This window comes from Isoptericola sp. NPDC055063 (assembly GCF_053608125.1).
In genome coordinates this window covers 50,252-107,261 of record NZ_JBSGUW010000001.1, presented here as the reverse complement: position 1 = coordinate 107,261, position 57,010 = coordinate 50,252, and the positions used below count along the sequence as shown (strand labels likewise).

Here is a 57,010-nt window from a genome sequence, read left to right as displayed (position 1 = left end):
CCAGCTCTCGGACGAGGTGACGTCCGACGAGCGGCTGTCGGGCGAGCCGTCCGGCGAGATCACCTTCCAGACCACGGCGCTCAAGCAGGACTTCAGCCCGTACTTCGAGAAGCTCATCGCGGCCTTCGAGAAGAAGTACCCCGAGGTCACGGTGAAGTGGCAGGACGACCCGGGCGACGCCGAGTTCACGCAGCGCCTCGTCACCAACGCGCAGTCGTGCGACCTGCCCGACGTCGTCAACCTCAACCAGACGACGGCGTACGCGCTCTACCGCGAGAACTTCCTGCTCGACCTCACGACCAAGGGTCCCGAGGACATCGGCGCCCCCTTCATCCAGTCGGTGTGGGAGTCGCAGAAGTTCCCCGGCGACGACGACCACTACGTCCTCCCGTGGTACTGGGGCCTGAACGGCCTGCAGACCTTCAACAAGGACCTCATGAAGGACGCCGGCCTCGACCCGCAGGCACCGCCGACGACCGTCATGGAGCAGCTCGACATGGCGAGCCAGATCGCGAAGAAGTCGGGCGGCGAGTACTACGCGTTCCCCGCGAACCCGTACACGCACGTGCCGAACGACTGGCAGCTCATGAACGCGAAGATCACGAACGCGGACGAGACCGAGTTCACCTTCGCGGACGACCCGAAGATCCAGGAGTGGCTGACCAAGTACGCGGAGCTGTACGCCGAGGGCGCGCTGCCGAAGGACACCCTCTCGAGCGACGTGGACGTCACGCAGCTCTACTCCGCCGGGGACGTGGTGTGGGGCTCCACGAACGCGTCCTTCCTGCGCTACGTCAAGGACACCAACGAGGCCACGTACGACGTGACCGGCGTCGACACGCTGTTCGACGCGCGCGGCCACGCGTTCCAGGACGGCCAGCTCATCGGCGTCCCGTCCACGTCGAAGAACCCGGTCGCGGCGGTCGCGTTCGCGCAGTTCATGCTGAGCCCCGAGTGGCAGACGGAGTTCGTCTCCAGCCCGCTGGTCTCCAACTTCCCCTCCACCGAGGAGTCGCTGGACATCCCGAAGTTCACGGACATCACCGGCCACTCGCCGCTCGACGAGGCGAACCGCCTGTCGGTCGAGGCCGCGACGGACGCGGAGAACGTCTTCATCTTCGCGTGGTCCGACGCCGTGCAGACCGCCGTGATCTCCGAGCTGCAGCTCGCGATCTCGGGCAAGAAGCCGGCCGCCGAGGCGCTCCAGGACGCCGAGGACGCCGCGAACCAGATCCTTGAGCAGCAGGGCTGACCGATGACGACCGACGTCCTCGCGGGAACCCTGGCCACCGGTGAGCCGGCGGCCGGGGCCACCCGGCGCAGCCGGACGAGCAGCCGGACGCGCAGCAGGCGCCCGCGCCCCACCTCGGGCGCCGCGCTCTACCGGCCCTGGTGGACCCCGTGGCTGTGGGTCGCGCCGGCGCTCGTCGTCATCGGGGTGTTCGGGGTCTTCCCGTTCCTCAACACCATCGTGCTGTCCTTCACCGACGCGCGGCCGCTCGGCGGCGGCGGCGACTGGGTGGGCATGGACAACTACTCGCGCATGGTCGCGGACCCGGCGTTCTGGCTCGCCGTGCGCAACTCCGTGCTCTACGCGGTCGTCGCGGTGCCGCTGCTCGTCGTGCTGCCGCTGATGCTCGCCCAGCTCGTGTACAAGAAGGTCCCGGCCATCGGGTTCTTCCGGACGGCGTTCTATGCCCCCGTGGTCGCGTCGATGGTCGCGGTCGCGCTGGTGTGGCAGAACCTCGTGTCCGAGAACGGGCCGATCAACACCGCGCTCAAGCAGGTCGGGCTCATCGACTCCCCGATCCCCTTCCTGTCGGACACGACGCTGCTGCTCCTCACGGCCGTGGCGCTGACCGTCTGGAAGGGCCTCGGGTGGTACATGATCTTCTACCTCTCCGCCCTGGCCAGCGTGCCCAAGGACCTCTACGAGGCCGCGTCGCTCGACGGCGCCGGCACGTTCCGCCAGTTCGTCCACGTCACCGTCCCCGGCGTCCGCCTCACGATGCTGCTCGTCGGCATCATGTCGGGCATCGGCTCCCTGCGGGTGTTCACCGAGATCTACATCCTCGGCGGCGCGACGGGCGGCGTCGGCGGCCAGGCACGGACCCTGCCGTTCTACATCCGGGACGTCGCGCTCGACCCGATCGCGGGCAACGTCGGCTACGGCGCCGCCATCTCCGTCGCGCTGTTCGTCCTGACGATCGGCCTCGCGGTCGCGTCGCACAAGCTCGGCTCCAAGGAGGAGGACTGATGAACTGGTGGCGCACGCGCGGCCGCACCCGCGCGCTCGTGACGCGGTACGTCCTCCTGCTGGTCGTGCTCGCGATCTCCGTGGGCCCGCTGCTGTGGCAGTTCTTCTCGTCCCTCAAGGGGCCGCAGGACGCGCTGTACGGCAGCTCGGCGACCTTCTTCCCGGAGCACCCGACGTTCGCGGCCTACCAGACCGTGTTCGAGCAGGTGCCGATGGGCACGTACATCCGCAACAGCCTGATCATGTGCCTGCTCACGGTGTTCTCGCAGGTCGTCTTCCCGACGCTCGCGGGCTACATGCTCTCGCGCCAGGGCTGGCGGGGCCGCGGCGTCTTCTACTGGGTGCTCATCATCTCGATGATGTTCCCGTTCGAGTCGATCATGGTCTCGCTGTACACCCAGATCACCGACCTCGGCCTCGACGACTCGTTCATCGGTGTCTGGCTCCCCGGCGCGATCTCGGCCGTCAACGTCCTCATCACGAGGGCGGCGTTCAGCGCCGTCCCGAACGAGGTCGAGGACGCCGCGATGCTCGACGGCGCCGGCGAGCTCCGCCGGTTCTGGAAGGTCTACCTCCCCGCGGCGCGGGGCGCGATGGTCGTCGTCGTCATCAACTCGTTCATCGCCGCCTGGGACGACTTCCTCTGGCCGTTCATCGTGCTGCGGTCGGAGGAGCTGTACACGCTCTCCCTCGGCCTGTCGCGCCTCGCGGCCTCGTCCCTCTCGTACGACCCGCGCGTCACCATGGCCGGGTCCATCATCGCCATCGTGCCGATCCTCGTGCTCTTCGTGGCACTGCAGCGGCACTTCTTCAAGGGCGTGGAATCAGGAGCAGTGAAGTGACCCCGAACCAGGACGTCCTCCAGGACGTCGCGCCCCGGACCGCCGACGCCGTGCTCGTGCCGACGGCGGAGCAGCTGCGCTGGCAGCAGCTCGAGGTGGGCATGTTCTTCCACTTCGGCATCAACACGTTCCACGCCAAGGAGTGGAGCGACGGCACCCTCCCGGCGTCGTCGTTCGACCCGACCGAGCTCGACGCCGACGAGTGGGTGGCGCTGGCCGTGGCCGCGGGCGCGACCTACGTCGTGCTCACCGCCAAGCACCACGACGGGTTCTGCCTGTGGCCGACCTCGACCACCGACTACTCCGTGGCCTCGTCGCCGTGGCGCGACGGTCAGGGCGACGTCGTGGCCGAGGTCGCGGCGGCCTGCCGCGCGGCGGGCCTCGGCCTCGGCCTGTACCTGTCGCCCTGGGACCGGAACCACCCGGCCTACCAGGACCCGGAGGCGTACGCCGACGTGTACGTCACCCAGCTCACCGAGCTCTGCACGCGGTACGGCCCGCTCGTCGAGCTGTGGTTCGACGGCGCCGGCTCGGAGGGGTACTCCTACGACTGGGCGCGCATCATGGACGTCGCGCGCACGCACCAGCCGCAGGCGATGGTCTTCAACATGGGGGCCCCGACGATCCGGTGGGTCGGCAACGAGGACGGGCTCGCCAGCGACCCCGTCGAGTACGTCGTGCACCACACGCAGATGAGCAACTACACCGTCGTGACGACGCAGTTCGCGGAGGCCCTGTACCTGCCCCCGGAGTGCGACGTGTCCGTGCGTCGCGGCTGGTTCTGGGCGCAGGACGACGAGCCCAAGTCGCTGGAGCACCTGCTGGCGATCTACTACCGGTCCGTCGGGCTGGGCGCGAACCTGCTGCTCAACGTCCCGCCGGACCGCCGCGGCCGCATCGACCCCGCGGACGCCGCGGTGGTCACCGCGTTCGGCGACGAGCTCCGCGCGAGGTTCGGGGACGCCGTCGCGGCGACGCTCACCCGCACCGGGGACACCACCTGGCGCGCCGACCTCGGCGACGCGCCGGTGGAGCTCGACCACGTGCTGGTCCGGGAGGACCTCGCCGGGGGCCAGCGGGTCACCCGGCACGAGGTCCGCCTCGACGGGGCCGTGGTGGCCCAGGGCGGCACGGTCGGGGCGGGGCGGCTGCACGTCGTGGACGCGCCGGCCACCCGCGCGCTCGAGATCGAGGTGGAGGGCCCGGGCGCCCGCATCGCGGAGGTGCTGGTCCACCGGACCGGGCACCGGACGGCCCCGGTGGTGCCCGAGGGCTACAGCGCGCCGACCGACTACCCGGAGGACTGAGCACGTGCACGACCGGAGCACGCAGGACGAGGCCGCCGCGGGGACCGATCACCGCACGGTCCACCGCACCGACCTGGCAGGCACGGGCTGGACCGTGCGGCTGGTGGGCGAGGCCGGCGACGGCGCCCCGGCCGACGAGGTCGTCGCGCGGCTGCGGGACGGGATCGCGGCATCGGTCCCGGGGTGTGTCCACGACGACCTGCTCGCGGCGGGCGTCATCGCGGACCCGTACGTCGACGACAACGCCGCGGCGGTGCGCTGGGTGGGCGAGAGCGACTGGGTCTACGAGGCCGAGGTCGAGCTGCCGGACGCCGTCGCGGCGGGCCGGGTCGAGCTTGCCCTCGACGGCCTCGCGACCGTCGCCACCGTCCGCGTCAACGGCAGCGAGGCCGTGGCCACCGCGAACATGCACCGGTCGTACGCCGTCGACGTCTCGGCGCTGGTCCGCTCCGGCGCGAACCGCGTCGCCGTCGAGCTCTCCTCGGCCGCGCGGGCGATGCTCGCCGCCGACGACGGCCACCTGCCGTACGACTGGGCCTACCCGTACAACCGGCTGCGCGTCATGGCGTCGAGCGTGGGGTGGGACTGGGCGCCGCCGCTGGTCACCGCCGGCCTGTGGCGCCCCGCCCGGATCGAGGCGTGGACCGGCGTGCGGCTGCGGTCGCACGCCCGCGGCACCGTCTCGGCGGACCTCGCCGAGCGCCGCGTCGTCGTCGCCGTCGAGCTCGACGGGCAGGACGACGACGCCGCCACGGGCGAGGTGGAGATCGCGGTCGGCGGGAACCGGTCGCGGCACGCGGTGACCGGCCGCGCGGAGATCGTCCTCGACGTGCCCGACGCCGAGCTGTGGTGGCCGCGCGGGTACGGCGCCCCGACGCTCCACGACGTGACGGTCGGCCTGGTCGGGACGGACCAGGAGCAGGCCCACCGGGTCGGGCTGCGCCGCGTCGACCTCGACACGTCGCCCGACGAGCACGGGCGCCGCTTCGTCGTCGTGGTCAACGGGCGCGAGGTCTTCGCGCGCGGCGCGAACTGGATCCCCGACGAGCTGCTGGCCTCGCGCATGACGGCCGAGCGCTACGCCGAGCGCGTGGGCCAGGCGGTCGACGCGCACATGACCATGCTGCGCGTGTGGGGCGGCGGGGTCTACGAGGGCGACGCGTTCTATGCGGCGTGCGACGCCGCGGGGATGCTGGTCTGGCAGGACTTCGCCTTCGCGTGCGCCGCCTACCCCGAGGAGGAGCCGCTGCGCTCCGAGGTCGAGGCGGAGGCCCGCGAGCAGGTGCGGCGGCTCTCGGCGCACCCGAGCGTCGTCGTGTGGAACGGCTCCAACGAGAACCTGCAGGGCTGGAGCGACTGGGGCTGGCCCGACCGGGTCGGCGACCGCACGTGGGGCGAGGGGTACTACCGCGAGCTCCTGCCGCGCGTCGTCGCGGAGGAGGACCCCGGCACCCCGTACGTGCCGTCGAGCCCGTTCTCCTCGACGGACGGCGTCGCGCCGAACGCCGACGGGGAGGGCACGAGCCACCTCTGGGACCAGTGGAACCTGTTCGACCACACCACGTACCGCAACCACGTCCCGCGCTTCGCCGCGGAGCTCGGCTTCCAGGCCCCGCCGACGTGGGCGACGCTCTCCGCCGCGCTCACCGAGCGGCCGGTCGACGTCCGCGGCGCGGCGATGGCGACCCGGCAGCGGCAGGTGGGCGGGATGCGCCACCTCGTGCGGCGGCTGGACGGGCACGTCCCCGACCCCGACCTCCTGCTCGACGACGTCGACGACTGGTCCTGGGCGACCCAGCTCAACCAGGCCGACGCCCTGCGCACCGCCGCCGACCACCTGCGGGGCTCGTGGCCGCGCACCGCCGGGATGCTCGTGTGGCAGCTCAACGACGCGTGGCCGGGGATCTCGTGGTCGGTGATCGACCACGGCGGGCGGCCCAAGCCCGGCTGGCACGCGCTGCGCCAGGCGTACGCGCCGCGCACCCTCTCGATCCAGCCGCACGACGGCGCGCCCCAGGTCGTCCTCGTCAACGACACCGACGCGGTGTGGCAGGCGCGGGTCGTCGTGCGGCGCGTGCACGTCGTGGGCGGTCCGCTGGGCGGCCCGGCGGAGGCGGAGCGGACCGTCGAGGTCGCCCCGCGCTCCGTGGCCCGCTGGGACGTGCCGCCGCAGGTCGCGCTCCCCGGCGCGCGCCGCGACGAGGTGCTCGTAGCGGACTGCGACGGGCTGCGCGCGTGGTCCGCGCTGTGCCGTGAGGACGGCGTGCGCTGGGCGCGGCCGGCGCCGTCGGTCGAGGCCGCGCGGACCCCGCAGGGCTGGCGGGTGCGGGTCACGGCGGACGTCGTGACCTGCGACGTCGCGTTGCTCGTCGACCGGCTCGACCCGGCCGCGCGGGTCGACGACCTGCTGACCCTCCTGCTCCCCGGCGAGACCGTCGAGCTCGACGTGACCGGCGCCGAGGCCGCCGACCCGGCGGCGTTCGGCGCGCGCCCCGTACTGAGGACGAGGAACGACCTGTGGCACCGATGACGCACGAGGACCCCGCGGTGCGGGGCACCGGCACCGACCCGGCGCGGCGGCGCGCCGCCGAGGTGATGGCGGGCATGTCCCTGCGGGAGCGGGTGGGCCAGCTCAACCAGCGGCTGCTCGGCTGGCAGGCCGTCGAGCGCACCGCCCGGGGCAGGTGGCGCACCACCGACCTGCTGCGCGAGGAGGTCGACCGCTGGGGCGGGCTCGGAGCGCTGTACGGCCTCTTCCGCGCCGACGCGTGGTCGGGGCGGGGCTGGGCCGACGGCATCCGGCCGCAGGAGCGGGCCGAGGTCGCCGCCCTCGTCGTCGAGGAGGTGCGGGCCGCGTCCGGGCAGGGCGTCGGGCCGCTGCTCGTCGAGGAGGCCCCCCACGGGCACCAGGCGCTCGGCGCCGCGCTGCTGCCCGTGAACCTGGCGGTGGGCGCCACGTGGGACGCCGCGCTGTACCGGGAGGCGTGTGCGTCGGTCGCGACGTCGCTGCGGGCCGACGGCGTGCACCTCGCGCTGCTGTCCACCCTCGACCTGCTCCAGGACCCCCGCTGGGGCCGCTCCGAGGAGTGCTACGGCGAGGTCCCCGCGCTGGCGGCGCGGATGACCGAGGCCGCGGTCGTGGGCATGCAGGGGCCCGGCCGCTCGCGCCTGTCCGGCAACGCCGCCGACGGGACCGGCGTCGGCGTCGTCCTCAAGCACTTCGCCGCGCAGGGCGCGGGCACGGGCGGCCGCAACGGGCACTCCGCGGCGCTGGGCCCGCGGGACCTCGCCGAGCTGCACCTGCCCGCCGCCCGCGCGGGCGTCGCGGCCGGGGCCCTCGGCCTCATGGCCGCGTACAACGACATCGACGGCGTCCCGTGCGTCGCGAACCGTGCCCTCCTGACCGACCTCCTGCGCGGCGAGTGGGCCTTCGACGGCCTCGTCATGGCCGACGGGCTCGCCATCGACCGGATCGTCGAGCAGGTCGGGGACCCCGTCGCCGCGGCCGCCGCGGCGCTGCACGCGGGCGTCGACCTGTCGCTGTGGGACCGGTCGTTCACGATGCTCGAGGACGCGGTGGCGCAGTCGCCCGACCTGCTGGCACCCGCCGTGGACGAGGCCTGCCTGCGCGTGCTCACGGTCAAGGCGTGGTCGGGCCTCCTCGGGCCGCTCGACGCGGCGCCGCAGCCCACCGAGCGTCCCGACCAGCGGGGCCACGGGGCCGCCCGCGACCTCTCCACCGCGATCGCGGCCCGGTCCGTCGTCCTGCTGCGCAACGAGCCGCCCGCGGGCGCGGACCGCCCGGCGCTGCCGGTCGCTCCCGGCGGAAGATGGGTCGTCACCGGGCCGCGCGCCGACGACGTCGACGCCCTGCTCGGCGACTACGTCGCCCCGCTCGCCCCGGACCGCCGGCTGTCGGTCGCGGACGCGCTGACGGCGTCGTCCGGGCGGGACGGCGTCGTGGTCGAACGCGTGGACGCCGACGCCGACGACGCGGCCGCCGCGCTCGCCGCGGCGGACGGGGTCGTCGTCGTGCTCGGCGGGTCGAGCCACCGCGCCTACACGGACGAGTTCGCGGACAACGGCGCGAACGCCGGCCAGACCGCGGCGGACTGCGGGGAGGGCGTCGATCTCGCCTCCCCGGTCCTGCCCGCCGGGCAGGTCGAGACGCTCGCCGCGGTGCGCGCGGCCGCGCGCGGACCCGTCGTCGCGGTCGTCCTCGCCGGGCGCCCGTACGTGCTCACGGCCGTCGTCGCGCACGCCGACGCCGTCCTCCTCGCCTTCTACCCCGGGCCGGACGGCGGCCGCGTGATCGCGGACCTGCTGCTCGGCGCGCGCCAGCCCGCAGGACACCTGCCGGTGACCTTGCCCGCGCACCCGGGCGCGATCCCGGTGCGCGACGACGAGCGGATGCCCGCCGAGAGCGTCTACCGCGACGTGCCGGAGCCGGTGCTCGCGCGCGTCGGGGACGGCATCGGCTACGGCGGTCTCGACGTCCATGGGGTGCGGCTCGCGGTGGACGGGGAGGAGCTGCTGGTCGAGGCGGACGTGCGCGCCGCCGCGGGGGACTGGGACGGCGAGGGTCTGCTGCTCGTCCGGTCGCGGCGGGTCGGCGGCCTGGACTGGGCGCGCACGGTCGTCGTCGGATGGGAGCGCGTGAGCGTCGCGCCCGGGGCCGGGTCGCGGGTGTCCGTGCGCGTCCCGACGGACGACGTCCTGCGCCCGGACCTGCCCCTCGCGGTCCTCGGGGACCGCCGTTCGCGCGTCGAGGTGGCCATCGCCGGGCGGCGGTGGTCGTTCGACGTCGCGCAGGACGGCGCCGGGGAGGTGACCGTCGATGGGGCTCGAGCCTGACGACGTCACCCTCGGTCGCGTCCGCCGCTTCGTCGACGAGCGGCTCGCCCCGGCGCTGGACGCCGCGAGCGCGCCGGTCACCGTGACGGCCTGGTCGCGGCCGGGGGAGCCGGTGCGCCCGGACGTGGTCCTGGCCCTGCCGGACGACGCGTTCCACCCTGTGGCGCCGGGCGAGCCCTGGGGCGAGCCGTGGTCGACGACGTGGCTGCGGCTGCGCGGCGAGGTGCCGGCCGCGTGGGCGGGCGCGGAGTTGCTCGTCGACCTGGAGGTCGACCTCGGGTTCACGCGCGACACCCCCGGCTTCCAGGCCGAGGGCACGGCGCGCGCGCACGACGGCCGGGTGCTCAAGGGCGTCTCGCCGTACAACCGGCGCGTGCCGCTGCCGCTCCTCCTGCGCGCGGACCGCACCGGCTGGGACGCCTGGTCCGCCGGGGCGGCCGGCCTGCCCGTGGACGTGTGGGTGGAGGCCGCGGCCAATCCGGTCATGGACCCGGACTTCACCTTCGCGCCGACGCCGCTCGGCGACCCCGCGACCCTGCCCGCCGTCCCCCAGTACGCGTGGGGCGAGATCGCCCTGCGGCTGCGGGACGACGCCACGTGGGGGCTGTGGCGCGACGTGCGCGTCCTGCGCGAGCAGCTCGAGGTCCTGCCCGACCCCGGGCTGCGCCGCGGCCGGGTGCTGCGGGCGCTGGCGCGGATGCTCGACGTCGTGCAGGTCGCGACCCCCGAGGCGCTCCGGGCGTCCGCCGCCGCGGCGCGCGCGGAGCTCGCGGGCGTGCTGGCCGAGGGCAACGGGGACGCCGGGCACGAGGTCGTGGCCGTCGGCCACGCGCACATCGACTCGGCGTGGCTGTGGCCCTTCCGGGAGACGCGCCGCAAGGTGGTGCGGACGTACTCCAACGCCCTCGCGCTGCTGGAGGAGTACCCCGAGACGACGTTCGTGACCTCCTCCGCGCAGCACCTCGCGTGGGTGCAGGAGAGCGAGCCGGAGCTGTTCGAGCTGATCCGGGCCGCGGTCCGCCAGGGCCGGTTCGTCCCGGTGGGCGGGATGTGGGTCGAGTCCGACACCGTGCTGCTGTCGGGGGAGTCCATGGCGCGCCAGCTCCTCGAGGGGACCACGTGGTTCCGCGACGAGCTGGGGGTGCGCTGCCGCGAGGTCTGGCTGCCCGACTCGTTCGGATACTCCGCGGCCCTGCCGCAGATCTTCCGCGCGGCGGGCATGCGCCGGTTCCTCTCGCAGAAGATGTCGTGGAACGACACCAACCGGATGCCGCACCACACGTTCACCTGGGAGGGCATCGACGGGTCGCGCGTGCTCGCGCACTTCCCGCCGGTCGACAACTACAACAGCGACCTCACGCCGCGCCAGCTCGCCCACGCGGAGCGGAACGTCGCGGACTCCGACACGGTCTCCGCCGAGCTCTCGCTCGCGCCGAGCGGCTGGGGCGACGGCGGCGGCGGCCCGACGCGCGAGCACGCCGAGACGGCGCGGCGCGTGCGCGACCTCGCCGGCTCGGCCCGCGTGACCTGGGGCACCCCCGAGGACTTCTTCGCCCGGTCGGAGGCGCTCGCCGCCGCCGCGCAGGCGCGGGGCGAGGCCTCGCCCGTGTGGGTCGGCGAGATGCCGCTCGAGCTGCACCGCGGCATCTCGACGTCGCAGCAGCGGCTCAAGGCGGACAACCGGCGGAGCGAGTCGGCGCTGCGCGAGGCCGAGCTGTGGTGCGCCACCGCGACGCGGCGCACCGGCGCCGCCTACCCGCTCGACGAGCTGCGCGGGCTGTGGCGCACCGTGCTGCTGCACCAGTTCCACGACGTCCTGCCCGGCTCGTCCATCGCCTGGGTCTACCTGGACGCGGCGCGCGACCACGAGCGGGTCCAGCGGCGGTGCGCCGAGCTGGTGGCCGGTGCGCTGGACGCGCTCGCCGGCGCCGCGCCGCAGGACGCGCCGGCGACCGGCCGGGACGCGCTGTGGGCGAACCCGAGCCCCGTCGTCCTCGACGGCCTCGAGCCGATGACCGTGGGCCGCCGTCTCCGGGCCGAGGCGCCGTCCGCGCGGGCGGACGGCGCGGTGTGGACCCTCCAGGACGACGCGCTGCGCGTGGTCGTCGACGGCTCCGGCCACGTGATCGGTCTCGTCGACCTCGCGACCGGGCGCGACGCCGTCGCCGCGGCGGGACCGGCGAACGCCGTCCGGCTGTTCCGCGACCTGCCGAACCGCTGGGACGCGTGGGACGTCGACGCGCACGCGCACCGCGTGTCCCGCGACGTGCCCGAGGCCCGGGTCCGGGTCGAGGACGGCGCGATCGTCGTCGAGCGCGTCCTCGGGCCGGGCGGGAGCACCCTGTCGCAGCGCCTCGGGCTCGTGGACGGCGCGCTCGAGGTCACCACGACGGTGGACTGGGCCGAGCGCGAGGAGCTCCTCGTGCTGTCGTGGCCGCTCGACCTGCGCGCGCACGAGGTCGCGGCGGAGACGCAGTTCGGCCACGTCCGCCGGCCCACGCACCGCAACACGAGCTGGCAGTCGGCGCGGTTCGTCGACGTCGCCCACCGCTGGGTGCACGTCGGGGACGCCGGCTTCGGCGTCGGCATCGCGAACCGCACCACCCAGGGGTACGACGCGGCGAGCGAGGTGCGCCCCGACGGCGGGACCACGACGACCGTGAACCTGCACCTGCTGCGCGGGCCGCGGTACCCCGACCCGGGGGCCGACCTCGGCCGGCACACGTTCGTCCACCGCATCCGCCCGGGGGCCGGGGTCGCCGACGCCGTCCGGGACGGCTACGCCCTGTCGCTCCCGCCGCGCCCGGCGCCGTCCGGCGGTGTCGTCGGGCCGCTGGTGCGGCTCGACGGGCCCGGCCTGCTCGTGGAGTCGGTCAAGCTCGCGCACGACGCGAGCGGGGACCTCGTCGTCCGGCTCTACGAGCCGCTCGGCGCGCAGGCGAGCGTCGGGGTGACGGTCGACGGGCCCGGGACGGTCACGCGCGTCGACCTCCTCGAGGAGCCGCTCGGGGACGAGGCCGACGGCTGCTCCCGGTTCGAGGAGTGGTCGGCCGGCGACGCGTGCGGTGCCGCGCTCGTCGTGCGGCCCTTCGGGATCGTCACCCTCCGGGTGACGGACGCAGGGGACCCGCGCACCACCCGAGGAAGGGAATCATCATGACGACGCGACAGGGCGTCCCGGGTACCACGGTCGGCATCGACATGGGCGGGACGATGATCCGCGGAGGGCTGGTCGGGCCCGACGGCTCCCTGCGGGACGTCGTGCGTCGGCCGCTGCCCCGCACCCCCGAGGCCCGGCACTCCGCGGTGCTCGAGCTGGCTCGGGACCTCGGGCGGCACGCCGAGGCCGTCGGCGTCGCCGTGGCCGGCGTGGTCGACGACGGCCGCCTCCTGCTCAGCGCGAACCTGGGGCTCGGGGACGTCGACCTGCGGTCGGCCCTCGTCGAGGTCACGGGGCTGCCCTCCGAGGTCATCAACGACGCGCAGGCCGCGGCCCTCGCCGAGGTCCACGGGAGCGGTGCGCAGGGCCTGGTCCTCGTCGTCACGGTCGGCACGGGCATCGGTGGCGCGGTCGTCCTGGACGGCAGGCTCGTGCGAGGGCGCGGGTTCGCCGGCGAGATCGGCCACGTGATGGTCGACCGCGGCGGGCAACCCTGCGGGTGCGGCGCCGCCGGCTGCTGGGAGGGCCTCGCGTCCGGAGAAGCGCTGCGCCGTGCGGCCGAGCGTGTCCTACCGGGTCCGGACCGCACGGTCGACCGCCTCGTCGCCGCCGCCGACGCGGGCGACCCCGGCGCCGTCGGCGCCCTGATGGAGGCCGCCGAGGCCTTCGCCGACGGGCTCGACGGCATGTGCGCGGTCCTCTCGCCGCACCGCATCGTGCTCGGTGGCGGCGTGTTCGCCCGGGGCGGCCTCGTCGCCGACGTCTACCGGTCCCAGGCCGCCACGAGGCGGTGGGTCCGCGGGGCCGAGATCACGATGGCCGCCCTGGGCGACCAGGCAGGGCTCCTCGGGGCCGGGCTGGCTGCCCGCGAGCTCGCGGCCGGCCCGCCGGCGGCCGTCATGGCTCCCGCCCACGTCGGCTGACGGGTCCGGCGCCGACCTGGGCCGGGCGTCCGCGAGGAAAGAGCTGGGTGCCCGCCCGCCCCGGTGCCAGGATCCTGGGTGTGGAGACGCCCGCCCTGACCCGTGCGACCGCCGCCGCGACCGCGATCGCCGTCGCGCAGGGCCTGCCGGTCGACGCCGTGACCGTGCTCCACGACTCCAACAAGCTCGCGCTGCGGCTGGAGCCGTGCGGGGTGATGGCGCGGGTCGCCCCGGTGGGGAAGGAGGTCGCGGAGCTCGAGGTCGACGTCGCGCGACAGCTCGCCGACCTCGGGTCGCCCGTCGCCGCCCTGGAGCCCCGGACGGGCCCGGCGGTCCACGTCCGCGACGGGTTCGCGGTGACCCTGTGGGTGTACTACGCGCCGACGGCCCCTTCCGTCGCGCCGGGCGCCTACGCCCTGGCCCTGGAGCGCCTGCACGCCGGGATGAGGGGCGTCGACGGCACCTTCCCTCGGTTCACCGACCGGATCGCCGAGGCCGAGCGGGTCGTCGCGGAGCCCGGGCTCTCCCCGGAGCTGCCCGACGACGCCCGCGCGTTCCTCGGCGGCACGCTCCGGCGCCTGCGCCCCGCCGTCGACGCCACCGGGCGCGAGCAGCTGCTCCACGGCGAGCCCCACCCGGGCAACCTGCTGAGCACCCACGACGGCCCGCTGTTCATCGACCTCGAGACGTGCTGCCGCGGGCCCGTGGAGTTCGACCTCGCGCACGTCCCCGCCGCGGTCGCCGAGCGCTACCCGGGCGTCGACCAAGAGCTCCTCGACCACTGCCGCGAGCTCGTGCTCGCGATGGTGGCGGCGTGGCGGTGGGAGAAGCGGGACCAGTTCCCCGACGGGCGGCGCTTCGGGGAGGAGCTCCTCCGCGTGCTGCGCGACGGCCCCCCGTGGCCCACCCTCGACGCGGTGATCCCGCGACCGGGTGGGGCGTAGCGGTCAGTCGTCCGTGTCGTCGGCGTCGTCGGTGTCTGCGGCGACTTCCGGGTCGGGGAGGGTCTCCTCGACGTCCAGGAGGTGCGCGGCCATGCGGACGCGGGCCGCCTCGGCGTCGCCGGCGGCCAGTGCCCGCCAGACGGCCTCGTGGTCGCGCTGGGTGCGCTCCTCCGCGCCCTGCTCGTGGCGGCCGCGCCACAGGCGCTCGCGGAACGTGCGGCCGGCGATCGCCTCGACGAGGGCGGTGGCGACGGGGTTGCCGCCCTGCTCGGCGACGATGCGGTGGAACGCGGTGTCGGCCTCGATGAAGGCGGCGTGGTCGATGTCGTCCTGGGCGAGCGTGCGCGCCGCCTGATCGAGCACGACGCGGGCCTCCTCCAGCGCCTTGGGCGTGATGCGGTGGGCGGCCAGGCCGGCGGCCTCCGTCTCGAGCACCCGCCGCACGGCGTGGAAGGGACGGGCGCTGGTGTCGCCGTGCAGGTCGACGACGAACTGCAGCGAGGACATGAGGCGCGCGGGGTCGAGGCTGGTGACGTAGGTGCCGTCGCCCTGGCGCGTGTCGAGGACGCCGAGCACGGTGAGCGCGCGCACGCCCTCGCGCAGGGAGCCGCGGGAGACGCCGAGGCGGTCGGCGAGGTCCTTCTCCACGGGGAGCCGGTCGCCGGGGCCGAGCTCGCCGCCCGTGATCATGCGGCGGACGCCGTCGACGACCTCATCGGTGCGGGACATGCCTGGATTATGGCGCAGTTCGGGCGGCGGTGCCGCGATTCCTCCGATGAATTCGCCGACCCGTGCGGGCAGCCCGGCGGGTTCCTAGCCTGGGGCGATGCCGGACCTGCCGACGGACCTGACGACCGACGACCTGCTGGCCCTGGAGCGACGGGGGTGGGACGCGCTGTGCCGGGGGACCGGCGGCGCGTTCTACGGGGCGCTCATGACGCCCGCGGCGCTCATGGTGCTCGTCGACGGCTCGGTGCTCGACCGCGACGCGGTCGCGGCGTCGCTGGACGGGGCGCCGCCGTGGGACTCCTACGACCTGCGCGACGTCCGTCGCGTCGGGCTCGTGGATGGGGCCGCGGCCCTCGTCTACCGGGCGCGGGCGGTGCGGGGCGGCGACGCGCCCTTCGAGGCGCTCATGACGAGCACCTACGTCGTCCTCGACGGCGAGCTCCGCCTGGCGCTGTACCAGCAGACAGCGCTGTGAGCGGGCGTCTGGCCCCGTTTCCCGACGGAAACAGGGCCAGACGCCCGCTCACAGCGTGGGGTGTCGTCAGGCGGGGACGATGAGCCCGGCGGTCTGGGTGCGGGCGCGCTGGAGGCGGGCGGCGACGTCCTGCCAGTTCGCGATGTTCCACACGGCCTTGACGTAGTCGGCCTTGACGTTGAGGTAGTCGAGGTAGAAGGCGTGCTCCCACATGTCCAGCATGAACAGCGGGGTGATGCCGACGGGGACGTTGGCCTGCTGGTCGAAGAGCTGGAAGATGGCGAGGCGCTGGCCGATGGAGTCCCAGCCGAGGACGGCCCAGCCGGAGCCCTGGATGCCGGTGGCGACGGCGGCGAACTGGGCCTGGAACGCCTCGAACGAGCCGAAGGTGTCCTTGATGGCCTCGGCGAGCTCGCCCTCGGGCTCGCCGCCGCCCTCGGGGGACAGGTTGTGCCAGAAGACGGTGTGGTTGGTGTGGCCGCCGAGGTTGAACGCGAGGTTCTTCTCGTGCAGGTTCACCGCGGCGTTGTCGCCGGACTCGCGGGCCTCGGCGAGCTTCTCCAGCGCCGTGTTGGCGCCGGTGACGTACGCGGCGTGGTGCTTGTCGTGGTGCAGCTCCATGATCTTGCCGCTGATGTGCGGCTCGAGGGCGCTGTAGTCGTACGGCAGGTCGGGCAGGGTGTAGACGGACATCTCGTTCCCTTCGCGAGGCTGGTGTCGTTGCTGGTCACGCTACGACCTCAACCCTTGTTGAGGTCAACGTGTTCCGCCCGACGTGTCCCAGGTCACGACGCCCAGGCGGCGCCTTCCGGGTAGCGGAACTCCGCGACGGAGGCGGGGTGCATCTGCGTGGAGTACCCGGGCCGGGTGGGCACGACGTACGACACGCCCTCGCCGGCGTCCGTCACGACGCACGGGTCGGTGAAGTGCTCGTGCAGGTGGTCCACGAACTCGGTGACACGCCCGTCGAGCGACCCGGACACGGCGACGTAGTCGAGCACGGACACGTGCTGCACCATCTCGCACAGGCCGACGCCGCCGGCGTGCGGGCACACGGGGACGCCGAACTTCGCGGCGAGCAGCAGCACGGACACGATCTCGTTGACGCTGGCGAGGCGGCCCGTGTCGAGCTGGCAGTAGTCGGTCGCGTGCGCCTGGAAGAGCTGCTTGAACATCACACGGTTGTGGCAGTGCTCGCCCGTGGCGACGCGGACGGGGGCGACGCCCGCGCGCACGGCGGCGTGGCCGAGGACGTCGTCGGGCGAGGTGGGCTCCTCGATCCACAGCGGGTCGAACCGCTGCAGCGCGCGCACCCACTCGATCGCCTCGGGCACGTCCCACACCTGGTTCGCGTCGATCATGAGCGTGAGGTCCGGGCCGAGCTCCTCGCGCGCGATGCCGAGCCGGCGCACGTCGTCCTCGAGCCTGGCCCCGACCTTGAGCTTCACGTGCCGGTAGCCGGCGTCCACGGCCTCGCGGGTCAGGCGGCGCAGCTTGTCGTCGTCGTACCCGAGCCAGCCGGCCGACGTCGTGTACGCGGGGTAGCCGCGCCGCTCCAGGTGCGCGATCCGCTCCGCCTTGCCGGGGGCGGCGGCGCGCAGGATCCCCAGGGCCTCGTCGCGGGTGAGGGCGTCGGAGAGGTAGCGCAGGTCGGCGACGTCGACGAGCTCCTCGGGCGTCATGTCCGCGAGCAGCCGCCACACGGGCTTGCCCGCGCGGCGCCCGGCGAGGTCCCACGCCGCGTTGAGCACGGCGGCGAGCGACAGGTGCACCACGCCCTTCTCCGGCCCGAGCCAGCGCAGCTGGCTGTCGGCGGTGAGCTCGCGGTAGGTGGCACCCATGTCGCCGACGACGTCGTCGACGTCGCGCCCGACCAGGAGGTCCGCCTGGTGGCGCGCGGCGAGCGCGACGACGTCCGTGCCGCGGCCGATGGTGAACGTCAGGCCGTGACCGGCCAGCGGGGCGCCCTCGGTGTCGGTGCCGTCGGTGCGCAGCACGACGTACACGGCCGAGTAGTCGGCGTCGGCGTTCATGGCGTCCGAGCCGTCGGCGGTGCGGGACGTCGGGAAGCGGACGTCGGTGATCTCGACGTCGGTGATGGTGGGCATGCGCACCTCTTCGTGGCGGTCGGCGTTCCCGGCGATCCGGAAATCATCAGATGACTGATCGCCAAACTAGCGGTCTCGCCACGAGAGGAGCAAGCCTCGTCCGGGGCGGGTGGCGCTAGACGTTGGAGGATTCCACCGCCTGCGGCGCGACCCCGGCCGTCGCGGCCCGCGCGCGGGCGGCCCTGCGTGCCACCACGACGTTCTGCGTCAGCAGGGCGAGCCCGAGCGCGAGCAGCACGCTGCCCTCCGTGACGGCGGGCGACGCCCCGAGCCGTGCCCCGAGGTCCGCGAGCTCGAAGCGGAGGGCCACCGAGACCGCCCACAGGACCACCGTCGCCGCGGTGTACCGGTACTGCACGACGCCGTCGGTCCCGGGAGAGAGCTGCACGGTGGCGGCGCGTGCGACGCCGAGGCCCACGGTCAGCGCGAGGTCGGCGGCCGCGACGGCGACCGTCGCGCCGGCGCCGCCGGGCGACGGCAGCGCGAGCCACGGCACCAGCAGGAACGCCCCGACGACCAGGACGACGAGCGGGCCGGTCAGCAGGCGCCGCGTCCGCGCGGGGCGGGCGCGCAGGCGGAGGAGGACGACCACGGTGAGGGTCAGCAGGCCGACGAGGACCTGGGGCGGGAGGGTCTCGAGCGCGGTGTCCATCAGGCGGCCTCCTCGCCGACGAGGTACGCCGCGACGGCGGCGGAGAGCGCGGTGCGGAACGCGGCGGCGCGTGCCGGGTCGTCGGGGGAGTGGCCGAGGGCCGACTGCCAGGACCGCCCGCCCAGCGCGTATCCGTACGCGCCGGACATCCCGAGCAGCAGCACCGCCTCGATCCGGTCGCGCGACGGGACCCGGTCGGCCGGCAGCGCCGCGTGCAGGCCCGTCTCCATCATGTCCGCGATGCCGGCGAGCCCGTCGGTCGCGAGCGTGCCGTGCTCCGGGTGCAGCGCCGACCACGCCCACAGCCGCCGGTACCGCTCGTCGTCGAGCGTCGCGAACACGACGTCGAGCATCCGGGCGGCGTACGGGACGCCGGCGTCGTCCGCGACCCGGGCGCGCACGCGCTCGCGGTGGCGCGCGTCCTCCGCCTGGAGCACCGCGCGGACCAGGCCGCCGTGGGTGCCGAAGTAGTGGCCGACGAGCCCTCTGGTCACGCCGGCCGCGGCGGCGACCTGGGCGAGGGTGACGGCGTCCGGGCCGTGCTCGGCGACCAGCGCGGTCGCGGCGTCGAGGATCTGCTGGCGGGAGCGCTCGGGGCTGAGCCGGCGTCGTCTGCCGCGCTGGCCTGCGACGACGTTATTGGCGGTCATGCCAATAACGTAGCGCAGCAGGCGGGAGCGGGGCACCCCCTTCGAGCACGGGATCCGTATCGCCGACCGGGTGGATGGCGACACGGATCCCGTGCTCGAAGGGGACTTCGTCAGCTCGCGGGAGAGATGCTCATCTCGCCCGCGGGGCCCTGCCGGTAGACGGTGAAGTACCCGTCGGTGGCCAGCGGGTTGTCGGCCGCGTCGTCGAGGTAGCTCCACACCGGCTCGCCGTCCACGCGCAGCACCAGGCGGGTGCCGCCCTCGACGTTGACCGCGCCGAACGTGACCTCGTGGGTGGAGTTCGGCTCGATCACCGTGTTGGGGAACGTGTCGACCATGAAGACGGCGGGGCTCCACTTCTGCATCTCGATGACGTCCTCCTTGATGACCACGAGGTAGCCCGAGCTGCTGTTGGTCCACACCGGGTCGCCGGCCGTCTTCGACCGCACGGAGAACCCGAACCAGCCGCCGTTGAAGTCGCCGACGGACGTCTCGAACCGCAGCAGCTCGTCCCCGAACTGCTGGGGCTTGAAGCTCCACGCGCCGCGCGGTGCCAGGTGGGCCGCGCCGTCGGACACCGTCACGCCCTCGCCGGGGGCCCACGCCGCCGGGTCGAGGATCTCGGCGCCGAGGTCGGTCACCGGGTGCTCCGCCGCCTGCACCGTCACGGTGGACGACGCCGCGAGGCCGGGCACCACGGTCGACGTGGCCGTGATGGTGGCCGTGCCGGCGGCGCGGCCGCGGACGACGCCCTTCGCGTCGACGGTCGCGACGGACTCGTCGCTCGACGCCCACTCCAGGCCGGTACGCGTGGCGTCCGCGGGCGTGAACGACGGGGCGATCGCGCGGGTCTCGCCCGGTTCGATCGTCGCCGCCGACGGCGCCAGCGTCAGGCCGTCGGGGTCGACGCCCACCAGCGAGAACGACACGTCGTCGAAGTCGAGCGACGCGAAGCCCTGCACGTAGAAGCCGACCTTGCCGGCCGCCTTCGGGGCCGGGTTGGCGCCCGCGACGACCTCCTCGCCGTCGACCAGCACGCGCACGCCGCCGGCCGTGACCACCACGCGCACGTCGTACTCGGTGGAGGGCTTCAGCCCCTCGCCCGCGGGGAGCGTCACCTGCTTCACCGTGCCCCAGGCGGAGTCGAAGATCGTCCACGTGGACCCGGCCGCCGCGTGCCGGTAGCGGACATACCCGCCCGGCGTGCTGCCCGTGCGGTCGTAGACGAGCATCTGCCCGCCCTCGGGGACGTCGGCCGGCGTCGTGACCGTGAAGTCGAGCGCGTACTCCGAGAACTGGCGGTCGAGCTGGGAGTTCGCGCCGTTCTTGATCCGGTAGACGTGGTCGCCCGTGCCGTCGTCGACGATCGCGCGGTTCGGGTCGGTGGCCCAGCCGTTGCCGCCCGTCTCGAAGTCCGTCGAGTGCAGCACGCCGTCGCCGGCCGCCACGGTGACGGCCATCTCGTCGCGGATGCCCGCGTCGGCCTTCGACTCGACCGTGACCGTCACCTCGCCGGGCGCGACGGCGGTGAGGATGCCGGCGGCGCTGACGGTCGCGACGTCCGGGTCGCTCGAGGTGTAGGTGACGGCCTGCGCGGTGGCGTTCCACGGCACGGCCTGCGCCGCCACCGACACCTCGTCGCCGAGCGTCACCGCCAGCTGGTCCGCGGGCAGCTGGAGCGATTCGAGGGCCACGCTGTCCGGCGTCTGCGACTGGCCGACGTGCCCGTCGGTGCCGATCTCGTCGAACGGGATGGCCTCGAAGCCCGGGACCTGGTCGAAGACGGGGGAGTCAGCGGTGAGCGTGTAGTCGCCGTTCGCCGCGTCGACGAAGCCGGGGTCCGCGTCCGTGACCCAGTTGGCGGCGTCGCCCGTGCCGTAGTTGAGCAGGTTCTTCGTGTCCAGGGCGCCCTCGGCGTTCACGTCGGGGTTGCGCGCGCGGTGCGGGTTCCACACGACGTTCTTCGCGAACGTGGAGTGGTTCGGGAAGTAGTGGTTGTCCTCGAAGAAGTGCCTCAGCTCGGGGTACTTGGTCAGGTACGGCGTGCCGACGAAGTCCTTGTTGTCGGCGAACACCTTCTTCCACTTCGGCATGTACACGCGGTCGACGGTGTTGCCCTCGCCGTCGCCCATCCACTGCGTGTAGTTGTCGTAGGGCACCTTGGTGTCGACGAACACGTTGTTCGTGGCGTCGATGTAGTCGGCCGAGCCGGACTTGATGGCGTCGTTGCCCATGTTCACGAAGACGTTCTGGCTGATCTCCAGGTCCCACGTGAAGTTGTCGGCGTAGATGCCCTCGATGCCGTCCTTGCCCACGCCGATGTCGTGGAAGTAGTTCTGCCGGAACACGTGACCACGCTGCTGGGGGGTCTCGCCGGAGTTCATGTAGACGGCGCCCAGGTCCTGGAACGTCTTGCAGACGTCGTAGACCTCGTTCTGCTCGAACACGTGGTCGTTACCGTGCACGATCACGCCGGGGTGCGGCGCGTCGTTGATCTCGTTGCCGCGCGCGACGTTCCCGACGCCGTCGAACATGACGCCCGGGTTGTATGCCTTGTGGTAGTACGCGAAGTCGTGGATGTGGGAGTCCTCGACGCGGTTGCGGCCCGGGGAGAGGGCCGCCTTGTCGCCGCCCTGCAGCACGACGCCGACGCCGCCCACGTGCCGGATGTCGCTGGAGACCACGGCGTGGTCCGTGCCGCCGCGGTTCACCGGGATGCCGTCGTACGTGTACCGGCCGGGGGAGTTGATGAGGACGCCGCCGTCGGTGAAGTTCTGGACGTCGCTGTTCGAGATGGTCACGTGGCTGCCGCCCAGGATGACGGCAGCCGTGGCCCGCCCGTACTCCAGCACCAGGTCGTCGAACGTCACGTACGACGCCCCGTCCGTGCGGATCATCGGCTCGTCGAGCGTCGTCACGACGGGGGCACCGCGCTGCGCGAGGAACGACGCGTTCGGCACCAGGTAGAGGATCCCGGCGTCGCGGTCGATGTAGTACTCGCCGGGCGCGTCGAGCTCCTCGAGCAGGTTCTGCGCGAAGTGGAAGTCCGGGTACCAGGTCTTCATCAGGCCGGACATCTCGCCGTAGCGCAGCGTGATGGTGCGCGCGTCCGTGTCGATCTTCTGGATCTTGTTGTACGACCACTCCCAGCTCTGGCCGAAGATGCCGTCCAGCCAGATGTCCTTCGCCTGCGTCCAGTACTGGGGCCGGTCGTAGGAGTAGCTGAACGTGCCGCCGCGCTCCTGCAGGTCGGCGTCGTTCTTGGTGGGGCCCGGGTCGACGATCTTGTTCATCTGGACGGTGTCCTTGGCGGCGCCGGCGTTGGGCCAGCGGGCCAGGGTCATGTCCTCGCCGTCCACGTACAGCTCCATGGGCGGCGTCGTGCTGACGTCGTTGGCCTTCCAGTAGCCGTGCCGGCTGAGCTGGCCGTAGTCGTCGATGCCGAGCGCGCCCAGGTCGATCTGGAGGACGTCGTCGCGGGCCGACGTCTCGATGATCCGGTCGAGCACGGCCTGGTCGGTGACGGGGGAGAAGCCGTCGTAGGGAAGCTCCTTGCCGCCCGAGATCGTGGCGCGCTCGCCGGGGTAGGAGGCGTACGTGATGGGCGCGTCCGCGGTGCCCGAGTCCTCCGGGCCGAGGACGAACGACTCCGAGCGCTCGTACGTGCCCTCGCGGAGGTACACCGTGACGCCCTTCGCGCGCTGTCCCTTCGACAGGTCGCGGATCGCGTCGCGCGCGCCCTCGAGCGTCGCCAGGGGGCGCTTCCGGTCGCCCTTCGCGTCGTCGTCGCCGTCGGGGGAGACGTAGAGGACGACACCGGCCGTGGCCGGCGTGCCGGCGGGCGCGGATGGGGCCGCGTGCGCCGTGGTCTGTGTCCCTGCGACGAGCAGGGACGTCAGCAGGAGTGCTGACAGGGGTCGCTTCATTGCGAGTGCTCCGACCTCTCGTGTGGTCACGGGTGTCGGGGCGACGCGGCTGCGCCGGCCCGGATCGTCAAGCACCGGCAGGTTACATTAATCGATAATCGCTGACAATGATGTGGCGGCCGCCCCGAACCGCTACGGTCGGACCCGCCCGCCACTCGAAGGAGAGCTCATGACCAGCAGCGGAACCCCCGGACGCCTCGTCTTCGTCGGGGACTCCATCACCGACGCCGGCCGCGACCGCGGCGACGCCGCGTCGCTCGGCGACGGCTACGTCAGCCTCGTCGCGCGCGCCCTGCCGGGCGCCGAGGTGGTCAACGTCGGCGTCGCCGGCGACCGCGCCGTCGACGTCGAGGCCCGGTGGGAGCGCGACGTCGCGCCGTCCGCGCCCGACATCCTCACCGTGTACGTGGGCGTCAACGACACCTGGCGCCGCTTCGACTCCGACGACGCGACGAGCGCCGAGGCGTTCGAGACGACCTACCGGCGGCTGCTCGACCGCGTGCCGGGCACGCCGCGGCTCGTGCTGGTCGAGCCGTTCCTGCTGCCGGTGCGCGACGACCAGCTCGGGTGGCTGGAGGACCTCGACGGCAAGCGGGACGTCGTCGCGCGGCTGGCCGCCGAGTCCGGGGCCGCGCTGGTGCCGCTGCACTCCCTGCTGACTCGCGCCGCCGGCGCCGCCGGCGCTGCGGCGCTCGCCCCCGACGGCGTGCACCCGGCGCCGCCGGCGTCGCGGATCATCGCGGACGCCTGGCTCACCGCGTACGCTGGCGACGCACAAACGATTGTCGATAACGACCGGACGAACGACGTGGGGCGGCAGGCATGACGGACGCGCTCAGCTCGATCGGCGGCCTCGAGCGCGGGCTGCTGTCGGACCAGATCTACGACCTCGTCAAGACCATGATCAAGACGTCGCAGCTGGCCCCCGGGGAGCAGCTCGTCGAGTCGCAGCTCGCCCGGCGGCTGCAGGTCAGCCAGGCGCCCGTGCGCGACGCCCTCAAGCGCCTCGCGCACGAGGGACTGGTGACGCACGTGCGCCACCAGGGCAACTTCGTGGCGCAGTACTCCGACGAGGAGGCGCAGCAGGCCAAGCAGGCGCGCGTGGCCCTCGAGGCGCTGGCCGGCCGGCTCGCCTGCGGACAGCTCGCCCCCGAGACCCGCTCCAACTTGGAGAAGGTCATCGACGAGATGCACGGCGCCGTCGAGGCGCAGGACCTGCCCGCGTTCCGCGAGCTCGACTTCGGCTTCCACCGCGCCGTCATCGAGGCCAGTGGCAACGGCTACCTGCCGCGCATGTGGGACATCATCGAACCCAGCCTGCGGTCCATGCACCTGCTCGGCGACCCCGAGTTCACCGGCGACTGGCACCAGGTGGCCGACTGGCACCGCAGCCTGCTCGACGTGCTCGACGACGGCGACGCCGACGCCGCGTCCGCGCTCTTCGAGGCGCACGCGGCGGGCACGCTGCTCGACGGCGAGGGTTAGGGCTGCCAGCCCGTGGCGGCGGCCCACGCCTCCGCCCGGGCGGTGATCTCGGCGATCAGGCCGCCCTTGGCGTCGGCGTAGTCGTTCATGCTCGGCCAGTCGCGCTGTGCGAGCTCGCGCTTGAGCGCGGCGTAGGCGGCACGGTCGGCGGCGTCGTGCCGGAGCCGGTCGCGGAACAGCAGGTGGCTGCGCTCCCAGCCGCTGCCCGTGGCGCAGACGTGGACGTGCACGTCGCGCTCGGGCGTGCGGACCAGGCGGTGGCCGGGCTCGCGGACGCGCAGCTCGTACCCGGCCGCGAGCAGCGCGGGCAGGTAGGCGTCCTCGTCCTCGACGTCGGGCACGCTGACGTCGATGTCCACGATCGGCTTGGCCGCGAGGCCCGGCACCGACGTCGAGCCCACGTGGTCGACGCGCACCGCCACCGGGCCGAGGGCCGCGACGATGCGCTCGCGCTCCCGCGCGAACCGCTCCGGCCACGTCGGGTCCGGCTCGACGAGGACGATCTCGCGCTTCTCGACCCCCCCGACCAGCTCGACGCCGTCGTCGCTCATCCCTGGGCTTCCCACTCCGGCGCGAGCACCGACCAGACCTCGATGTCCTGCCGCACGCCGCGGTACTCGTGGTGCTCGCGCAGCACGCCGTCGCGCCGCATCCCCAGTCGACGGGCGACCGCGATGCTCGCCGTGTTGCCCGACGCCGCCCACCACTCGATGCGGTGGATGCCGCGCTCGCGGACCGCCCAGTCGATGATGACGCGCGACGCCCGGGTCACCAGGCCGCGGCCCGCGGCCGTCGGCTCCAGCCAGCAGCCCGCCTCGGCCGTGCCCTGCGCCACGTCCATGGTGCGGAACAGGACGCCGCCCACGAGGGTGCCGTCCAGCCAGATGCCGTAGAGGCGCCCGGTGTCCGTCGCCGCCTTCTGCGCGTACGACTCGAGGAACGACCGGCTCGACGCCACGTCGGTGATGCGGTCCGGCAGGCCGATGAACCGCCCGACGAACTCCCGGCCGCGGTCGATCGTCGCCAGCAGCTCCTCCGCGTGCCACGGCTCCAGCGGCCGCAGCTCCGCGCCGTCGTCGCCCAAAGACCTCGCGAACATCAGTTCCTCCCTCGTCGCCCTGACACGTCGGGATCCTCGCACGGCATCGTCGGCGGCGACGTAGCGATTTCTCGCCGTCCTGACAGCGCACGGCGAGAGATCGCTACGTCGACCGGCGTCTGCGTGCTCAGGGGACTCGTCGGGTGCGAGGTAGCGGTACCCGCGGCGCGCGTAGGGTCGTCGCGTGAACCGGACGGACCGGCTGTACGCGATCGTCGAGGAGCTGCGGGCGGTCGCTCCCCGCCCGCGGAGCGCGTCGTGGCTGGCCGCCCGGTTCGAGGTGAGCCGGCGCACCGTGGAGCGAGACATCAGCGCGCTGCAGCAGGCGGGCGTGCCCGTCTGGGCCGAACCGGGGAGGACCGGCGGCTACTGCCTCGACCGCGCGCGCTCGCTGCCCCCGGTGAACTTCAGCCCGGACGAGGCCGTGGCCGTCGCCGTCGCGCTCGGCTCCCTCGCGGGGACGCCGTTCGCGGGCGGTGGGTCGACGGCGCTGCGCAAGATCCTCGCGGCCATGCGCGACGACGACGCGGCCGCCGCGCACGACCTCGCCGCCCGCGTGCACCTGCTGGGCGCGCCGCCCGACGCGCCCGCGATCCCCGCCGTGCTCGCGGACGCGATCACCGCGCGCCGGGTGCTCCGCCTGCGGTACACGGACCGCGACGGCGCCGCGAGCACGCGCGACGTCGAGCCGCTCGGGTTCGTCGGGTCGTCCACCGGGTGGTACCTGCTGGCGTGGTGCCGCCTGCGCGACGGGATCCGCGCCTTCCGCCTCGACCGCGTCGACCGCGTCACGGCCACCGCCGAGCGGGCGCCGAGACGCGTCGTGCGGCCCGAGGACGTCCAGGTGCCCGACGGGGACCTGCGGACCCTCACGCTCATCTGAGCCGGAATCACCGACGTCGGGGTGTCGCGGAGCGTCGCCACGCTGGTCGGGAGCCGCGGGAACCCGCGGCCCCACACCATCCCCGACCGGAGGAGCACCACCATGACCCTCGTCGCGAGCCTTGTCTCCGTCCGCCTCATCACCGACGACGTCGACCGCCTGACGGCCTTCTACGAGCGGCTCACCGGCGCCGTCGCCGACCGCCCGTCGCCGGAGTTCGCCGAGCTGCGCACGTCGCAGGGCACCCTGGCGATCGGCAGCACGCGCACCGTCCCCCTGTTCGGGCCGGGCTCCGCGGCGCCGGCCAGCAACCGCACCGCCATCGTGGAGTTCCGCGTCGAGGACGTGGACGCCGTGCACGCCGGGCTCGACGACGCGGTGGAGGTCGTCGCCCCGCCCACCACCATGCCGTGGGGCAACCGGTCGCTGCTGGTCCGGGACCCGGACGGGACGCTGGTGAACTGTTTCGCCCCGGTGACCGCCGAGGCGCTGGCGCGGCTCTCGTGACGACGGCGCGTCAGCCCGCGGCGCCGTAGAGGCGCGCCGCCGTCCCGGACCAGACCGCCGTCGCCGCGGCGTCGTCGAGCACGGGCAGGGCCGCGGCGGTGCGCCCGACGACCTCCGCGTACGGCGCGATGCGCGCGGACATCGGCCAGTCGCTGCCGAACAGCAGCCGCTCCGGGCCGAGCAGGTCGACGGCGGCGCGGGCGGCCGCGGCGACGCGGGCGGCGTCGTCGGGCGCCGTCGTGTGGAGGCCGGAGAGCTTGGCGTGGGCGAGGGGCCGCGCGGCGACGGCGGCGAGGGCGTCGCGCCACGACGCGTCGGGGGCGCCCGTGCCGAGGCCGAGGTGGCAGACGACGACGTCGAGGTCCGGGTGGCGGCCCGCCAGCCCGGCGACCGCGGGGAGCTGCTCGGGGCGCACCAGGGTCTCGAGCACGCGGCCCGATGCCGCGAGGCCCTCGCACAGCGCGTCGAGGCCCGCGACGTCGGACAGGTCCGCCGCGCGCCCGGGGACGGCGAGGCGGATCCCCGCCACGGGGGTCCCGTCGTCGATCACCGCCTGCGCCATGCCCGCCCAGGCTCCGGCGTCGCCGGGGCGTGCGTCGTACTGCAGCACGACGGGCCCGGGCAGCGGGCCGTGCGCCCCGGCCTGCCGGGCGAGCCAGCGGGCCTCGCCCTCGGTGTCCGCGGCCTGCACGGCGACGGCGGCGCGCACCGGGACCGGGGAGGTGGCGGCGGCGCGCGCCAGGTCGTCGGGGCCGACGCGCGCGGGCAGGCCCAGGTCGTCCCGGAACCACGAGATCCGCATCGCCGCCGTGTCCCACAGGTGCACGTGCCCGTCCACGATCCCGCCCGCCGTCGTGCCGAACCGGGACGTGCCGAGCAGGGACCTGACACCGTTATGCGGTGCCATGCGGCCCCATCACGGTGTCAGGTGCCTGCTCGGCTCCCCGGGGTGCTGCGGTGCCCAGCGCGATCGCGTCGAGCTCGGCCCACAGGTGGTCGGGGACGACGGCGTCGGCGGCGTCGGCGAAGACGTCCACCTCGGCGGGGGTGCGTGCGCCCACGACGACGGCCTCGACGCCGGGGACGCGCAGCGGCCAGCGGACGGCGGCCGTGGGCAGGTCGATCCCCTCGCGGTGGCACGCGGCCGCCATGCGCAGGGCCCGGTCGACCTGGTCCGGCGTCGCGGGCCGGTAGTCGAAGAACGGCGCCGCCACCGGGTCGGCGAGCAGGCCGGAGTTGTACACGGCGGCGCCGATCACGCCGACGCCGCGCTCACGGGCGGCGGGGAGCAGGTCGACCAGGGCCGACCGGTCCAGGAGCGTGGCGCGTCCCGCGGGCATGACGACGTCGAGGACGCCCGCCGCCTCGCGCACGAACCGCGCGACGGGCTCCGTCCGCATCATGCCCACCCCGACGGCCCGCACGACGCCCTGGTCGCGCAGCTCCAGCAGCGCGGGCAGGGCGCCATGCCTCGGGTGCAGCGCGGCGTCGACGTCCGCCGGGTCGTGCAGGTAGAGCAGGTCGACGCGGTCGGTGCCGAGGCGGGCCAGGCTGCCCTCCAGCGACCGGAGCACCCCGTCGCGGCTGAGGTCGCCGACCGTCCTGCCGCCCGGCCCGCCGGTGCCGCCCGACGGGACGGGTGCGCCGTCGGCGTCGACGATCACGCGGCCCACCTTGGTCGCGATGACGACCGAGTCCCGGTCGACGCCGGCCAGGGCGTGCCCGAGCCGCAGCTCGCTGACACCCTCGCCGTAGTGCGGCGCCGTGTCGAAGAACCGGATCCCGCGCTCGAGCGCGCGGCCGACCGTCGCCTCGGCGTCGGCCTCCGCCACCGGCGTGAAGAGGTTGCCGATCGGCGCGCAGCCGAGCCCGAACGACGATGCGGCGAGCCCCGCGGGAGCCTCCCCGACGGGCGTCAGCGGGCGGAGGGCTGGGCGGAACGCCATGCCTCGAACTCCCCTCGCGTGTCGGGGGTCAGGGGGTAGTAGTCGCTGAGGCGGGCGCCCTCGTCGAGCCGCTGGCGGCTGAAGACCTCCCACTCCTCGTGGTCCTGCGCGGACGCGACCACCTGGTCCGCCATCGCGCGGGGCACGATGACGGGGCCGTCGTCGTCCGCGACGACGAGGTCGCCCGGCATGCACAGCACGCCGCCGACGGCGACGGGCACGTCGTAGGCCCAGGGGAACAGCTCGGACTGCGACGCGTAGTGCGGCGTGACGCCGGTGGACCACACGGGCAGTCCGAGGTCGGCGATCTTGCCCGAGTCGCGGATGCGGCCGTCGACGACCATGCCCGCGCCGCCCTTGCGCTGGAAGTAGCGCGCGAGGATGTCGCCCACGCAGCCGGAGAAGCGGCTGCCGTACGCCTGGACCACCAGCACGTCGCCGGGCTGCACGGCCTCGAGCACGTGCCACAGGGCAGTGTGCCGCTCCACGTACTCCTGCTCGTCCCCGGCGGCGAGGTCCTCGCGCTGGGGCATGAACTGCAGGGTGAGCGCGGACCCCACCACCTGGTACCCGGGCTTGAGCGGCCGCGGCCCCTCGACGAACGAGTGGCGGATGCCGAGGCCGTGCAGCTTGGCGCATGCCGTCGCGGACGAGACCTGGCCGAGCCGCTCGAGCGTGTCCGCGTCGGCCCGCTCGTACGCGCCGCCGCGCACGGGCAGCGTGATCTCGGGCCGCACGAGGCCGGCGCCGGGATCGGACGGCAGGGCGCTGACGGGCGCGAGTGCTTCGGTCATGGTCGTGCTCCTTCGTGGTGCTGGTGGCGCGGCTGGTGGTGATGTGGGGCGGTGCCGGCGGGTGCGGTGAGCAGGACGACGTCGGCGCGCTGGCTCGGCGGCAGCTCGACGAGCAGGTCCGGGGCGTCCAGGGGGACGGTCGCGGTGGTCCGTGCTCCCGCGACCCCGGCCGATGCCGTGGACGGGCCGGGCCAGACGCCGCCGTCCTCGCCATGCGTCACGACGCCCGTCAGGCGCTCCTCGCCGAACCGCGACGGCCGTACCCGCACGCGCCGCGCGTGCGTGGGGGACAGGTTGACGAGGCTGAGCTCGACGCGTCCGGTGCCGTCGGCGTCGCGGTCGAGGCCGGAGACGAGCGCCGCGACGTCCGGCGGCAGGCCGGGGCGGCCGCGGTCGGCGTCGGTGTACGCGACGGCGGCGAACGGCAGCCCGCCGTTGTACAGGGTCTGCGGCGTGCCGGTGATGAGCTGCCCGAGCACCTCCGTGACGACCGGGTTGGCGCGCTGCCAGAAGTGCAGGTGCACGGTCTCGGGGTCCACGGGCTCGGCGTCCATCACGGCGACGCGACGGGCCAGCTGGCCGAGCGCCATCGACAGCGCGCGCTCCGGGTAGTCCGGCAGCGAGCCGTCGAGGAACGCGAGCCAGGGGCCCTCGTGGCCGGCCTCGACCTTGTCGCGGAACGGCCGCACCTCGTCCGATCCGGGGATGCCGTCGAGCACGCGGTCGAGGCGCTTGCGGTCGGCGTCGTCGCGCGTCCACCACCACAGCCAGGTGGGCAGGTCGAGCTGCAGCGGGCCGTAGTCGAACCAGCCGTCCGCGCCGTACCGGTAGGGCACGAGCGTCGCGGGCTCGTCGGCGTGCGGCCCGAGCCGCTCGATCCAGCTGCCGCGCAGGCTGAACGGCGTCTCGGTGACCGGCGAGGTGATCGCGTGGTCGAGCGCCGTGTCGAGCATGGTGCGCACGAGGTCGAGCGGCCCGTCGTCGCGCGACCCGGCGGCCCCCGCGAGGGACGACGAGACGAACGACGCGTTGATCGCACCGATCAGCGTGCTCATGCCCACCGAGTGCAGGCCGTGGGGCCACGTCCACCCGTAGTGGCCGCCGTACCAGGCGCCGTCGTGCAGGCCGCCGACGACGCCGTCGGGCGCCACGTTGTCGGGCATGAGGCCGCCTGGTGCAGTCCCGGCGGCCGCGCGCTCGCGCCACCCGTCGACGTACCGCGCCACCCACGCGGCGGAGGCGGTGTCGCCGTCGTACAGCCAGCGGTTGACCACGAGCGACGTCGCCGCGAGGTTGACCGCGGTGTCGCCGGCCGCGCGGCGCTGGAGCTCGTCGCCCATGAGCTGCGCGTGCGCCGGGTCCTCCAGGTCGGACCACCGCGTGATCCCGGGCAGCCCGTGCAGGGGGAGGCCGTACGCCTCCATGTAGTCGAGGGAGGCGGGGTAGGTGAGCCACTCCGTGCCCAGCCCGGGCAGCGGGCCCCGCGCCCCGTTGTGCGGCGCGGTGACGATGTTGCGCGCGGGGTCGTAGTTGCCGTGCGCCGGGTCCGTGTACAGCGCCGCGAACCGGCGCGCGCGCTCGGCGAACCGCTCGTCGCCCGGGTCGGCCGCGCACAGCCCGTAGAAGAACAGCAGCGACTCGCCCTGGTGGAACCAGTCGTACCCGTTCTCGTACTCGCCCGTGAGCATGCCGGCCTCGGTGAGCTGCGCCGTCACGCCCTCGAAGTGGTGCTTCGCGGCCGCGAGGATCTCGTCGCTGCCGCCCAGGGCGTAGAACGCGGGCCAGTTGAAGAACGGCTCGTACAGGTCGTCCACGCCGTCGCGGTGCTCGAAGCCGCCCGCGTGCAGGATGCGCCCGTCGGGCCCGGTGTAGCGGGCGGAGAAGAGGCGCCAGGCCTCCTCGGTCGCGTCGAACAGGCGCCGCTCGAGGACGGCCCAGGCGGGGACCTCGTGCAGGGACGTGGTGGGGATGCGGGGGTCGGTCGTGCGGTCGGTCATGGTGCGCGTCAGCCCTTCGTCGCGCCGGCGACCAGGCCGCCGATGATGTGCCGCTGCATGAGGACGAAGAAGAGGATCGCGGGGCTCACCGCCAGCAGCAGGGTCGGGAAGACGGTCGTGTAGTCGGTGGAGAACTCGCCCACGGCCGCGTACACGCCCGTCGTCACGGTGTAGATGCCGGAGCTGGGGCCCAGGATGATCTGCGGGCTGACGAAGTCGTTCCAGACGCTGATCGAGTTCAGCACGACGATCGTCGCGACCACCGGCCGCATGATCGGGAAGATGCAGGACCAGAACGCCCGGATCCTGCCCGCGCCGTCCAGGGCGGCGGCCTCGTCGATGTCGCGGGGCACGGTGCGCAGGTAGGCGGAGAACAGGAAGATCGTCACCGGCAGCGTCGCCGCCGTCTCGAACAGGATGAAGCCCGGGATCGTGTTGATGAGGCCCAGCACCCGCAGCACGAAGACGACGGGGATCAGCGTCACCTGGCCCGGGATGAACAGCCCGGACACGAACAGCAGCAGCAGGCCCAGGTGCCACTTGGAGCGGCCGCGCGCGATGACGTACGCGACCGGCGCGGCGAGCGCGATGCCGCACACGTTGACCAGCGCGACGAACAGCAGCGTGATGCCGTACGCCTTCACCACGTTGAACTTCTCGCTGGTGAGGGCGGCCTGCAGGTACTCCAGGCTGAACGTGTCCGGGGTGATCGCCAGCGGCGAGGAGATGATCGCGTCCTGCGGCTTGAAGGCGTTGATCACCATGATGTACAGCGGCACGAGCATGACCAGCGCGCCGAGGCCGAGCACCACCCACTTGAGCACGGTGCCCACGCCGGGGCGCTCGCGGCGCCGGGCCCGCGGCGTCCGGGCCGGCGTGCTCGGCGCCGGGGCTGCCGGCGGGGTCACGGGGGTGGTGGGGTGCGTCGTCGTCGCCATCAGTCGGCCACCTTCTTCTCCGCGCCGCGCCGGGCGAACGTCACCGCGAGGCCCAGCACCGCCGTCACGAGCAGCAGGACCACGGACTGCGCCGCGCCGAAGCCGAGCTTCGACTGGGCGAACGAGTCCCGCAGGATCTGGTACACGATCGTCTGGGTCGACGCGGCGGGGCCGCCGTCGGTCAGCGCCAGGACGATGTCGTAGACCTTGAGCAGCCCCACCAGCGTGAGCACGAGGTTCACGGTGAACACGGGGGCGATGAGCGGCATCGTCACGTTGCGGAACTGCTGCCACTTCGAGGCGCCGTCCACGGTGGCGGCCTCGTAGTACTCCGTGGGCACGGACTTGATGCCCGCGAGGAACAGGATCATGTTGAAGCCGAAGTGCGACCACACGATCGTGAGGATCACGCTCGCCTTCGCGAAGGCCACCTCGGTGAGGAACGGCACCGGCGCGATGCCGAGGTGCCCCAGCAGGCCGTTCACGGCGCCCTCGGGGGAGAGCATCGCCGACCACAGGAACCCGATGATCAGCGCGCTGATGATGTACGGGTAGAAGAAGATCGTGCGCAGCAGCGTGTTCGCGCGGCTGTTGCCGGCGATCAGCGCAGCGATGAAGAGGCCGACGCCGTTGCACAGGACCGTGCCGACGAACGCGACGACGGCGGTGAAGATCGCCGCGTCCACGGTGCGCGGGTTGCGGAAGGCCTCCGCGTAGTTGTCGAAGCCGATGAACGTGAAGTTCAGGCTGTAGCCGTTCCAGTCGGTCAGGCTCAGCACGAACGCCAGGATCATCGGGACGATGAACATCGCGAGGAACACCAGGACGGCGGGGCCGCCCATGACGATCCCGGGGACGCGGTCGCGCCACACGCGCGCCGGCGGACGGCGGCGCGCGCGGGCGGGTGTGAGGGTCGCAGCCATCATCAGCCTGCGGTGGAGGCGAACCAGTCGTCCATCGCGGAGTCGACCTTGTCGGGCGCGGTGCCGCCGATGAGGGCCTGCGTCTGCGCGTTGATCTCGTCCGAGTAGCCGGTGGGCAGGGTGCGCTCGCCGTAGCCCTGGCCGGTCGGGGTGTACGACTCGGCGGGGGTGTCCGCCACGATCTGCAGCAGCTCCTTGCCCAGGTCGTCCATCTCGTACTCGTAGCCGTCGCGGAAGTTGCCGTCGACCTCGAGCTGGTCCGCGACCGCCGTCTTGTCGGTCACGAGGAACTCGACGAGCTTGGCCGCCGCGTCCTGGTTCTTGCTCGCCTTGAGGATGGAGTACGGGCTCGCGATGTTCGCGCCCATCGCCGGGTTGCTGACGCCGTCCACGGCGGGGGCCCGGAAGACGCCGATGTCGGCCTTGTCCTCGGCCTTGACCTCGGAGCCGACGAACCAGCTGCCCATCGGGTAGACGGCGCTCTTGCCGGACAGGAACGCCTGCTCGGCGTCGGGGTACTTGATGCCGAGGGCGTCCTTGGGGATGTAGCCCTTCGCGACCCAGTCCGCGTAGGTGGCGACCGTGTCGCCGTACGTGTCGGAGAAGGTGACGTCGCCCGCGCTCATCTGCGCGAACCAGTCCGGGTTCTCCGCGATGATCGTCGGCAGGCCGAGGGCCTGGATCGAGTGGCTGGACATCCAGTCGCCGCCGGTCTGCAGCGGCGTCCAGCCCGCGTCCTTGAGCTTGCCGAGGTCGGCGGTGAGCTCCTCGACCGTGGTCGGCACCTCGGTGATGCCGGCCTCCTCGAACGCCGTCTTGTTGTAGAAGAAGAGGCTCTGCAGCTGGAAGCCGATGCCGGCCATGTAGTACTTGCCGTCGATCGAGTACTGGTCGGCCAGCGGGCCGGTCTTGGCCCAGTCGTACTGGGACAGGTCGACGAGCTCGGGGGCGAGCTCGGTCGTCGGGGGCAGCGACTGGACGACGTCGGGCGCGTCGCCCGCGGTGAGCAGGCGGGGGAGCGCCGCGGTCACGCCCTCGGCGCCCGGGTCCTGGACGACGACGTCGATGTCCGGGTTGGCGTCCTCGAACGGCTTGACGAGGTCGTTCCAGAACTCCTCGGTGAGGTTCGGGGTGACGTTGACGAGGAGGCTGACCTCGGTGGTGCCGCCCGCGTCGCCGCTGCCGCCGTCGTCGGAGCCGGCGCAGCCGGTGAGCGCGAGGGCGGCCACCGTGAGGGTGCCCACGCTCGCGAGGGTGCGGTGCTTGATCATCGTTGATCCTCTCGGGTTGCCGCCTGGCGCGGCCCGCTGCTGTGCGGGGGCCCGCGACGTTCGGCTGCGTGTGGGTGGGCGCCCGCGGCGCCCGGTGTCGAACGAACGTCCTGGACACTAATCGATAATCGTTGGAATGGGAAGAACGGATCTCCGAGAAGGCGGGGGAGTCTCACACCCGGGGCGTTCCGGGCCGCCGCCCGTCGCCCATAGGCTGGCCGGGTGACCTCCGCAGCTCCCGCCGTCCAGCGGTCGGGCGGTACCCCGAGCGCGCCGCAGCGGCCCTGGTGGCTCGTCGCCGCCGGGCCGGCCGCCGTCCTCGTCGCCGTGCTCGCCGTGCTGGCGGGCGGCGCCTACTCGGGCGCGTTCGAGGCGCTGAGCGGGTTCACCGACCCGGGCGCCGCCGTCCGGTTCGGGCTGCCCGTCGTCACTGTGCTCACCGAGGTGAGCCTCTCGGTGACCCTCGGCTCGCTGGTCGTCGCCGCGTGCCTGCTCCCGCCCGGCCGCGCCCAGACGCGGGTGCTCACCACCGCCGGCGCCGCGAGCGCCGTGTGGGCCGTCGCCGCCGTCCTGCAGCTCGTGCTGCGGTACTCCAACATCTCCGGCACGTCGCCCACGTCGCCCGCCTTCGGGCAGGGCCTCGGGCAGTTCGTCACCGACCTCGACCTCGGCAGGCTCTACCTCGCGATCATCGTCGTCGCGGCCGTGACGTCGGCGCTCGCGATGGCGGTGCGGGGGCCGGTGGGCGCGCTGTGGACCACGGTGCTGCCGGTCGCGGCCCTGGCCATGCAGTCCACCACGGGCCACGCCGCCGGCGCCGCGGACCACGAGCTCGCCGTCGGCGCCATGCTGCTGCACCTCGTCGGCGCTGCCGTGTGGGTGGGTGGCCTGGGCGCCCTGCTGGTGGTCGTGCTGACCCGGTCCGAGGGTCGGTCCGAGGGTCGTGGCGAGGGGCGCGACGACGGCCGCACCGCCGCCGCGGCGGTCGCGCGGTTCTCGCCGATCGCGGGGTGGTGCTTCGCGGCCGTCGGCATCTCCGGGATCCTCAACGCGCTGCTGCGCCTGGGCTCGTTCGGCGACCTGCTCACCCCGTACGGCGTGCTGCTGCTCACCAAGGCCGTGCTCATGGTGGGGCTCGGCGCGTTCGGGTTCGCGCACCGGATGTGGGTCGTGGACCGGCTCGGCCGTGCGGACTCGCGGGGCGCGGTGCGGCGCCTGTTCTGGCGGCTGCTCGCCGTCGAGCTGCTCGTCATCGGCGCCGTCTCCGGCGTGGCCGTGGCGCTCGGCTCCACCGCGCCGCCCGTGCCCGACGAGGTCCCCGTCGACGTGTCGCCCGCCTTCCAGCTCACCGGCCGGGCGCTCCCGCCCGAGCCGTCGATGGGGCGCTGGTTCACCGAGTGGAGCCTCGACCCGCTGCTGGCGTTCGCGTGCGTCGCCGGCCTGATCGTCTACCTCCGCTGGGCCGCGCGGCTCGCGCGGCGCGGGGACCGGTGGCCGGTGGGGCGCACGATCTCGTGGTGCCTGGGCATGGTCGTGATGTTCTGGGTGACCAGCGGCGGCCCGGCGGTGTACGGGCGCGTGATCTTCAGCGGCCACATGGTGCAGCACATGATCCTGGCGATGCTGGTGCCGCTGTTCCTGGTGCTCGCCGCCCCCGTGACCCTGCTGCTGCGCGCGATCCCGGCCCGCAAGGACGGCAGCCGCGGCCCGCGCGAGTGGGTGCTCGGCCTGGTGCACTCCCGGTTCGGCCAGTTCCTGGCCCGCCCCGTGGTGGCGGCGGTGCTCTTCGCGGGCGGCATGATCGCGTTCTACTACACGCCGGCGTTCGAGTTCGCGCTGCGCAACCACGCCGGCCACGTGTGGATGATCGTGCACTTCACGCTGGTCGGGTACCTGTTCGCGAACGCGCTGGTCGGCATCGACCCCGGGCCGAAGCGCCCCGGCTACCCCCAGCGCCTGCTGCTCCTGTTCGCGACGATGGCGTTCCACGCGTTCTTCGGCGTCGTGCTCACCACGGGCACGTCGCTGCTCGTCGCCGACTGGTTCGGCAACATGGGCCGCCCGTGGGGCCTGCCCGCGATCGACGACCAGCAGCGCGGCGGCGGCGTCGCGTGGGGCATCGGCGAGCTGCCGACGCTCGCGCTCGCCATCGCCGTCGCCGTCCAGTGGACGAATTCCGACGAGCGCGAGGCCCGCCGCCGCGACCGCAAGGCGGACCGCGACGGCGACGCCGAGCTGGAGGAGTACAACGCCATGCTCGCGAAGATGGCCGACCGCGACGAGCGCCCCCCGAGGTAGTCCGAGTCGGGGCGAGGTGGCGCGGGAGGCCTTGTCGCGAGGCGCACCATCCGCCTCGCTCGTTCCTCGCTCGGCTCCCGCCAGGCCCGACCAGCCTCGCGACAAGGCCTCCCGCGCCACCTCGCGGAGACGTTGCGCTGCCTCGTGCTCAGGCGGTTTGGGGCTGAGGCTGCGGGCGCACCCGCGGCGACAGGCCGGCCAGGGCGGCGACGTGCGCCGGGACCGGCTCGTGGGCGTGGGCGTCGGGGACCGCGGCACCCACGACGCGCCGCACCGGCACGTGCCCGCCCCAGCCCCCGGCGGCGACGTCGGCCGGGTCGTCGACGGGGCCACCGGCGCGGGCCTTCATGGACGCCTCGCGCAGGGGGACGGCGAGCACGGCGGTCGCGGCGAGCTCCTTGCGGGTCGCGGGGCGCAGCGTCGCGGACCGGCCCGGCGCCAGGTGGTCGACGATGGCGTCCAGGGCGCGCTCCCGCTCCGCCTCGTCGTCGACGAGGCGCGCGGTGCCGATGACGACGGCCGAGCGGTAGTTCACGGAGTGGTGGAACCCCGACCGGGCCAGGACGAGGCCGTCGAGCTCGGTCACCGTGACGCACACGGTCGCGTCCGTCGCCCCGACCAGCCAGCGCGCCGCGACCGACCCGTGCACGTACAAGGTGCCGCCGTCGTCGGGGCCGTCGAGGTCGACGGCGTAGGCGCACGGCAGCACGACGGGATGCCGGTCGCCGCCCTCGCCGACGTCGACGCCGAGGTGGGCGACCATCCCGTCGGACAGCAGGGCGTGCAGCTCCGCGCGGTCGGCGACGGCACGGTTCCGGCCGCGCCGCACGGTGGTCCTCGGGGTGGGGGAGAGTGCGTCCATGCCGCTAGCGTGGCCCTTGGCTGGCCTGCCGTCACGAGCCATTTCCGGGTGGGTCCAGCAGGCCACTTCGTCCTCGACATCGACCCCCGACATGCCCCCCGACGACAGGAGCCCGCCGTGGCAGCCCTCCCCGTCCGCCTGGACCGCGGCAGCCGCGAGCCGCTCGGCGCGCAGCTGTCCGGGCAGGTCCGCGACCTCGTCTCCCGGGGCACGTTGCGGCGCGGCGACCGGCTGCCCAGCACGCGGGCCCTCGCTGCGGACCTCGGCGTCGCGCGCTCGGTGGCCGAGCAGGCCTACGACCAGCTCGTGGCCGAGGGGTGGCTGTCCGCGCGCCGGGGCGCGGGCACGTTCGTCGCGTCGGAGGCGGTGCCGCGCGCCGACGTGCGACCGCGGCCCCCGGCGGGTCCGGGCAGCGGGCTGGTGCGCCTGAGCACCGGCGAGCCGTGGATCGACCCGCGCCACCGCGCGGGCTGGCGTCGCGCGTGGCGGGAGGTGTCGGCGGCGACGCCGCCCCGGGGCTACGACGACCCGTGCGGTCTGCCCGCGCTGCGCGAGGCGCTGGCCGAGCGCCTCGCCCGCACCCGCGGCCTGGTGGTGGACCCGGACGAGGTCGTCGTCACCGCGGGGACGACGGCGGGGCTGAGCGACGTGCTCGCCGTCCTGCCGCCGGGGCCGGTGGGCGTCGAGGACCCGGGCTACCGCGCCGCCGTCGCCACCGCGCGCGCATCGGGCCGCGCCGTCGTCGACCTGCCGGCCGAGGCCCGGCACGACGAGGCCGCGCTGCGCGGCCTGGCCGCGGCGTACGTGACCCCGGCGCACCAGCACCCCCTGGGCCGCGTGATGCCGGCCGACGACCGCCTGGCGCTGCTCGCCGCGTCGCGGGCCACGGGAGCCGTCGTCGTCGAGGACGACTACGACTCCGAGCTCCGCTACGACGTGGCGCCCGTGCCGGCGCTGGCCACCCTCGGCCGGGACCGCGTGGCGTACCTGGGGACGGCGTCGAAGTCCGCGCCGCCCGGGCTGCGGGTCGGGTGGATGGTGCCGCCGCCGGCGCTGCTCGACGACGTGGCGCGGCACCGCGGGCTCGTGCACGACGTCGCCGCCTGGCCCGTGCAGCGCGCCCTGCTGACCCTGCTGCGCGACGGCTGGCTCGACGCGGTGGTCCGCACCGCGCGGCGCGTGTACGCCGAGCGGGCGGCCCGGGTCGCCGCGGTCCTGGCGCCGCACGCCGCCCCGGCGGCGACCTCCGCCGGCATGTACTCGACGTGGCTCATGCCGCAGGACGCCGCGCTGCGCGCCCATGCCGCCGCGCGCGAGGCCGGCTTCGACCTGCCGCTGCTGTCCGACGCGTGCCGCACGGCCCGGCACACCGGCCTCGTCGTCGGCTTCGGGGGAGTGAGCGACGGCGAGCTCGACCGCGCGCTGGGCGCGATCCGGGCGGGGCTGGGCGGGTGACGTAGCGACGGGTCGCCGTCAGCGCGCAGGACGGCGACCCATCGCGACGTCACCGGGCCCCTCGCCGGCGCGGCCGCCGGGTCAGAGCAGGCCGTCGACGACCTTCGCGGCGAGGCCCAGCGCGGTGGTCGTGCCGAGCCCGTCCGCGACGGTCACCGTCGTGACGCCCGGCGCCGGGTCGGTGACGACGAACGGCGTGCCGGCGAACGGGCCGCGGCGCGGGCGCGGCACGGCGACGTCGGGCACGGACCAGCGCCGGCGCACCTCGAGCGGCCGCCCGAGCAGCACGGCGGCCTCGCGCAGCAGCAGCGCGTCGGCGACGTCGGAGCGCTCGGGGTCGCGGTCGAGCGCGGCGTCCGCGCGTCGCTCGGCGTCCGTGCGGCGGGCCTCGCCGAGGAGGAGCGCGCCGTCGGCGAGCGGGGTGAACGCGAGGTGGACGGCGGCGTCGAGGAGCTCGGGAGCCCCGGTGCGCAGGCGCTCGCGCACGTCCGCCAGCGCCGGGCTGTGGGCGTAGGCGGCGTCGCGCAGGAGGGTGCTGCCGCCGAGCACGACGGGGCCGGCCGGGTCGTGCGCCCGCCCCGGAGCGACGACGCGCAGGACCTGCCGCACGTCGTGCCGCAGGCCGGTGCGCGCGGCCTCGCCGGGGAAGAACCGGTCGAGGTCGGGGCCCACCGCCACCAGGACGCGCCGGGCCACGACCTCCCCGCGTGACGTGCGCACCAGCGTGCGACCGGTGCCCGCCTCGAACGTCAGCGCCGTCGTCGACCAGGCCACGTCGGCCCGGGGTCGCGCGTCGAGGGCGGCGGCGAGGGCCCGGAGCGCGTCGCGCGGGTCCACGCGCAGGTCGAGGGGGAGGAACGCGCCGCCGACCACGCCGTCCGCGGTCACGTGGGCCCGGTCGGCGGCCTGCGCGGCGTCGAGGAGCTGGGCGTCGCCGTCGCGCGCGGCGACGAGGTCGTCCAGGACGGCGAGCTCGTCGGCCGAGCGCGCGACCACGACGGCGCCCGTGTCCTTGACCCAGAACCCGGCCTCGCGCCCCAGCTTCAGCCAGCGCTCCCGCGAGGCGAGCGCGCAGGAGAGCGTGGCGGCGTCCTGCGTCGTGACGGCCACGTGCCCGCCGCGCCGGGCCGAGGCTCCGTCGGGCCGCGGGTCGCGCTCCACCACCAGCACCGAGTGCCCCCGCGCGTGCGCCTCGAGCGCGTGCGCGAGCCCCACGATCCCCGCCCCGACGACGACCAGGTCGGCGGTGGCGGGCAGCGGCGGCAGGGAGGAGGCGGGGTGGGACGAACGGGGCGACGGTGGTCTCACGACCAGACCGTGCCCGATGACGGCGGGACCCCTCAACCGCACGGGGCGCCGGCGCGGACAAGTTCAGCGAACGTTCATCCGGCGTTCCCCGTGGCCCCGCCAACGGTGCCGAACAGGCAGTTGACACCGTGATGGGGCCCGTCCGCTCCCCATAGCGGTGTCAACCGCCTGTTCGGCGGGCGGGTCGGTACGGTGCTCCGATGTCGATTCCCTCCGCGCCGCCCCGCGTGCTCGTCGTCGACCCCGCGCCGGGCGCCCGGGGGCCGGCCGAGCTGCGGGAGCTGCGGGGTCTCGGCGTCGAGCTCACCGTCAACGTGCGGCGCGTGCCCGGCCCGGAGCGGGCGGCTCTCGCCGAGCACGGCGCGGTGGTCGACCTCGACGGGTTCGACGGCGCGGCGCTGGTGGACGTGGCCGAGCGCGCGTCCGGCTTCGACGCCGTGAAGTTCCGGGCGGGCATCCCGCTCGACGCGACGGTGCTCGGGCGGCTCGCGGACCCGTCCCACGACCAGCCGTTGCGGGTCGTGGGGCGCGCCGCGACCGGCATGGACACGGTGGACGCGGCCGCGTGCCGGCGGCTGGGGATCGAGGTGCTCTCCACGCCGGGCGCGAACGCGGCGGCGGTCGCGGAGCACACACTGGCCCTGATGCTCGACGGCCTGCGGGGCGTGACCCGGCGCAGCGCGGCGCTGCACGCCGGCCGGTGGGCCGAGGCGGTCGCGCCGGGGCCGGCGCGCGGCCTGGCGGGCCGCCGCGTGGGCCTGGTCGGGGCGGGCGCGACGGCGCGGGAGGTGGCGCGGCTCGTGCGGGCGTTCGGCGCGTCGGTGGTCGTGCTGGGGTCGCCGCGGTTCACGGCCGCGGCCGCGCGCGAGCGGGGCGTCGAGCGGGCGGACTCGCTCTCCGCGCTGATCGGGTCGTGCGACGTCGTCTCGCTGCACGTGCCGCTCACGGCCTCGACCCGGGGGATGATCGGCGCCGCCGAGCTGGAAGCGATGCGACCTGGCTCGCTGCTGGTCGACATCGCGCGCGGCGGGATCGTCGACGAGCGCGCGCTCGACGCGGCGCTGCGGGACCCGGACCGCGGCCCGTCGGTCGCGGCGCTCGACGTCTTCGAGGCCGAGGGTGACCGGTTCGCCTCGCCGTTGGTGGGCAACCCGCACGCGATCCTCACCCCGCACGTCGCGGGGATGACGGCGGGCGCCATGGTCGAGTCGTCACGTCGGCTCGTCGCCGCCTTCGCCCGCTTCTACGGCGCCCCCGCCCCCGTCGCCGAACAGGCTGTTGCTCCCGGTATGGAGCCGTCCCGGGCTCCATCGCGGTAACAACTGCCTGCTCGGCAGGTGCTGTGGTAGACCGGGGCGCGTGACCCAGGACAACGTCGCCCCCACGCCCTTCGACGACCTCGACCGCTACGTGGAGATCCCTCGGGTCTCCGGTCTCTCGCTCAGCCCCGACGGCACACGCCTCGTCACGACCGTCCAGACGCTCGACGCGAAGCGCACCGGCTGGACGACGGCCGTCTGGGAGGTCGACCCGGCGGGCGCGGCCCCGGCGCGGCGGCTGACGCGCAGCCGCAAGGGCGAGTCGTCGGCGGTGTTCGCGGCGTCGGGCGACGTGCTGTTCGCGTCCGCCCGCCCGGACCCGGAGGCGGAGAAGGACGAGGAGGAGCCGAAGGCGGCGCTGTGGCTGCTGCCGGCGGGCGGCGGCGAGGCGCGCGTGGTGGCCACTGCACCGGGCGGCCTGGGCGGCGTCCTCGCGGCCCGCGCGTCCGACGTCGTCTCCGTCGCGGCGCCGGTGCTGCCCAAGGCGGCCGGGCTCGCCGAGGACGAGGCGCTGCGCAAGCAGCGCACGGACCGCAAGATCTCCGCGATCCTGCACTCCGGCTACCCGGTGCGGCACTGGGACCACGACCTCGGACCCGACGAGGACCGCCGCTTCGTGGCCCACCTCGCGGCCGACGACGCCCGCCTGGAGCTGCGCCAGGTGACCGGCGCGGGCCGGCAGCTGTTCGAGCACGGGGCCGACCTGTCGCCCGACGGCGGCACGCTCGTCACGACGTGGTCGGTGGGCGACCCGGGGGCGGCGCTGCGCTCCACGCTGGCGGCCGTCGACACGGCGTCGGGCGAGCGCCGCGCCCTCGTGGACGACCCGGACGCCGACGCGTTCGCCCCCGCGGTCTCCCCGGACGGGCGGTGGGTCGTGTTCGTGTCGGAGTCGGTGACGACGCCCGAGGAGGCCCCCGTGGTCCGGCTGGGCCTCACCCGCCTGGACGGCTCGGGCGAGCCGGAGGTCCTCGCGGACGACTGGGACCGCTGGCCGACCTCCGCCACCTGGCTGCCCGACGGCTCCGGCCTGGTCGTCACGGCCGACGAGGACGGCCGCGGCCCGCTCTTCCTGCTGACCTTCGGCCCCGGCGGGCCCGGTGCGGGCGAGCCCGTGACGGTGGAGCGGGTGACGGCCGACGCCGCCGTGTTCTCCGACGTGCGGGTCGCGCCGGACGGGTCGGCGCTCTACGCGCTGCGCACCAGCTACGCCGCGCCGTCGGAGCCGGTGCGGGTGGACCTCGCCGCCTTCGTCGCGTCGGGCGCGGCGGGCGAGCGCGAGCCCGTCGCTGCTGCCGCGCTGCTCGGCCCCGTGCCCGCCCCGGCGCTGCCCGGCACCCTCACGGAGGTCGAGACGACGGCCGCCGACGGGTCGCGCGTCCGGGCCTGGCTCGCGCTGCCCGACGGCGCCGCCGCGGACACCCCCGCGCCGCTGCTGCTGTGGATCCACGGCGGGCCGCTCGGCTCCTGGAACGCGTGGAGCTGGCGCTGGAACCCGTGGCTGATGGTGGCGCGCGGGTACGCCGTCCTGCTGCCCGACCCGGCCCTGTCCACCGGCTACGGCCAGGACTTCGTGCAGCGCGGCTGGGGCAGCTGGGGCGGCACGACGTTCACCGACCTCATGGCGATCACCGACGCCGTCGAGGCACTGCCCGAGGTGGACGCGACGCGCACCGCCGCCATGGGTGGGTCGTTCGGCGGCTACATGGCGAACTGGGTGGCCGGGCACACCGACCGGTTCCGCGCGATCGTCACGCACGCCAGCCTGTGGGCGCTCGACCAGTTCGGCCCCACCACCGACCACGGCTACTACTGGCAGCGCGAGATGACGCCCGAGATGGCGGAGGCCAACAGCCCGCACCGGTTCGTCGCCGACATCCGCACCCCGATGCTCGTCGTCCACGGAGACAAGGACTACCGCGTCCCGATCGGCGAGGGCCTGCGCCTGTGGCAGGAGCTGCTCACCGAGTCCGGCCTGCCCGCCGCCGACGACGGCAGCACCGTGCACCGCTTCCTGTACTTCCCCGACGAGGGCCACTGGGTGCTCGCGCCCCAGCACGCGAAGGTCTGGTACCAGACGGTCCTGGCGTTCCTGGCCGAGCACGTGCTGGAGACGGAGCAGGAGCTGCCCGACTATCTCTGAAGTTCCTCGCCGAACAGGCAGTTGACACCGTTATCGCGCCCCTCGAGGCGCGATAACGGTGTCAACTGCCTGTTCGGCAGCGGGCGGTGGGGTGCGGTGCCCGGTCAGGCGGGGGCGACGATGAGGTCCACGAGGACCTCGAGCATGGTGGTCGCGTCCTTGCGGGCGGTGTCGGCGGGGAGCATGGCGGCCCGCTGCCCGGCCTCGTGGGCGCCGAGGAGCAGGTCGATGGCGACGTGCTCGTCGATCGCGAACCGCAGGCCGAGGGCAGCCATGACGCGGTTCAGCGCGGCGATCATCTCCTCGCGCAGCACCTGCTGCTGGTCCACGTAGCGCTGCGCGACCTGCGGGTCGCGCAGCGCGAGCAGCTCGAACTCGAGCTCCATGACGCACCACGACGTCTTGGCGGCCGGGTCGGGCAGGACGGACGCGATGACCTCGCGCACGGTGGAGCGGAAGCCGTCCGGGGTCTGCAGCGCGGCGGGGTCGACGGTGGCGACCGCGCGCTCGAGGGCCCCGAGGTGGCCGCGCGCCTCGCGCTCGGTGAGCGCGAGGAACAGCTCCTCCTTGCTCGCGAAGTTCGAGTAGAAGGCGCCGCGGGTGAACCCGGCGGCCTCGCAGACGGCCTCGATCGACGCGGCCTGGACCCCGACCTGCGCGAACACCTCGAAAGCGGCGTCCAGCAGGCGCTCGCGGGTGCGCTCGCGCCGGGGCGAGCGGCCGGGGACGGCCGTAGCGTCGTCGGGGGCCACGCTGTCGGTGGTCAGGGCTCCTCCTCGGGTGCGGCCAGGTTCTCGGGTCTGCCGGGCTCGCGTCCGGCGCGGGCAGTGTGCCCGGCCCCGGCCCACTCTAGCCAATACGGCCATGTATCCGATACGTTCGTGCATCGGATACAGTGCCGTATCGAATCCCTGCTCCGTCGTCCCGGGAGAGCCTGTGTCCTCCGTCCTGTACTCCCTCGGCCGATGGGCCGCCCGGGCCCGGCGGCTCGTCGTCATCGGCTGGGTCCTCGTGCTCGCCGTCGTCGGCGGCGCGGCCGGCCTGCTCTACCAGGGGTTCGACAACTCCGTCACCATCCCGGGCACCGAGTCGCAGGATGCGCTCGACAGCCTCGCGGCCACGTTCCCGCAGGTCAGCGGCTCGTCCGCCCAGATCATCGTGGTCGCCCCCGACGGCTCCACCATCGACGACGCGGCGATGCGCGGCCCGATCACGGACGCCGTCGACGAGATCGGCGAGATCGACCAGGTCGCCGCCGTCACCTCCCCCTACGACGACCAGATGGCCGCGTCGGTCAACGACGACGAGTCGGCCACGCTGCTGACGATCCAGCTCGACGGCGACCAGTCCGTCATCACGGAGGACACGAAGGACGCGCTGCACACCGCGAGCGACGACCTCGCCGCCGCGCTGCCGGACGGCGCGCAGGCGAGCCTGGGCGGCGAGCTGTTCAGCGTCGAGTTCCCGGCGCTGAGCATCATCGAGGCGATCGGCGTCGTCGTCGCCCTGGTCGTCCTCATCATCACGCTCGGCTCGTTCGTCGCGGCCGGCCTGCCGCTCGTCAACGCCCTCATGGGCGTGGGCGTGTCGATGCTGCTGCTCCTCGCGGCCACGGTGTTCGGCCCGATCAACTCGACGACGCCGATGCTGGGCCTGATGCTCGGCCTCGCCGTCGGCATCGACTACGCGCTGTTCATCGTGTCCCGGCACCGCGAACAGCTCGGCCAAGGGCTCGACGTCGACGAGTCGATCGCCCGCGCCGTCGCGACGGCCGGCTCGGCCGTCATCTTCGCCGGCCTCACCGTGATGATCGCGCTGGTGGGCCTCGGCGTCGCCGGCATCCCGTTCCTCACGGTCATGGGCATCGCCGCCGCCGTCGCGGTGGGCGTCGCGGTGCTGATCTCCCTCACACTGCTGCCGGCGCTGCTCTCGTTCTCGGGCGAGCGGCTGCGGCCCAGGGCGCCGCGGGCGGCCCGGAAGCCGAAGGGGAAGGCGAGGGCGAAGCGTGCGGCCGCGCCCGCCGCCACTCCCGCGGACGGCGTCCGCCGCAACCGCTTCTTCGACGGCTGGGTGCGCGGCGCCACGCGCTTCCCCGTCCTGACGATCGTGCTGGTCGTGGGCGCCATCGCCGCCCTCGCCTGGCCGGCCACGAACCTCCGCCTCGCGCTGCCGGACGCCGGCTCGCTGCCCGAGGACAACAGCGCCCGGGTCACCTACGACCTCGTGGGCCAGGAGTTCGGCGACGGCTTCAACGGGCCCCTCATCGTCACCGGGTCGATCGTCACCAGCAACGACCCCCTGACGCTCATGGACGAGCTCGGCAAGGAGATCGGCACGCTCGACGGCGTCGCCGACGTGCCGCTGTCCACGCCCAACCCCACCGCCGACACCGGCATCATCCAGGTGATCCCCGAGGGCGGGCCCACGTCCGAGGAGACCAAGGCCCTCGTCACCGAGATCCGCGACCAGCACGACCACTACCTGGAGAAGTACGGCGTCGACCTGTCCGTCACCGGGTTCACCGCCGTCGGCATCGACGTCTCCGACAAGCTCGGCGCGGCGCTGCTGCCGTTCGGCCTCGTCGTCGTGGGGCTGTCGCTGGTGCTGCTCACCATGGTGTTCCGCTCGATCTGGGTGCCGATCAAGGCGTCGCTCGGCTACCTGCTGTCGGTCGGGGCCGCCTTCGGCACGGTGGCGCTCGTCTTCGAGGAGGGCGTGTTCGCCGACGCGCTCAACGTCACGACGCTCGGCCCCGTCATCAGCTTCATGCCGATCATCCTCATGGGCGTGCTGTTCGGGCTCGCCATGGACTACGAGGTCTTCCTGGTCTCCCGGATCCGGGAGGACTACGTGCACGGCGGCGACGCCCGCCGCGCCGTGCGCAGCGGGTTCCTCGGCTCCGCCAAGGTGGTCACCGCCGCGGCGGTCATCATGTTCGCGGTCTTCGTCGCGTTCGTGCCCGAGGGCGACATGACCCTCAAGCCGATCGCCCTCGGCCTCGCCGTCGGCGTCGTCGTCGACGCGTTCGTCGTGCGGATGACGCTCGTGCCCGCGGTGCTCGCGCTGCTCGGCGAGCGGGCCTGGCACATGCCGCGCTGGCTCGACCGCATCCTGCCCACGTTCGACGTCGAGGGCGAGGGCCTCACCAAGGAGCTGCGGCTCGCCTCCTGGCCGGAGCCGGACGCCACCGACGCCGTCGCCGCCCGGGACCTCGTGGTCGCGGGACCGGACGACGGCGCGCCGCCGGTCGTCGGGCCGGTCAGCGTGCGCCTCCCGGCAGGCGGCGCGCTGTGCGTGCACGGCGACGCGGCCGCCCCGGTCTCCGCGGTGCTGCTCGCGCTCGCGGGCCGCATGGCGCCCGACGCGGGCGCGGTCAAGGTCACCGGCCTCGTACTGCCCGAGCGCGCCATGACGGTGCGCGGCCGCGTCGCCGTCGTCGACGCCCTGGCCGAGCACGGCCGCCCCGCCCCCGCGGTCGACGCCGCGGTACGCGACGGCGCGCGGATCGTCGTCGTGGACCGCACGGACGCCGTCGTCGACCGCCCGGCGCGCGAGGCCCTCGCCGGCGCGCTCGCCCGGGCGCAGCACGGCGGCACCGCGGTGCTGCTGGGGGCCAGCGGCGTCGCCGCGACCGACCTGCTCGACGCGGGCGGCCCCGAGGGCGCAGGCCGCGAGGTCGCCGTGCTCGACGTCGGCGCCGGGTTCGGCGCGCCCAGCGTGCTCACCGGGGCCGACGTGCCACCGCCCCCGCCGTCCGCCGAGCCGGTCCACGCACCGGCGCCCGAACCGGTGCGCGAGCCGGCCGAGATCGACGAGGACACCCACGTGCAGGAGGTGCAGGCATGACCGCCGCGACCCCGACCCCGACGAGCGTCGCCGCCGCGCGCCGCAACCCGTGGAGCGTCGCCGCCGTCGCGCTGCTGCCGCTCATGATCCTCGGGCTGCTGCTCGCCGCCCTGTGGAACCCGCAGGACCGGCTCGACCAGGTGCCCGCTGCCATCGTCAACCTCGACGAGCCGGTCGAGGTGCAGGGCCAGACCGTGCCGCTCGGGCGGCAGTTCGCGTCCGGCCTGGTCAGCGGGGGCGAGACCGCCGACGGCGCCAAGGCCGCGCAGCCCGCGGCCGACGCGACCAACTTCGACTGGACCATCACCGACGAGGAGACCGCGACCGACGGCCTCGCGAACGGCACCTACGCCGCCGTCGTGACGATCCCGAAGAACTTCTCCGCCGCGGCCACGTCGATGGGCAACGACGACCCGTCGACGGCGAAGCAGGCCACCATCGACGTCAGCACCCCGCCCGGCGGGCGGGTCGCCGACGACGCGCTGGCCCGCGTCGTCGCCGCGACCGCCACCTCGGTCCTGTCCAGCACGCTCACCGAGACCTACGTGGACAACGTCCTCGTGGGCTTCAACGACCTGTCCGACGGCATCGGGCAGGCCCAGGACGGCGCGAACCAGCTCGCCGACGGCGCGGACCAGGCCGCGGGCGGGGCGACGAAGCTCAGCGACGGGGCCGGCCAGCTCGCGGACGGCGCGGGCGAGGCCGCGGGCGGCGCGTCGAAGCTCAGCGACGGGGCCGGTCAGCTCGCGGACGGTGCGAGCAGCGCCGCCTCGGGCGCCTCCGGGGTGGCGTCCGGCGCCTCGGGGCTCGCCGACGGTGCCGGTCAGCTCGCAGGTGGAGCCTCCGCCCTCGCCGACGGGGCGGACCAGGTTGCCACCGGCGCGCACGGGGTCGCGGACGGCGTCGCCGCGAGCGCGGACGGTGCCGACAAGCTGGCGGACGGAGCCTCGAAGACCGCCGGCGGAGCGTCCGACCTCGCCGACGGCGCCCACGCACTGGCAGGCGGCCTCGCGACGTTGGACAAGGAGACGGCGGACCTGCCCGCATCGGCGACCGAGCTCGCCGAGGGCACGCAGGCCGTCGACTCGCTGCTCGGGCAGTACTTCGCCGCCCAGGACGCCTGCACCGCGGGAGCCCAGGAGGGCTGCGACGCGATGGACAAGCTCCGACCGGCGCTCCAGAAGGCCGCGGGCGGGGTGGCCACGGGCGCCTCGGCGCTCGCCGGGAAGCCGGCGGCCGCGGGCTCGGACCCCACCGGCCTGTACGCCGTCTCCGCCGGAATCGGTCAGTCGAGCGAGGGCGCGACGAAGCTCGCCGGCGGCGCGGACGACCTCGCCGACGGCGCGGCCGGTCTTTCGGGCGGGGTGTCCGACCTCGCGGACGGCCTCGCCGACCTCGAGTCCGGTGCGACGAAGGTCGCCGGCGGCGCGGAGGGCGTCGCGTCGGGCGCGTCGGACCTGTCCGGCGGAGCGACGGCTCTCGGCTCGGGGGCTTCGAAGCTCGCCGGCGGCGCGTCGCAGCTCTCGACGGGCGTCGGCCAGCTCGCCACGGGCGCGACGGGCGTCGCCTCGGGGGCGGCGGACCTGTCCACCGGCGTCGGTCAGCTGGCGACGGGCACCGAGGGGCTGGCCACGGGGGCGTCCGACCTGTCGAGCGGCGTCGGGCAGCTCGCCACGGGCGCGGGCGACCTCTCCGACGGCCTCGGCGACGCGAAGGGGCAGATCCCGACCACCACGGACGACGAGCGCACGACGCTGTCGTCGGTGGTCGCGCAGCCGGTGAAGGCGCCGTCGGCGAGCGGCATCAGCATGGGCGCGTCGGGGCCGCTGTTCGCGGTCGTGGCGCTGTGGCTGGGCGCGTTGGCGCTGCTGACGATCTTCCCGCCCGTGCTGGCGGGGGCGCTCGGCTCGACGCGCGACTCGGTGCGCCTCGCGCTGCGTGCGTTCACCCTCCCCGCGGCCGTGGGCGCCGTCACCGGTGCCGCCGTCGGGGTGATCCTCGCGGCGGTCGAGAGCCTGGACGCCGGCGGCTGGGTCGGCGCGATCCTCGTCGGCGCGGTGGCGTCGGTGGCGTTCGTCGCCGTGCACCAGGGCTTCGTGGGCCTGCTGGGCAACCTGGGCCGCGGGATCAGCCTGCTCATCGCGGTGCTGCTCATCGCCACCGGCATCGTCGCGACCGTGCCCACGCTGCTGCAGGGCCTGGTCGACGCGCTGCCGGTCGGCGCCGCCCGCGACGCGCTCACCGCGGTGGTCGTGCCCGCCGCCGGCGGGCTCGGGATGGGCGTCACGCTGCTCGTGCTGTGGGGCCTGGGCGGTCTCGCGCTCGCCACGCTGGTCACCGCGCGCGGCCGCCGGCTCGGCGTGCGGCGGCTACTGCGCGCCTGACCGCGCTGCGGCGCGCTGCCAGCGCATGACGAGGAGGGCGTCGGCGCGCCGTCGCGCGGCGGCGCCCAGGTGCGCCACCTGACGGTGCTCCATCAGGGCGTGCAGGTCGTGGTCGAGGGCCCAGGTGAGGGCGCGGCAGACGTCGTCGGACTCGGTCGCGAGGGATCGTGCGGGTCTCACGGCAAGCAGAGATGTCCGACTCGCCGGTTTGTGACATCTGGTGTGTCACAGGCCTGCACCAGACTCTCGGCATGGACCTGACGACGGCGCGCGAGACCAAGGCACAGCTCACCGACTTCGCCCGTGACCTGGCCGAGCGTCACGGCGTGCCCGCCAGCCCGTACGCCGTCGGCGACGACGCGACGCCCGCCGACGTGGTGCGCGCCCCCACCCTGTCGCTCGGCCTCGCGCCGCAGGGGGAGGGCGCGTTCGCCATCGCGGTGCGGTACCGGCTCGGGGTGCCCACGGCGCGCTCGTTCGTGCGGAAGCTGGCCGCGGAGGCCGGCGACTCCGTGGACGTGCGGCGCACCGGCCGCATTCGCACCCTCGGCGCGCAGGTCCGCCCGCCGGTCGTGACGGCGCGCGCGCTCGGCGAGACCGACCGCGTGCGGCCGCTGCGGCCGGGGGTGTCGATCGCGCACGTCGACGTCACCGCGGGCACGCTCGGCGCGTTCGTCGTCAAGGCGGACGGCGGTGGCACCGAGGGCACCGACGGTGCGCGCTTCGTGCTGTCCAACTACCACGTGCTGGCGGGGTCGCCGTCGGCGCAGGTCGGGGACGTCGTCGTGCAGCCGGGCCCGGCCGACGGCGGTCGCGCGCCGGCCGACCGGGTGGGCACGCTCGCGCAGGTGGTGCCGCTAACCCCCGGGCAGCCCGCGACGGTGGACGCCGCGCTCGCGCTCCTGGACGACGGGATCGAGACCGACCCGACCTACCCCGTCGGCGCGGTGACGACCACGGCCGCCGCCGCGGGCGGCGAGGCGGTCGCGAAGATCGGCCGCACCACCGCGCTCACGCAGGGCCGGGTGACGGCGATCGAGATGGACGACGTGGTGGTCGGCTACGGCGAGGAGCTCGGCGCCCTGTCCTTCGACAACCAGATCGAGGTGGAGGGCACCGGCGGCGCGTTCTCGCGCGGCGGCGACTCCGGGTCGCTCGTCTACCGCGAGGACGGCGTGGCGATCGGGCTGCTGTTCGCCGGCTCCGAGACCGGCGGTGCCGACGGCACGGGGCTGACGTACTGCAACCCCGTCGACGCCGTCCTCGAGGCGCTGGGCGTCACCCTCGCCTGACCGCCGAGGTAGTCCGGATCGTGCCGAGGTAGTTCGAAAATCGCCGAGGTAGTTCGCATCCTGGCGAGGTAGTGGACTACCTCGCGGGCTTGCGAACTACCTCGGCGATTTTCGAACTACCTCAGCAGATCCGGGACTACCTCGAAGCGGGGCTCAGCCCCAGGTGAGCAGGTCCTCGCCGTGCTCGACCATGGTGCCGACCTGCGCGAGGCGGTCGACGACGTCGGGCGTGGCCTCGAGGGCGACGACGGGGCACACGGCGGACTTGCCGCCCGCGCGGACGGCGGCGGGGTCCCAGGAGACGAGCACGGCGCCGCGCTCGACGACGTCGCCCTCGGACGCGTGGGTGGTGAAGCCCTCGCCGCCGAGCTTGACCGTGTCGATGCCCAGGTGCACCAGCACCGCGCGGCCGTCCTCGTGCTGCAGGACGAAGGCGTGGGGGTGCAGCTTGACGATCTTCCCGGCGATGGGCGCGACCGCCTCGCCACCGCGGACGTCGTCGGGCTCGATCGCGAGGCCCGGGCCGACGAGGCCGGCGGAGAACACCGGGTCGTCCACCTCGGAGACGTCGACGACGGTCCCGGTGACGGGCGCGAGGACGGTCAGCGCCGTCATCAGCGGAGGTCCTCGATGTCGGAGGCGAGCGTGTCGGCCTCGGGCCCGACGATCACCTGGATCGCGATGCCGGAGCGCACGACGGCGATGGCGCCCGCCTTCGTGAGGGCGGCGTCGTTCACCTTGTCGGGGTCCTCGACCTCGACGCGCAGCCGCGTGATGCAGGGCTCGAGGTCGACGATGTTGTCGTCGCCGCCGAGCGCGTCGAGGATCTGCTGTGCCTTGCTCATGATGCTCCTTGGTGGTTCCTGGTGAGGAGGTTCGTGGGGGAATGCCGGGCTCAGGCGACGCTCACATGAGCTCGGCGAGGTCGGAGGCGATCGTGTCGACGCGCGGACCGACGACCACCTGCACGACCCGCCCGTTGATCATCACGCCGTACGCCCCGGCGCGCTTCAGCAGCGCCGCGTCGACGAGGCCGGGGTCCTTGACGAGCGATCGCAGCCGGGTGGTGCAGGGGTCGATCTCCTCGACGTTCTCCACGCCGCCGAGTCCGGCGAGGATCGTGGCGGCGAGCTGCGCGTCGGAGTCGGGCGTGCTCATCGGGGGCTCCCTTCGGGGATGCGTCCGGGCTGGACGGGGGTCGCGCCGGCGCTGTCGGCGGCGCGGCTGCGGGGGACCAGCGTGGGTCGCGCCTCGCGCAGCGGCACGAAGACGCTGTACCGGTCGCCGCGGTAGCAGGCGCGGGAGTACATGACGGCGGCGTCGCCGCCGAAGGTGCGCCGGGCGGTGCGCATGACGGCGCGGGAGCCCTGCATCTGCAGGGACTCGAGCTCCTCGGCGGTGGCGTCGGCGGCCGTGATGACCTCCTCGCCCCACGTCGGGTTCAGGCCGCGCTCGCGCAGGGCGGCGTAGAGGCTGTCGGGCACGCCGTCGGCCAGCAGGTCGGGGGCGAGGTCGACGGGGATCCACGACTCCTCGACGCTCATCGGGTTGCCGTCCGCCGTGCGCAGCCGCACCACGTGGTGCACGGGGGTGCCGGCCTCGCGGTCGAGCGCCTCGGCGACGACGGCGGGCGCGGGCAGCTCTTCGCTGGCAAGCACGGTGGCGCCGGGCTTGAGGCCGCGTCGCCGGGCCTCCTCGCCGAACGTCGTGAGGCGCATCTCGAAGTCGGCGCGGGGCGGCGCGACGAACGTGCCGCGGCCCTGCGCGCGCTCGAGCACGCCCTCGGTGACCAGCGCGTCGATCGCCTGGCGCACCGTCATGCGCGAGACGCCGAACTTCTCGGTGAGGCTGCGCTCGGAGGGGACCGCGTCCCCGACGGCGAGCTCGGTCGTGACGAGGTCCGCGAGGTATGCGCGCACCGCGAGGTACTTGTGCTCGCCGCCGCGAGCTGCGCCCCTGGCCATCGTCGTGTCCCGTCCTGCCCTGTGATCGGCATCGATCAGCGTCGTTTTCGACATCGGGACCAGTATCGCGGTCGTCGTGCCGATCGGCTCGCGTCCTGCTCCCGTCCCCGTCGCGAACGCGGGGTTGACACATCATGAGGTCTAGACCAGTCTTCGTGCAAGTGGTCCAGACAACCTGCCCGTGGCAGCGTGGGTGGATCACCGGCAACGACGCCCGAACGACGTCGCGACACTGCCGCCGGACGACGCAGGCCCGGACCTGCAGGACATGCCCGCCCCCGGGCCATCCATCGGAGGAGAACCATGACCACGGTCGCTGAGACCAAGCAGAAGCGGGGATTCCCCGGCCTCGCGCAGCTGCAGCGCGTCGGCCGCTCGCTGATGCTGCCCATCGCCTCGCTGCCCGCCGCCGCGCTGCTGCTGCGCATCGGTCAGCCCGACATGCTCGGCGCCATCGACATCGCCTGGGTGCAGACCGTCGCGACGGTCTTCGCCGCCGCCGGCAACGCCCTGTTCAACAACCTGCCGATCATCTTCGCCATCGGCGTCGCGGTCGGCTACGCACGGAAGTCGGACGGCTCCACCGCGCTGGCGGCCCTCATCGGCTACCTGGTCTTCTCCGGTGTGACGGACGCGCTGTCCCCGCAGATCCTCGGCGAGCCCGCGGCCGGCGCGGAGCAGGAGCTCATCAACTACGGCGTGCTCGGCGGCATCGTCATCGGCCTCACCGCCGCCCTGCTGTACCAGAAGTACTACCGGATCAAGCTGCCCGCGTACCTGGCGTTCTTCGGCGGGCGGCGCTTCGTCCCGATCGTCACGGCGGGCGCCTCGCTCGTCATCGCGGTCGGCTTCTCGTACCTCTACCCGGCGTTCGACTGGCTGTTCAACGACAAGATCGGTGGCTGGGTCACCGGCTCCACGATCCTGGGCGGCTTCATCTTCGGCACGCTCAACCGTCTGCTCCTGCCGTTCGGCCTGCACCACCTGCTCAACTCGCTGCCCTGGTTCCAGTTCGGCAACTACACGGCGGCGAACGGCGAGGTCGTCCACGGCGACATCGCCCGGTTCCTCAACGGTGACCCGACCGCGGGCACGTTCCTCACCGGCTTCTTCCCGATCATGATGTTCGCGCTGCCTGCGGCCGCCATCGCCATGATCCAGATGGCCAAGCCGCAGAACCGCAAGGTCATCGCGGGCGTGCTGGGCTCCGCCGCGCTCGTCGCCTTCGTCACCGGCGTCACCGAGCCCCTCGAGTACTCGTTCGTGTACGTCGCCTACCCGCTGTACGCGATCCACGCGGTCCTCACCGGCGCCTCGCTGGCCCTGGTCAACTGGCTCGGCATCCACGACGGCTTCGGCTTCTCCGCCGGCGCCATCGACTACGTGCTCAACCTCGGCATCGCGCAGAAGCCGCTGCTGCTCATCCCGATCGGCCTCGCCTACGCCGTCATCTACTACTTCCTGTTCCGCTGGGTCATCGCCAAGTGGAACCTCAAGACCCCGGGCCGTGAGGACGACCCGGAGGAGGCCGCCGCCGTCACGGGCGACCAGGCGACGGAGGAGCGCAAGGAGGCCGCGAAGGCCGAGGCCGCCGCGGAGGCGGTGGCCGTGGAGGCCGGTGCTTCTGGCGGGTCCGCGAAGGGCAAGGACGCGGTCTGATGAGCACCACCCTCACCGGTGCCCCGGTGAGCCCCGGGCGGGCGGCCGGCGTCGTCGTGACGATGCCGGCCCCCGTCCCGGAGCCCCCTGCGGCGGCCGTCGACGCGATGGACGCGACCGGTGCCGACGACGCGGTGGCCCGCCTGGGCGCCGCGACGTCGGCCGTCCAGGACCGACTCGCCGCGCAGGCGGCGCAGGCCACGGGGACGGCGGCCGACGTGCTTGCCGTCACCGCCGCGATGGCGGCCGACCCCACCCTCGCCCGCGACGCCGAGCGCCGCGTCCGCGAGGGCTCGCTCACGCCCGAGCGGGCGGTGTGGGACGCCGCGAACGCGCTCGCCGCGCAGCTCGAGCCGCTGGGCCCGCCGCTGAGCGAGCGCGCCCGCGACGTACGCGACGTGCGCGACCGCATCGTCGCCGAGCTCACCGGGGTGCGGCCGCCGGGCGTCCCCGCGCCGGGGCACCCGTTCGTGCTCGTCGCCGAGGACCTGGCGCCCGCCGACACGGCCACCCTCGACCCGGAGGCGGTCGTCGCGATCGTCACCAGCGCGGGCGGCCCCACCTCGCACACCGCGATCCTGGCGCGGGCGCTCGGCATCCCCGCCGTCGTGGCCGTCCGGGGCGCCGAGGACCTCGCCGACGGCGAGACCGTCGTCGTCGACGGCGGCGCGGGCACCGTGCTGCGCGACCCGTCGGACGCCGAGGTCGAGGCCGCGCGGAACGCGGTGCGCGTCGAGCGCGAGTTCGACGGCCACGGCCGCACCGCCGACGGGCACCGGGTGGAGCTGCTTGCCAACGTGGCCGACCCGGAGGCCGCGCAGGCCGCCGTCGCCGCCCACGCCGAGGGCGTGGGCCTGTTCCGCACCGAGTTCTGCTTCCTCGGGCGCGACGTCGAGCCGACGGTCGAGGAGCAGGTCGCGGCCTACCGCGGCGTCCTGTCCGCCTTCGCCGGCCGCAAGGTCGTGGTCCGCACCCTCGACGCCGGGGCGGACAAGCCGCTGCCCTTCGTGACCGCCGACGACGAGCCGAACCCGGCGCTCGGCGTCCGCGGGCTGCGCACCGCCGTCGCCCACCCCGAGGTGCTCGACCGGCAGCTGCAGGCGATCGCCGCGGCGGCCGAGGCCGAGTCCGCGGACGTGTGGGTCATGGCGCCCATGGTGGCCACGACCGACGAGGCGCGGTCGTTCGTCGCCGCGTGCGCGGCGCACGGGCTGCAGCGGGCCGGCGCGATGGTCGAGGTCCCGGCGGCGGCGCTGCGCTCGCGCTGGGTGTTCGAGCACGCCACGTTCGGCAGCATCGGCACCAACGACCTCACGCAGTACGCGATGGCCGCCGACCGCATGCTCGGCGACCTCGCCACGCTGTCCACGTCGTGGCAGCCCGCGGTGCTCGAGCTGGTGCGCGCCACCTGCGAGGGCGCGCACGCGCACGGCCGCCCGGTGGGCGTGTGCGGAGAGGCGGCGGCCGACGCCGTGCTGGCCCCCGTGCTCGTGGGCCTGGGCGTGAAGTCCCTGTCGATGACGCCGCGGGCGCTGGCCGACGTCGCGGCCGTGCTGGCCGAGGTGTCGTTCGCGCGGTGCCGCGACGTCGCCCGCGTGGCGCTGGAGCAGCCCGACGCCGACGCCGCGCGCGCCGCCGTCCGGCGCGAGCTCGCCGACGTCCTGGAGGCCCTCGGCCTCTGAGCGACCCCCAAGGTTGTTGTGAGCGGGGGGTTGGGGTGCTCTTTTCTCTCGCCGGGGGACACAACACCCCCCCCCCCCCCCCCCCCGAAAAAACGCACCCCCCCCCCCCCCACCCCCAGCCCACCCCC

Annotated in this window: 46 protein-coding genes (1 of these 46 only partly in view); 23 read left to right on the top strand and 23 right to left on the bottom strand. The window is 74.3% G+C overall.

Annotated features, from left to right (window positions below; translation table 11 throughout):
- The 9 genes from ACWF41_RS00495 to ACWF41_RS00455 all read left to right on the top strand — a co-directional run.
- On the top strand, positions 1–1,252 hold the 3' portion of the coding sequence (locus ACWF41_RS00495; protein ID WP_380319151.1) for an extracellular solute-binding protein. 164 nt of this gene lie to the left of the window's left edge; only the last 1,252 of its 1,416 coding nucleotides appear in the window; its start codon lies off the left edge, out of view; it ends in the stop codon at positions 1,250–1,252.
- Positions 1,253–1,255: 3 nt separating this feature from the next.
- Entirely contained in the window at positions 1,256–2,257 is a 1,002-nt protein-coding gene (locus ACWF41_RS00490) for a carbohydrate ABC transporter permease (RefSeq protein WP_380319154.1), read from the top strand.
- Entirely contained in the window at positions 2,257–3,099 is an 843-nt protein-coding gene (locus ACWF41_RS00485; RefSeq protein WP_380319157.1) for a carbohydrate ABC transporter permease, read from the top strand. The genes ACWF41_RS00490 and ACWF41_RS00485 overlap by 1 nt, the downstream gene beginning before the upstream one ends.
- Positions 3,096–4,406 carry an alpha-L-fucosidase gene (locus ACWF41_RS00480; RefSeq protein WP_380319160.1) on the top strand — a complete coding sequence of 437 codons (1,311 nt, stop codon included), beginning with the start codon at positions 3,096–3,098 and terminating at the stop codon, positions 4,404–4,406. Before ACWF41_RS00485 ends, ACWF41_RS00480 begins: the two co-directional genes overlap by 4 nt.
- 4 nt (positions 4,407–4,410) lie before the next feature.
- A complete protein-coding gene (locus tag ACWF41_RS00475) occupies positions 4,411–6,936 on the top strand; it encodes a glycoside hydrolase family 2 protein (protein WP_380319163.1) in 2,526 nt (841 codons plus the stop codon).
- On the top strand, positions 6,933–9,260 hold the full coding sequence (locus ACWF41_RS00470) for a glycoside hydrolase family 3 protein (RefSeq protein WP_380319181.1): 2,328 nt from the start codon (positions 6,933–6,935) through the stop codon (positions 9,258–9,260). The genes ACWF41_RS00475 and ACWF41_RS00470 overlap by 4 nt, the downstream gene beginning before the upstream one ends.
- Complete coding sequence (locus ACWF41_RS00465; protein ID WP_380319166.1) at positions 9,244–12,420, top strand: alpha-mannosidase; 3,177 nt, start codon at positions 9,244–9,246, stop codon at positions 12,418–12,420. The genes ACWF41_RS00470 and ACWF41_RS00465 overlap by 17 nt, the downstream gene beginning before the upstream one ends.
- Positions 12,417–13,343 (top strand): ROK family protein, encoded by a 927-nt coding sequence (locus tag ACWF41_RS00460; protein WP_380319169.1) that lies wholly within the window; start codon positions 12,417–12,419, stop codon positions 13,341–13,343. The genes ACWF41_RS00465 and ACWF41_RS00460 overlap by 4 nt, the downstream gene beginning before the upstream one ends.
- Positions 13,344–13,423: 80 nt before the next feature.
- A complete protein-coding gene (locus ACWF41_RS00455; RefSeq protein WP_380319172.1) occupies positions 13,424–14,287 on the top strand; it encodes an aminoglycoside phosphotransferase family protein in 864 nt (287 codons plus the stop codon).
- A 3-nt stretch (positions 14,288–14,290) separates the two neighbouring features.
- On the opposite strand, the gene ACWF41_RS00450 is transcribed toward ACWF41_RS00455, so the two are convergent.
- Positions 14,291–15,016, bottom strand: coding sequence for a FadR/GntR family transcriptional regulator (locus ACWF41_RS00450; protein ID WP_380319175.1), 726 nt, complete (start codon positions 15,014–15,016; stop codon positions 14,291–14,293).
- 97 nt (positions 15,017–15,113) lie between these two features.
- Here ACWF41_RS00450 and ACWF41_RS00445 point away from each other — a divergent pair, with 97 nt between their 5' ends.
- Positions 15,114–15,491 carry a nuclear transport factor 2 family protein gene (locus ACWF41_RS00445; protein WP_380319178.1) on the top strand — a complete coding sequence of 126 codons (378 nt, stop codon included), beginning with the start codon at positions 15,114–15,116 and terminating at the stop codon, positions 15,489–15,491.
- 66 nt (positions 15,492–15,557) lie between these two features.
- On the opposite strand, the gene ACWF41_RS00440 is transcribed toward ACWF41_RS00445, so the two are convergent.
- From ACWF41_RS00440 to ACWF41_RS00420, 5 genes are all read right to left on the bottom strand, one after another.
- Positions 15,558–16,184, bottom strand: coding sequence for a superoxide dismutase (locus ACWF41_RS00440; protein ID WP_380319040.1), 627 nt, complete (start codon positions 16,182–16,184; stop codon positions 15,558–15,560).
- Between the two features lie 92 nt (positions 16,185–16,276).
- Complete coding sequence (locus tag ACWF41_RS00435) at positions 16,277–17,599, bottom strand: enolase C-terminal domain-like protein (protein WP_380319037.1); 1,323 nt, start codon at positions 17,597–17,599, stop codon at positions 16,277–16,279.
- Between the two features lie 115 nt (positions 17,600–17,714).
- Complete coding sequence (locus ACWF41_RS00430) at positions 17,715–18,251, bottom strand: hypothetical protein (protein WP_380319034.1); 537 nt, start codon at positions 18,249–18,251, stop codon at positions 17,715–17,717.
- Complete coding sequence (locus tag ACWF41_RS00425; RefSeq protein WP_380319031.1) at positions 18,251–18,901, bottom strand: TetR/AcrR family transcriptional regulator; 651 nt, start codon at positions 18,899–18,901, stop codon at positions 18,251–18,253. The genes ACWF41_RS00430 and ACWF41_RS00425 overlap by 1 nt, the downstream gene beginning before the upstream one ends.
- A 110-nt stretch (positions 18,902–19,011) precedes the next feature.
- The gene (locus tag ACWF41_RS00420; protein WP_380319028.1) at positions 19,012–22,827 is read right to left on the bottom strand and encodes an Ig-like domain-containing protein; all 3,816 of its coding nucleotides are present in this window, start codon (positions 22,825–22,827) and stop codon (positions 19,012–19,014) included.
- A gap of 169 nt (positions 22,828–22,996) precedes the next feature.
- Here ACWF41_RS00420 and ACWF41_RS00415 point away from each other — a divergent pair, with 169 nt between their 5' ends.
- Both ACWF41_RS00415 and ACWF41_RS00410 read left to right on the top strand, forming a co-directional pair.
- Complete coding sequence (locus ACWF41_RS00415; RefSeq protein ID WP_380319025.1) at positions 22,997–23,653, top strand: SGNH/GDSL hydrolase family protein; 657 nt, start codon at positions 22,997–22,999, stop codon at positions 23,651–23,653.
- Positions 23,650–24,312: a GntR family transcriptional regulator gene (locus ACWF41_RS00410; RefSeq protein ID WP_380319022.1), complete on the top strand. Its 663-nt coding sequence runs from the start codon at positions 23,650–23,652 to the stop codon at positions 24,310–24,312. The genes ACWF41_RS00415 and ACWF41_RS00410 overlap by 4 nt, the downstream gene beginning before the upstream one ends.
- Here ACWF41_RS00410 and ACWF41_RS00405 read toward each other — a convergent pair.
- Complete coding sequence (locus ACWF41_RS00405; RefSeq protein WP_380319019.1) at positions 24,309–24,863, bottom strand: GrpB family protein; 555 nt, start codon at positions 24,861–24,863, stop codon at positions 24,309–24,311. The two genes, ACWF41_RS00410 and ACWF41_RS00405, sit on opposite strands and share 4 nt — an antisense overlap.
- Positions 24,860–25,411 (bottom strand): GNAT family N-acetyltransferase, encoded by a 552-nt coding sequence (locus ACWF41_RS00400; protein ID WP_380319016.1) that lies wholly within the window; start codon positions 25,409–25,411, stop codon positions 24,860–24,862. The genes ACWF41_RS00405 and ACWF41_RS00400 overlap by 4 nt, the downstream gene beginning before the upstream one ends.
- Before the next feature lie 184 nt (positions 25,412–25,595).
- On the opposite strand from ACWF41_RS00400, the gene ACWF41_RS00395 reads away from it, so the two are divergent.
- Together ACWF41_RS00395 and ACWF41_RS00390 are read left to right on the top strand one after the other, a co-directional pair.
- Entirely contained in the window at positions 25,596–26,294 is a 699-nt protein-coding gene (locus ACWF41_RS00395) for a helix-turn-helix transcriptional regulator (protein WP_380319013.1), read from the top strand.
- Positions 26,295–26,396: 102 nt separating this feature from the next.
- Positions 26,397–26,801 carry a VOC family protein gene (locus tag ACWF41_RS00390; RefSeq protein ID WP_380319011.1) on the top strand — a complete coding sequence of 135 codons (405 nt, stop codon included), beginning with the start codon at positions 26,397–26,399 and terminating at the stop codon, positions 26,799–26,801.
- Between the two features lie 10 nt (positions 26,802–26,811).
- Here ACWF41_RS00390 and ACWF41_RS00385 read toward each other — a convergent pair whose 3' ends face one another.
- Genes ACWF41_RS00385 through ACWF41_RS00355 form a run of 7 tightly spaced genes read right to left on the bottom strand, consistent with a single transcriptional unit; the run spans position 26,812 to position 34,670 of the window.
- Positions 26,812–27,708, bottom strand: a complete 897-nt coding sequence (locus ACWF41_RS00385) for an amidohydrolase family protein (RefSeq protein ID WP_380319008.1) — start codon at positions 27,706–27,708, stop codon at positions 26,812–26,814.
- On the bottom strand, positions 27,695–28,747 hold the full coding sequence (locus ACWF41_RS00380; RefSeq protein ID WP_380319005.1) for an aldo/keto reductase: 1,053 nt from the start codon (positions 28,745–28,747) through the stop codon (positions 27,695–27,697). Before ACWF41_RS00380 ends, ACWF41_RS00385 begins: the two co-directional genes overlap by 14 nt.
- Positions 28,717–29,541: an RraA family protein gene (locus ACWF41_RS00375; protein WP_380319002.1), complete on the bottom strand. Its 825-nt coding sequence runs from the start codon at positions 29,539–29,541 to the stop codon at positions 28,717–28,719. Before ACWF41_RS00375 ends, ACWF41_RS00380 begins: the two co-directional genes overlap by 31 nt.
- Positions 29,538–31,538 carry a hypothetical protein gene (locus ACWF41_RS00370; protein WP_380318999.1) on the bottom strand — a complete coding sequence of 667 codons (2,001 nt, stop codon included), beginning with the start codon at positions 31,536–31,538 and terminating at the stop codon, positions 29,538–29,540. Before ACWF41_RS00370 ends, ACWF41_RS00375 begins: the two co-directional genes overlap by 4 nt.
- Positions 31,539–31,546: 8 nt before the next feature.
- On the bottom strand, positions 31,547–32,476 hold the full coding sequence (locus tag ACWF41_RS00365) for a carbohydrate ABC transporter permease (protein ID WP_380318996.1): 930 nt from the start codon (positions 32,474–32,476) through the stop codon (positions 31,547–31,549).
- Positions 32,476–33,399, bottom strand: a complete 924-nt coding sequence (locus tag ACWF41_RS00360; protein WP_380318993.1) for a carbohydrate ABC transporter permease — start codon at positions 33,397–33,399, stop codon at positions 32,476–32,478. The genes ACWF41_RS00365 and ACWF41_RS00360 overlap by 1 nt, the downstream gene beginning before the upstream one ends.
- Positions 33,400–33,401: 2 nt before the next feature.
- Positions 33,402–34,670 carry an ABC transporter substrate-binding protein gene (locus ACWF41_RS00355; protein ID WP_380318990.1) on the bottom strand — a complete coding sequence of 423 codons (1,269 nt, stop codon included), beginning with the start codon at positions 34,668–34,670 and terminating at the stop codon, positions 33,402–33,404.
- A gap of 222 nt (positions 34,671–34,892) precedes the next feature.
- On the opposite strand from ACWF41_RS00355, the gene ACWF41_RS00350 reads away from it, so the two are divergent.
- Positions 34,893–36,968: a cytochrome c oxidase assembly protein gene (locus ACWF41_RS00350; protein WP_380318987.1), complete on the top strand. Its 2,076-nt coding sequence runs from the start codon at positions 34,893–34,895 to the stop codon at positions 36,966–36,968.
- Between the two features lie 148 nt (positions 36,969–37,116).
- On the opposite strand, the gene ACWF41_RS00345 is transcribed toward ACWF41_RS00350, so the two are convergent.
- Positions 37,117–37,830, bottom strand: a complete 714-nt coding sequence (locus tag ACWF41_RS00345; protein WP_380318984.1) for a pyridoxamine 5'-phosphate oxidase family protein — start codon at positions 37,828–37,830, stop codon at positions 37,117–37,119.
- A 117-nt stretch (positions 37,831–37,947) separates the two neighbouring features.
- On the opposite strand from ACWF41_RS00345, the gene ACWF41_RS00340 reads away from it, so the two are divergent.
- A complete protein-coding gene (locus tag ACWF41_RS00340; RefSeq protein ID WP_380318981.1) occupies positions 37,948–39,285 on the top strand; it encodes an aminotransferase-like domain-containing protein in 1,338 nt (445 codons plus the stop codon).
- A gap of 81 nt (positions 39,286–39,366) precedes the next feature.
- Here ACWF41_RS00340 and ACWF41_RS00335 read toward each other — a convergent pair whose 3' ends face one another.
- Positions 39,367–40,593 (bottom strand): FAD-dependent oxidoreductase, encoded by a 1,227-nt coding sequence (locus ACWF41_RS00335; RefSeq protein WP_380318978.1) that lies wholly within the window; start codon positions 40,591–40,593, stop codon positions 39,367–39,369.
- A gap of 200 nt (positions 40,594–40,793) precedes the next feature.
- On the opposite strand from ACWF41_RS00335, the gene ACWF41_RS00330 reads away from it, so the two are divergent.
- Complete coding sequence (locus ACWF41_RS00330) at positions 40,794–41,912, top strand: NAD(P)-dependent oxidoreductase (protein WP_380318975.1); 1,119 nt, start codon at positions 40,794–40,796, stop codon at positions 41,910–41,912.
- Positions 41,913–41,952: 40 nt separating this feature from the next.
- On the top strand, positions 41,953–44,055 hold the full coding sequence (locus tag ACWF41_RS00325; protein ID WP_380318972.1) for a S9 family peptidase: 2,103 nt from the start codon (positions 41,953–41,955) through the stop codon (positions 44,053–44,055).
- A gap of 104 nt (positions 44,056–44,159) precedes the next feature.
- On the opposite strand, the gene ACWF41_RS00320 is transcribed toward ACWF41_RS00325, so the two are convergent.
- Entirely contained in the window at positions 44,160–44,807 is a 648-nt protein-coding gene (locus tag ACWF41_RS00320; protein WP_380346913.1) for a TetR/AcrR family transcriptional regulator, read from the bottom strand.
- A gap of 184 nt (positions 44,808–44,991) precedes the next feature.
- Here ACWF41_RS00320 and ACWF41_RS00315 point away from each other — a divergent pair, with 184 nt between their 5' ends.
- A complete protein-coding gene (locus tag ACWF41_RS00315) occupies positions 44,992–47,901 on the top strand; it encodes an MMPL family transporter (protein ID WP_380325971.1) in 2,910 nt (969 codons plus the stop codon).
- The gene (locus ACWF41_RS00310; protein ID WP_380325968.1) at positions 47,898–50,285 is read left to right on the top strand and encodes a YhgE/Pip family protein; all 2,388 of its coding nucleotides are present in this window, start codon (positions 47,898–47,900) and stop codon (positions 50,283–50,285) included. The genes ACWF41_RS00315 and ACWF41_RS00310 overlap by 4 nt, the downstream gene beginning before the upstream one ends.
- Here ACWF41_RS00310 and ACWF41_RS00305 read toward each other — a convergent pair.
- Positions 50,271–50,465: a hypothetical protein gene (locus ACWF41_RS00305; protein WP_380325965.1), complete on the bottom strand. Its 195-nt coding sequence runs from the start codon at positions 50,463–50,465 to the stop codon at positions 50,271–50,273. The genes ACWF41_RS00310 and ACWF41_RS00305 overlap by 15 nt on opposite strands.
- A 71-nt stretch (positions 50,466–50,536) precedes the next feature.
- On the opposite strand from ACWF41_RS00305, the gene ACWF41_RS00300 reads away from it, so the two are divergent.
- Positions 50,537–51,577, top strand: coding sequence for a chymotrypsin family serine protease (locus ACWF41_RS00300; protein WP_380325962.1), 1,041 nt, complete (start codon positions 50,537–50,539; stop codon positions 51,575–51,577).
- A gap of 153 nt (positions 51,578–51,730) precedes the next feature.
- On the opposite strand, the gene ACWF41_RS00295 is transcribed toward ACWF41_RS00300, so the two are convergent.
- The 4 genes from ACWF41_RS00295 to ACWF41_RS00280 all read right to left on the bottom strand — a co-directional run bounded on the left by ACWF41_RS00295 (position 51,731) and on the right by ACWF41_RS00280 (position 53,541).
- Entirely contained in the window at positions 51,731–52,192 is a 462-nt protein-coding gene (locus tag ACWF41_RS00295) for a PTS sugar transporter subunit IIA (RefSeq protein ID WP_380326542.1), read from the bottom strand.
- Complete coding sequence (locus ACWF41_RS00290; protein ID WP_380326545.1) at positions 52,192–52,422, bottom strand: glucose PTS transporter subunit EIIB; 231 nt, start codon at positions 52,420–52,422, stop codon at positions 52,192–52,194. The genes ACWF41_RS00295 and ACWF41_RS00290 overlap by 1 nt, the downstream gene beginning before the upstream one ends.
- A gap of 61 nt (positions 52,423–52,483) precedes the next feature.
- Positions 52,484–52,735, bottom strand: a complete 252-nt coding sequence (locus ACWF41_RS00285) for a glucose PTS transporter subunit EIIB (RefSeq protein ID WP_380326548.1) — start codon at positions 52,733–52,735, stop codon at positions 52,484–52,486.
- Positions 52,732–53,541, bottom strand: a complete 810-nt coding sequence (locus ACWF41_RS00280; RefSeq protein WP_380326551.1) for a GntR family transcriptional regulator — start codon at positions 53,539–53,541, stop codon at positions 52,732–52,734. Before ACWF41_RS00280 ends, ACWF41_RS00285 begins: the two co-directional genes overlap by 4 nt.
- A gap of 303 nt (positions 53,542–53,844) precedes the next feature.
- Here ACWF41_RS00280 and ACWF41_RS00275 point away from each other — a divergent pair, with 303 nt between their 5' ends.
- Together ACWF41_RS00275 and ptsP are read left to right on the top strand one after the other, a co-directional pair.
- A complete protein-coding gene (locus ACWF41_RS00275) occupies positions 53,845–55,200 on the top strand; it encodes a PTS transporter subunit EIIC (RefSeq protein WP_380326554.1) in 1,356 nt (451 codons plus the stop codon).
- A complete protein-coding gene (gene ptsP / locus ACWF41_RS00270; protein ID WP_380326557.1) occupies positions 55,200–56,882 on the top strand; it encodes a phosphoenolpyruvate--protein phosphotransferase in 1,683 nt (560 codons plus the stop codon). The genes ACWF41_RS00275 and ptsP overlap by 1 nt, the downstream gene beginning before the upstream one ends.
- Positions 56,883–57,010: the final 128 nt, after the last annotated feature.

Bases quoted from the DNA above. Each gene is read 5' to 3' on its own strand.
- ACWF41_RS00410 (WP_380319022.1), top strand. From the start codon at position 23,650: ATGACGGACGCGCTCAGCTCGATCGGCGGCCTCGAGCGCGGGCTGCTG.
- ACWF41_RS00485 (WP_380319157.1), top strand. From the start codon at position 2,257: ATGAACTGGTGGCGCACGCGCGGCCGCACCCGCGCGCTCGTGACGCGG.
- ACWF41_RS00275 (WP_380326554.1), top strand. From the start codon at position 53,845: ATGACCACGGTCGCTGAGACCAAGCAGAAGCGGGGATTCCCCGGCCTC.
- ACWF41_RS00490 (WP_380319154.1), top strand. From the start codon at position 1,256: ATGACGACCGACGTCCTCGCGGGAACCCTGGCCACCGGTGAGCCGGCG.
- ACWF41_RS00285 (WP_380326548.1), bottom strand. From the start codon at position 52,735: ATGAGCACGCCCGACTCCGACGCGCAGCTCGCCGCCACGATCCTCGCC.
- ACWF41_RS00385 (WP_380319008.1), bottom strand. From the start codon at position 27,708: ATGGCACCGCATAACGGTGTCAGGTCCCTGCTCGGCACGTCCCGGTTC.
- ACWF41_RS00365 (WP_380318996.1), bottom strand. From the start codon at position 32,476: ATGGCGACGACGACGCACCCCACCACCCCCGTGACCCCGCCGGCAGCC.
- ACWF41_RS00460 (WP_380319169.1), top strand. From the start codon at position 12,417: ATGACGACGCGACAGGGCGTCCCGGGTACCACGGTCGGCATCGACATG.
- ACWF41_RS00445 (WP_380319178.1), top strand. From the start codon at position 15,114: ATGCCGGACCTGCCGACGGACCTGACGACCGACGACCTGCTGGCCCTG.
- ACWF41_RS00375 (WP_380319002.1), bottom strand. From the start codon at position 29,541: ATGACCGAAGCACTCGCGCCCGTCAGCGCCCTGCCGTCCGATCCCGGC.
- ACWF41_RS00300 (WP_380325962.1), top strand. From the start codon at position 50,537: ATGGACCTGACGACGGCGCGCGAGACCAAGGCACAGCTCACCGACTTC.
- ACWF41_RS00390 (WP_380319011.1), top strand. From the start codon at position 26,397: ATGACCCTCGTCGCGAGCCTTGTCTCCGTCCGCCTCATCACCGACGAC.
- ACWF41_RS00280 (WP_380326551.1), bottom strand. From the start codon at position 53,541: ATGGCCAGGGGCGCAGCTCGCGGCGGCGAGCACAAGTACCTCGCGGTG.
- ACWF41_RS00435 (WP_380319037.1), bottom strand. From the start codon at position 17,599: ATGCCCACCATCACCGACGTCGAGATCACCGACGTCCGCTTCCCGACG.
- ACWF41_RS00310 (WP_380325968.1), top strand. From the start codon at position 47,898: ATGACCGCCGCGACCCCGACCCCGACGAGCGTCGCCGCCGCGCGCCGC.
- ACWF41_RS00290 (WP_380326545.1), bottom strand. From the start codon at position 52,422: ATGAGCAAGGCACAGCAGATCCTCGACGCGCTCGGCGGCGACGACAAC.
- ACWF41_RS00470 (WP_380319181.1), top strand. From the start codon at position 6,933: ATGACGCACGAGGACCCCGCGGTGCGGGGCACCGGCACCGACCCGGCG.
- ACWF41_RS00415 (WP_380319025.1), top strand. From the start codon at position 22,997: ATGACCAGCAGCGGAACCCCCGGACGCCTCGTCTTCGTCGGGGACTCC.
- ACWF41_RS00440 (WP_380319040.1), bottom strand. From the start codon at position 16,184: ATGTCCGTCTACACCCTGCCCGACCTGCCGTACGACTACAGCGCCCTC.
- ACWF41_RS00380 (WP_380319005.1), bottom strand. From the start codon at position 28,747: ATGGCGTTCCGCCCAGCCCTCCGCCCGCTGACGCCCGTCGGGGAGGCT.
- ptsP (WP_380326557.1), top strand. From the start codon at position 55,200: ATGAGCACCACCCTCACCGGTGCCCCGGTGAGCCCCGGGCGGGCGGCC.
- ACWF41_RS00420 (WP_380319028.1), bottom strand. From the start codon at position 22,827: ATGAAGCGACCCCTGTCAGCACTCCTGCTGACGTCCCTGCTCGTCGCA.
- ACWF41_RS00345 (WP_380318984.1), bottom strand. From the start codon at position 37,830: ATGGACGCACTCTCCCCCACCCCGAGGACCACCGTGCGGCGCGGCCGG.
- ACWF41_RS00400 (WP_380319016.1), bottom strand. From the start codon at position 25,411: ATGTTCGCGAGGTCTTTGGGCGACGACGGCGCGGAGCTGCGGCCGCTG.
- ACWF41_RS00405 (WP_380319019.1), bottom strand. From the start codon at position 24,863: ATGAGCGACGACGGCGTCGAGCTGGTCGGGGGGGTCGAGAAGCGCGAG.
- ACWF41_RS00430 (WP_380319034.1), bottom strand. From the start codon at position 18,251: ATGGACACCGCGCTCGAGACCCTCCCGCCCCAGGTCCTCGTCGGCCTG.
- ACWF41_RS00465 (WP_380319166.1), top strand. From the start codon at position 9,244: ATGGGGCTCGAGCCTGACGACGTCACCCTCGGTCGCGTCCGCCGCTTC.
- ACWF41_RS00330 (WP_380318975.1), top strand. From the start codon at position 40,794: ATGTCGATTCCCTCCGCGCCGCCCCGCGTGCTCGTCGTCGACCCCGCG.
- ACWF41_RS00425 (WP_380319031.1), bottom strand. From the start codon at position 18,901: ATGACCGCCAATAACGTCGTCGCAGGCCAGCGCGGCAGACGACGCCGG.
- ACWF41_RS00295 (WP_380326542.1), bottom strand. From the start codon at position 52,192: ATGACGGCGCTGACCGTCCTCGCGCCCGTCACCGGGACCGTCGTCGAC.
- ACWF41_RS00355 (WP_380318990.1), bottom strand. From the start codon at position 34,670: ATGATCAAGCACCGCACCCTCGCGAGCGTGGGCACCCTCACGGTGGCC.
- ACWF41_RS00450 (WP_380319175.1), bottom strand. From the start codon at position 15,016: ATGTCCCGCACCGATGAGGTCGTCGACGGCGTCCGCCGCATGATCACG.
- ACWF41_RS00360 (WP_380318993.1), bottom strand. From the start codon at position 33,399: ATGGCTGCGACCCTCACACCCGCCCGCGCGCGCCGCCGTCCGCCGGCG.
- ACWF41_RS00370 (WP_380318999.1), bottom strand. From the start codon at position 31,538: ATGACCGACCGCACGACCGACCCCCGCATCCCCACCACGTCCCTGCAC.